Annotated in this window: 52 protein-coding genes and 1 tRNA gene (1 of these 53 only partly in view); 15 read left to right on the plus strand and 38 right to left on the minus strand. The window is 62.4% G+C overall.

Going from position 1 to position 56,901, the window contains the following annotated elements; all coding sequences use genetic code 11:
• Together atpD and BRAS3843_RS24765 are read left to right on the plus strand one after the other, a co-directional pair.
• Positions 1-1,389, plus strand: a 1,389-nt coding sequence (gene atpD, locus BRAS3843_RS24760; RefSeq protein ID WP_050886513.1) for a F0F1 ATP synthase subunit beta, incomplete at its 5' end; no start/stop codon positions are given.
• An 87-nt stretch (positions 1,390-1,476) separates the two neighbouring features.
• Positions 1,477-1,884 (plus strand): F0F1 ATP synthase subunit epsilon, encoded by a 408-nt coding sequence (locus tag BRAS3843_RS24765; protein ID WP_008971825.1) that lies wholly within the window; start codon positions 1,477-1,479, stop codon positions 1,882-1,884.
• Between the two features lie 73 nt (positions 1,885-1,957).
• Here the strand turns inward: BRAS3843_RS24765 and BRAS3843_RS24770 are convergent, their stop codons facing one another.
• The 13 genes from BRAS3843_RS24770 to BRAS3843_RS24830 form a co-directional block, all read right to left on the minus strand.
• Positions 1,958-2,464, minus strand: coding sequence for an RNA pyrophosphohydrolase (locus tag BRAS3843_RS24770; protein ID WP_008971826.1), 507 nt, complete (start codon positions 2,462-2,464; stop codon positions 1,958-1,960).
• A gap of 57 nt (positions 2,465-2,521) precedes the next feature.
• Positions 2,522-3,028, minus strand: a complete 507-nt coding sequence (locus BRAS3843_RS24775) for an RNA pyrophosphohydrolase (RefSeq protein WP_008971827.1) — start codon at positions 3,026-3,028, stop codon at positions 2,522-2,524.
• Between the two features lie 93 nt (positions 3,029-3,121).
• A complete protein-coding gene (locus tag BRAS3843_RS24780; protein WP_008971828.1) occupies positions 3,122-4,336 on the minus strand; it encodes a divergent polysaccharide deacetylase family protein in 1,215 nt (404 codons plus the stop codon).
• Between the two features lie 178 nt (positions 4,337-4,514).
• The gene (locus BRAS3843_RS24785; RefSeq protein WP_035982650.1) at positions 4,515-5,900 is read right to left on the minus strand and encodes a S41 family peptidase; all 1,386 of its coding nucleotides are present in this window, start codon (positions 5,898-5,900) and stop codon (positions 4,515-4,517) included.
• Positions 5,897-7,273 carry a peptidoglycan DD-metalloendopeptidase family protein gene (locus BRAS3843_RS24790; protein WP_008971830.1) on the minus strand — a complete coding sequence of 459 codons (1,377 nt, stop codon included), beginning with the start codon at positions 7,271-7,273 and terminating at the stop codon, positions 5,897-5,899. The genes BRAS3843_RS24785 and BRAS3843_RS24790 overlap by 4 nt, the downstream gene beginning before the upstream one ends.
• Before the next feature lie 31 nt (positions 7,274-7,304).
• Positions 7,305-7,787, minus strand: a complete 483-nt coding sequence (gene rlmH, locus BRAS3843_RS24795; RefSeq protein ID WP_008971831.1) for a 23S rRNA (pseudouridine(1915)-N(3))-methyltransferase RlmH — start codon at positions 7,785-7,787, stop codon at positions 7,305-7,307.
• Positions 7,788-7,833: 46 nt separating this feature from the next.
• Positions 7,834-8,190 (minus strand): ribosome silencing factor, encoded by a 357-nt coding sequence (rsfS, locus tag BRAS3843_RS24800; protein WP_035982652.1) that lies wholly within the window; start codon positions 8,188-8,190, stop codon positions 7,834-7,836.
• Positions 8,191-8,506: 316 nt separating this feature from the next.
• Positions 8,507-9,106: a nicotinate-nucleotide adenylyltransferase gene (locus BRAS3843_RS24805; protein WP_277996489.1), complete on the minus strand. Its 600-nt coding sequence runs from the start codon at positions 9,104-9,106 to the stop codon at positions 8,507-8,509.
• 114 nt (positions 9,107-9,220) lie between these two features.
• Positions 9,221-10,513: a glutamate-5-semialdehyde dehydrogenase gene (locus BRAS3843_RS24810; RefSeq protein ID WP_008971835.1), complete on the minus strand. Its 1,293-nt coding sequence runs from the start codon at positions 10,511-10,513 to the stop codon at positions 9,221-9,223.
• A 67-nt stretch (positions 10,514-10,580) separates the two neighbouring features.
• A complete protein-coding gene (proB, locus tag BRAS3843_RS24815) occupies positions 10,581-11,723 on the minus strand; it encodes a glutamate 5-kinase (protein WP_008971836.1) in 1,143 nt (380 codons plus the stop codon).
• A 137-nt stretch (positions 11,724-11,860) separates the two neighbouring features.
• Positions 11,861-12,934, minus strand: a complete 1,074-nt coding sequence (obgE, locus tag BRAS3843_RS24820) for a GTPase ObgE (RefSeq protein ID WP_008971837.1) — start codon at positions 12,932-12,934, stop codon at positions 11,861-11,863.
• A 171-nt stretch (positions 12,935-13,105) separates the two neighbouring features.
• Positions 13,106-14,560, minus strand: coding sequence for a GntP family permease (locus BRAS3843_RS24825; RefSeq protein WP_008971838.1), 1,455 nt, complete (start codon positions 14,558-14,560; stop codon positions 13,106-13,108).
• A gap of 3 nt (positions 14,561-14,563) precedes the next feature.
• Positions 14,564-15,583 (minus strand): patatin-like phospholipase family protein, encoded by a 1,020-nt coding sequence (locus BRAS3843_RS24830; protein WP_008971839.1) that lies wholly within the window; start codon positions 15,581-15,583, stop codon positions 14,564-14,566.
• A gap of 380 nt (positions 15,584-15,963) precedes the next feature.
• Between BRAS3843_RS24830 and BRAS3843_RS24835 the strand changes: the two genes are divergently transcribed.
• Positions 15,964-16,881, plus strand: a complete 918-nt coding sequence (locus BRAS3843_RS24835) for a DMT family transporter (RefSeq protein WP_008971840.1) — start codon at positions 15,964-15,966, stop codon at positions 16,879-16,881.
• 39 nt (positions 16,882-16,920) lie between these two features.
• On the opposite strand, the gene BRAS3843_RS24840 is transcribed toward BRAS3843_RS24835, so the two are convergent.
• The 3 genes from BRAS3843_RS24840 to rplU all read right to left on the minus strand — a co-directional run bounded on the left by BRAS3843_RS24840 (position 16,921) and on the right by rplU (position 18,424).
• Positions 16,921-17,517, minus strand: a complete 597-nt coding sequence (locus BRAS3843_RS24840) for a GNAT family N-acetyltransferase (protein WP_008971841.1) — start codon at positions 17,515-17,517, stop codon at positions 16,921-16,923.
• Between the two features lie 135 nt (positions 17,518-17,652).
• Positions 17,653-17,922: a 50S ribosomal protein L27 gene (gene rpmA, locus BRAS3843_RS24845; protein WP_008971842.1), complete on the minus strand. Its 270-nt coding sequence runs from the start codon at positions 17,920-17,922 to the stop codon at positions 17,653-17,655.
• Between the two features lie 118 nt (positions 17,923-18,040).
• The gene (gene rplU, locus BRAS3843_RS24850) at positions 18,041-18,424 is read right to left on the minus strand and encodes a 50S ribosomal protein L21 (protein WP_008971843.1); all 384 of its coding nucleotides are present in this window, start codon (positions 18,422-18,424) and stop codon (positions 18,041-18,043) included.
• A gap of 383 nt (positions 18,425-18,807) precedes the next feature.
• Here rplU and BRAS3843_RS24855 point away from each other — a divergent pair, with 383 nt between their 5' ends.
• From BRAS3843_RS24855 to BRAS3843_RS24865, 3 genes are all read left to right on the plus strand, one after another.
• On the plus strand, positions 18,808-19,938 hold the full coding sequence (locus BRAS3843_RS24855; protein ID WP_008971844.1) for an ROK family protein: 1,131 nt from the start codon (positions 18,808-18,810) through the stop codon (positions 19,936-19,938).
• Between the two features lie 530 nt (positions 19,939-20,468).
• Positions 20,469-20,558: transfer RNA gene (locus tag BRAS3843_RS24860), tRNA-Ser, on the plus strand.
• 350 nt (positions 20,559-20,908) lie between these two features.
• The gene (locus tag BRAS3843_RS24865) at positions 20,909-22,744 is read left to right on the plus strand and encodes a tetratricopeptide repeat protein (protein ID WP_035982654.1); all 1,836 of its coding nucleotides are present in this window, start codon (positions 20,909-20,911) and stop codon (positions 22,742-22,744) included.
• Between the two features lie 29 nt (positions 22,745-22,773).
• Here BRAS3843_RS24865 and BRAS3843_RS24870 read toward each other — a convergent pair whose 3' ends face one another.
• The 4 genes from BRAS3843_RS24870 to BRAS3843_RS24885 form a co-directional block, all read right to left on the minus strand.
• Positions 22,774-23,748 (minus strand): sulfotransferase family protein, encoded by a 975-nt coding sequence (locus tag BRAS3843_RS24870; RefSeq protein ID WP_008971847.1) that lies wholly within the window; start codon positions 23,746-23,748, stop codon positions 22,774-22,776.
• 390 nt (positions 23,749-24,138) lie between these two features.
• Positions 24,139-25,143: a hypothetical protein gene (locus tag BRAS3843_RS24875; protein WP_008971848.1), complete on the minus strand. Its 1,005-nt coding sequence runs from the start codon at positions 25,141-25,143 to the stop codon at positions 24,139-24,141.
• Between the two features lie 429 nt (positions 25,144-25,572).
• On the minus strand, positions 25,573-26,247 hold the full coding sequence (locus BRAS3843_RS24880; protein ID WP_008971849.1) for a peroxiredoxin-like family protein: 675 nt from the start codon (positions 26,245-26,247) through the stop codon (positions 25,573-25,575).
• A 62-nt stretch (positions 26,248-26,309) separates the two neighbouring features.
• Positions 26,310-27,080: an enoyl-CoA hydratase/isomerase family protein gene (locus BRAS3843_RS24885; RefSeq protein ID WP_008971850.1), complete on the minus strand. Its 771-nt coding sequence runs from the start codon at positions 27,078-27,080 to the stop codon at positions 26,310-26,312.
• 127 nt (positions 27,081-27,207) lie between these two features.
• Between BRAS3843_RS24885 and BRAS3843_RS24890 the strand changes: the two genes are divergently transcribed.
• On the plus strand, positions 27,208-28,107 hold the full coding sequence (locus BRAS3843_RS24890) for a LysR family transcriptional regulator (protein ID WP_008971851.1): 900 nt from the start codon (positions 27,208-27,210) through the stop codon (positions 28,105-28,107).
• A 164-nt stretch (positions 28,108-28,271) separates the two neighbouring features.
• Here BRAS3843_RS24890 and BRAS3843_RS24895 read toward each other — a convergent pair whose 3' ends face one another.
• The 7 genes from BRAS3843_RS24895 to BRAS3843_RS24920 all read right to left on the minus strand — a co-directional run bounded on the left by BRAS3843_RS24895 (position 28,272) and on the right by BRAS3843_RS24920 (position 34,474).
• The gene (locus tag BRAS3843_RS24895; RefSeq protein ID WP_008971852.1) at positions 28,272-29,057 is read right to left on the minus strand and encodes an alpha/beta hydrolase; all 786 of its coding nucleotides are present in this window, start codon (positions 29,055-29,057) and stop codon (positions 28,272-28,274) included.
• A gap of 182 nt (positions 29,058-29,239) precedes the next feature.
• Positions 29,240-30,088 (minus strand): helix-turn-helix transcriptional regulator, encoded by an 849-nt coding sequence (locus BRAS3843_RS24900; protein ID WP_035982672.1) that lies wholly within the window; start codon positions 30,086-30,088, stop codon positions 29,240-29,242.
• A gap of 41 nt (positions 30,089-30,129) precedes the next feature.
• Positions 30,130-30,780: a carboxymuconolactone decarboxylase family protein gene (locus BRAS3843_RS24905; protein WP_244425461.1), complete on the minus strand. Its 651-nt coding sequence runs from the start codon at positions 30,778-30,780 to the stop codon at positions 30,130-30,132.
• Between the two features lie 840 nt (positions 30,781-31,620).
• The gene (locus tag BRAS3843_RS41685) at positions 31,621-31,782 is read right to left on the minus strand and encodes a hypothetical protein (protein ID WP_008971856.1); all 162 of its coding nucleotides are present in this window, start codon (positions 31,780-31,782) and stop codon (positions 31,621-31,623) included.
• A 215-nt stretch (positions 31,783-31,997) separates the two neighbouring features.
• A complete protein-coding gene (locus tag BRAS3843_RS24910) occupies positions 31,998-32,951 on the minus strand; it encodes a DUF3750 domain-containing protein (RefSeq protein WP_139024962.1) in 954 nt (317 codons plus the stop codon).
• Positions 32,952-33,141: 190 nt separating this feature from the next.
• Positions 33,142-33,495 (minus strand): H-NS histone family protein, encoded by a 354-nt coding sequence (locus tag BRAS3843_RS24915; RefSeq protein WP_139024963.1) that lies wholly within the window; start codon positions 33,493-33,495, stop codon positions 33,142-33,144.
• A 286-nt stretch (positions 33,496-33,781) separates the two neighbouring features.
• Positions 33,782-34,474 (minus strand): DUF2848 domain-containing protein, encoded by a 693-nt coding sequence (locus tag BRAS3843_RS24920; RefSeq protein WP_008971859.1) that lies wholly within the window; start codon positions 34,472-34,474, stop codon positions 33,782-33,784.
• Between the two features lie 101 nt (positions 34,475-34,575).
• Here BRAS3843_RS24920 and BRAS3843_RS41690 point away from each other — a divergent pair, with 101 nt between their 5' ends.
• Entirely contained in the window at positions 34,576-34,749 is a 174-nt protein-coding gene (locus BRAS3843_RS41690) for a hypothetical protein (protein ID WP_008971860.1), read from the plus strand.
• 16 nt (positions 34,750-34,765) lie between these two features.
• On the opposite strand, the gene BRAS3843_RS24925 is transcribed toward BRAS3843_RS41690, so the two are convergent.
• From BRAS3843_RS24925 to xrtD, 4 genes are all read right to left on the minus strand, one after another.
• Complete coding sequence (locus BRAS3843_RS24925) at positions 34,766-35,593, minus strand: NAD-dependent protein deacetylase (protein WP_008971861.1); 828 nt, start codon at positions 35,591-35,593, stop codon at positions 34,766-34,768.
• A 209-nt stretch (positions 35,594-35,802) separates the two neighbouring features.
• Positions 35,803-35,946 carry a hypothetical protein gene (locus BRAS3843_RS42285; RefSeq protein WP_244425462.1) on the minus strand — a complete coding sequence of 48 codons (144 nt, stop codon included), beginning with the start codon at positions 35,944-35,946 and terminating at the stop codon, positions 35,803-35,805.
• 608 nt (positions 35,947-36,554) lie between these two features.
• Positions 36,555-38,957 carry a tetratricopeptide repeat protein gene (locus BRAS3843_RS24935; protein ID WP_083841427.1) on the minus strand — a complete coding sequence of 801 codons (2,403 nt, stop codon included), beginning with the start codon at positions 38,955-38,957 and terminating at the stop codon, positions 36,555-36,557.
• 18 nt (positions 38,958-38,975) lie between these two features.
• Entirely contained in the window at positions 38,976-40,580 is a 1,605-nt protein-coding gene (xrtD, locus tag BRAS3843_RS24940; protein WP_244425463.1) for a VPLPA-CTERM-specific exosortase XrtD, read from the minus strand.
• A gap of 528 nt (positions 40,581-41,108) precedes the next feature.
• On the opposite strand from xrtD, the gene BRAS3843_RS24945 reads away from it, so the two are divergent.
• Entirely contained in the window at positions 41,109-41,693 is a 585-nt protein-coding gene (locus BRAS3843_RS24945) for a polysaccharide biosynthesis/export family protein (RefSeq protein ID WP_008971867.1), read from the plus strand.
• Between the two features lie 58 nt (positions 41,694-41,751).
• On the plus strand, positions 41,752-43,185 hold the full coding sequence (locus BRAS3843_RS24950) for an outer membrane beta-barrel protein (protein ID WP_008971868.1): 1,434 nt from the start codon (positions 41,752-41,754) through the stop codon (positions 43,183-43,185).
• A gap of 28 nt (positions 43,186-43,213) precedes the next feature.
• Here BRAS3843_RS24950 and BRAS3843_RS24955 read toward each other — a convergent pair whose 3' ends face one another.
• Together BRAS3843_RS24955 and BRAS3843_RS24960 are read right to left on the minus strand one after the other, a co-directional pair.
• Complete coding sequence (locus tag BRAS3843_RS24955; RefSeq protein WP_008971869.1) at positions 43,214-44,026, minus strand: CpsD/CapB family tyrosine-protein kinase; 813 nt, start codon at positions 44,024-44,026, stop codon at positions 43,214-43,216.
• 19 nt (positions 44,027-44,045) lie between these two features.
• The gene (locus BRAS3843_RS24960) at positions 44,046-45,422 is read right to left on the minus strand and encodes a hypothetical protein (protein ID WP_139024964.1); all 1,377 of its coding nucleotides are present in this window, start codon (positions 45,420-45,422) and stop codon (positions 44,046-44,048) included.
• A gap of 320 nt (positions 45,423-45,742) precedes the next feature.
• Between BRAS3843_RS24960 and BRAS3843_RS24965 the strand changes: the two genes are divergently transcribed.
• From BRAS3843_RS24965 to BRAS3843_RS24975, 3 genes are all read left to right on the plus strand, one after another.
• Positions 45,743-46,585 carry an AAA family ATPase gene (locus BRAS3843_RS24965; RefSeq protein WP_008971871.1) on the plus strand — a complete coding sequence of 281 codons (843 nt, stop codon included), beginning with the start codon at positions 45,743-45,745 and terminating at the stop codon, positions 46,583-46,585.
• Positions 46,586-46,678: 93 nt separating this feature from the next.
• Positions 46,679-47,986, plus strand: a complete 1,308-nt coding sequence (locus tag BRAS3843_RS24970; RefSeq protein WP_139024965.1) for an ATP-grasp domain-containing protein — start codon at positions 46,679-46,681, stop codon at positions 47,984-47,986.
• Entirely contained in the window at positions 47,983-49,191 is a 1,209-nt protein-coding gene (locus tag BRAS3843_RS24975; protein ID WP_008971873.1) for an NAD(P)-binding domain-containing protein, read from the plus strand. The genes BRAS3843_RS24970 and BRAS3843_RS24975 overlap by 4 nt, the downstream gene beginning before the upstream one ends.
• Here BRAS3843_RS24975 and BRAS3843_RS24980 read toward each other — a convergent pair.
• A complete protein-coding gene (locus tag BRAS3843_RS24980; protein ID WP_008971874.1) occupies positions 49,181-50,023 on the minus strand; it encodes a hypothetical protein in 843 nt (280 codons plus the stop codon). The genes BRAS3843_RS24975 and BRAS3843_RS24980 overlap by 11 nt on opposite strands.
• 366 nt (positions 50,024-50,389) lie before the next feature.
• Here BRAS3843_RS24980 and BRAS3843_RS24990 point away from each other — a divergent pair, with 366 nt between their 5' ends.
• Together BRAS3843_RS24990 and BRAS3843_RS24995 are read left to right on the plus strand one after the other, a co-directional pair.
• Positions 50,390-51,217, plus strand: coding sequence for a thioesterase domain-containing protein (locus tag BRAS3843_RS24990; protein WP_244425464.1), 828 nt, complete (start codon positions 50,390-50,392; stop codon positions 51,215-51,217).
• Positions 51,218-51,388: 171 nt separating this feature from the next.
• Complete coding sequence (locus BRAS3843_RS24995) at positions 51,389-52,231, plus strand: TIGR04325 family methyltransferase (protein WP_008971876.1); 843 nt, start codon at positions 51,389-51,391, stop codon at positions 52,229-52,231.
• An 83-nt stretch (positions 52,232-52,314) separates the two neighbouring features.
• Here the strand turns inward: BRAS3843_RS24995 and BRAS3843_RS25000 are convergent, their stop codons facing one another.
• The 4 genes from BRAS3843_RS25000 to BRAS3843_RS25015 form a co-directional block, all read right to left on the minus strand.
• Positions 52,315-53,199 carry a thioesterase domain-containing protein gene (locus tag BRAS3843_RS25000; RefSeq protein WP_083841429.1) on the minus strand — a complete coding sequence of 295 codons (885 nt, stop codon included), beginning with the start codon at positions 53,197-53,199 and terminating at the stop codon, positions 52,315-52,317.
• A gap of 135 nt (positions 53,200-53,334) precedes the next feature.
• Positions 53,335-54,258, minus strand: coding sequence for a cupin-like domain-containing protein (locus tag BRAS3843_RS25005; RefSeq protein ID WP_008971878.1), 924 nt, complete (start codon positions 54,256-54,258; stop codon positions 53,335-53,337).
• A 50-nt stretch (positions 54,259-54,308) separates the two neighbouring features.
• On the minus strand, positions 54,309-55,556 hold the full coding sequence (locus BRAS3843_RS25010; RefSeq protein WP_050886517.1) for a WecB/TagA/CpsF family glycosyltransferase: 1,248 nt from the start codon (positions 55,554-55,556) through the stop codon (positions 54,309-54,311).
• A gap of 291 nt (positions 55,557-55,847) precedes the next feature.
• A protein-coding gene (locus tag BRAS3843_RS25015; RefSeq protein ID WP_139024966.1) for a hypothetical protein crosses the window boundary here: on the minus strand, positions 55,848-56,901 show its 3' portion. The gene runs 257 nt beyond the window's last position; only the last 1,054 of its 1,311 coding nucleotides appear in the window; the start codon falls outside the window, past its right edge; its stop codon occupies positions 55,848-55,850.

A 56,901-nucleotide genomic window follows, 5' to 3' on the forward strand; every position in this document is an offset into this window, starting at 1 on the left:
ATCGGCGCCGTCGTCGACGTTCAGTTCGAAGGTCATCTGCCCGCCATTCTGAATTCGCTGGAGACGAAGAACGCCGGCAACCGCCTGGTGCTCGAGGTCGCGCAGCATCTCGGCGAGAGCACCGTGCGCGCGATCGCGATGGACACCACCGAAGGTCTGGTGCGCGGCCAGGAAGTCGCCGACACCGGGCAGCCGATCGCCGTTCCCGTAGGCGAGGGCACGCTCGGCCGCATCATGAACGTGGTCGGCGATCCCGTCGACGAAGCCGGCCCGATCAAGGCTGAGGGCATCCGTGCCATCCACCAGCCGGCGCCTCCCTATACCGAGCAGTCGACTGAAGCGGAGATTCTCGTCACCGGCATCAAGGTCGTCGATCTCCTTGCTCCCTATGCCAAGGGCGGCAAGATCGGCCTGTTCGGCGGCGCCGGCGTCGGCAAGACCGTGCTGATTCAGGAGCTGATCAACAACGTCGCGAAGGCCCACGGCGGCTACTCGGTGTTCGCCGGCGTCGGCGAGCGGACCCGCGAAGGCAACGACCTCTATCACGAGTTCATCGAGTCCGGCGTCAACAAGCAGGGCGGCGGTCAGGGTTCGAAGTGCGCGCTGGTCTATGGCCAGATGAACGAACCGCCGGGCGCGCGCGCCCGCGTCGGTCTCACCGGTCTGACGGTTGCCGAGCATTTCCGCGACCAGGGTCAGGACGTGCTGTTCTTCGTCGACAACATTTTCCGTTTCACCCAGGCCGGCTCGGAAGTGTCGGCGCTGCTCGGCCGTATTCCTTCGGCCGTGGGCTATCAGCCGACGCTGGCCACCGACATGGGCGCGCTGCAGGAGCGCATCACCACCACCACCAAGGGCTCGATCACCTCGGTGCAGGCGATCTACGTGCCGGCCGACGACTTGACCGACCCGGCGCCGGCCACCTCGTTCGCCCACTTGGACGCCACCACGGTGCTGTCGCGCTCGATCGCGGAAAAGGGCATCTATCCGGCGGTGGACCCGCTCGACTCCACCTCGCGCATGCTGTCGCCGCTGGTTGTCGGCGACGAGCACTACTCGACGGCCCGCATGGTCCAGCAGATCCTGCAGCGCTACAAGTCGCTGCAGGACATCATCGCCATTCTCGGCATGGACGAACTGTCGGAAGAGGACAAGCTGACGGTGGCGCGCGCCCGCAAGATCGAGCGCTTCTTGTCGCAGCCGTTCCACGTCGCCGAAATCTTCACGGGCTCGCCCGGCAAGTTCGTCGAACTCGCCGATACCATCAAGGGTTTCCGCGGCCTGTGCGAAGGCAAGTACGACTACCTGCCGGAGGCCGCCTTCTACATGGTCGGCACCATCGAAGAGGCGGTCGAGAAGGGCAAGAAGCTGGCGGCCGAAGCCGCCTAAGCGAATGGCGAATGGGGAGTAGCGAATAGAACAGACTGTTCGCTGCTTCCTCTTCATCACTCGCTATCAGCTATTCGCAGGTGTTCAATGGCTACTTTTCATTTTGATCTCGTGTCTCCGGAAAAGATCGCCTTCTCGGGCCAGGTCGACCAGGTCGACGTCCCCGGCCTGGAAGGTGATTTCGGCGTCCTGGCCGGGCATGCGCCGTTCGTCGCGGCCTTGCGACCGGGCATCCTGACCGTGACGACCGGCAACACGCGCGAGAAGATCATCGTGGCGGGCGGGCTTGCGGAAGTCTCCGAGAAGGGGCTGACCGTGCTCGCCGACATCGCCACTTCGCTCGCCGAGCTTGACCGCACCGCGCTCGCCGACGAAATCGCGAAGATGGAAGCCAAGCTCGCCGAAAAGGAAGGCGACGAGCTCGATCGTGCGATTGAACGGCTGGATCAGTTCAAGACCGTCCAGCAGCAGATCAACACGACTGCCCTGCATTAAGCCGGCGGCGGCCCGAGAACTCGCAAACACCATCAATCAGCAAAAATGGCCGGGCATCGTCCCGGCCATTTTCCTATCGAGCAGGTCCGGCGTAGTGGGCGAACTGTTGCGCCACGGCGCGATAGACCTCGCGGCGGAACGGCACGACGAGATCGGGCACGCGCGCAAGCTGCTCCCACCGCCACGCGTCGAATTCGGCCGCCTGTCCGTTGCGCGGCGTCAGCGGATCGATCTCCGCCTCACGCCCGATAAAGCGCATCGCGAACCATTTCTGGCGCTGGCCACGGAATGTCGCCAGCCGATGTGAGGGGTCGTCAAACGGCGGAAACTCATAAGTCAGCCAATCGCTCTCGCCGAGAAATTCGGCGGCGCGGATGCCTGTCTCCTCCCAGAGCTCGCGACGTGCCGCCTCGCGAAAATCCTCGCCCGGGTCGACGCCGCCTTGCGGCATCTGCCATTCAAGCCCGGGCAGGACGATCTCGGGCCCGTCGTCGCGGAAGCGGCGCCCCAGGAACACCTCACCTTGTGCATTGAACAGCGCGATCCCGACATTCGGGCGATAGGGTCTGGTCTCGCTCATGGCCGCCTGAATTGACGCTATTGAGAACGCACGGCGCACGACGCGCACGCACGAACGCTATTTCCGTGCGAGATTGGCGAATTCCTGGACCACGCGCTCATAGACCGGCCGCTTGAACGGCACGATCAGCTCCGGCAGGTTCTGCATCGGCTCCCAGCGCCAGCCGACGAACTCAGCCTTGTGGTGGCCGCCGCCGGGATGGGCGACGTCGATCTCACTATCCTGGCCGGTGAAGCGCAAAGCAAACCACTTTTGACGCTGACCGCGATAGCGCCCCTTCCAGGCGCGCCCCGCCACCGTGCGCGGAATGTCGTAGGTCAGCCAGTCGCCGACTTCAGCGAGCTTCTCGACCGAACGCACGCTGGTTTCCTCATAGAGCTCACGCTGGGCCGCCTCCCAGGCTTCTTCGCCGGGGTCGACGCCACCTTGCGGCATCTGCCACACATGGGATTCGTCGACATGCTCGATCCCGCCGGCGCGGCGACCGATGAAGACCAGCCCCTCTTTGTTGATCAGCATGACGCCGACGCAGTCGCGGTAGGGCAGATCTTCGTAACGCGTCATTCCATCAGGCCTTCCTGCGGCCGACTCGTTTCATTGAGTCTCGTTGAGCCGCTCGCGTCGCCGGTGCCGGCCGGTCGCTGGACCGGACGCCCGTTAATTCGATTTTGATTTCAGCATGGCCGTTGTCAATGGCACAAGCAGAATGCCTTTGCGGTCCAGCCCCTTGATCCAGGTTCCGATGCGCTCGATCGAGACCGGCAGGGCGGATGCCGTCCCGATTGCGACACCGCGATCTTTCGCCAGGCTCTCGAGCTTGGCCAGCGCATTCTCGATCTCGACCGCTGTCGGGACCGCGTCGATCGCGACATCCCCCTTTGCGAAGGGCATGGCCTGCCCCGTTGCAAGCGCGTTGGCCACGCTGCGCGGAGCCGCACCATCGTCAAAGAAGGCGAGTCCCCGTTTGGCGGCCTCGGCCATGATCGGCTGCATCGCGCTATCGGTCGCCACGAAGCGTGCGCCCATGAAGTTCGCCAACCCGACATAGCCCTGCAGCCGGCTCAAATGCCAATACAGCCGATCGACATTCTGGTCAGGCGCCAAGGTGGCGAGCAGCGTCTGCGGGCCGGGGTCGTTGTCCGGATAATCATACGGCTCCATCGGGATCTGCAGCAGGATTTCGTGCCGCTGCGCCCGCGCCCGCTCGGCGAGCTTGCCGGGATCGGAGCCGTAAGGGGTGAAGGCGAGCGTCACGGCCGGCGGCAGTTTCATGATCGCGTCGGCGGTCTTGGCCGCGCCGACGCCGAGCCCGCCGATCACGATCGCGACGACCGGCATTTTCGCTGCTTTGGCCCGATCGGCGTCGGCCGCATAGGCCGTGAATGGCTTCAGTCCGTCAGCGGACACCGGAATCATGCCGTAGCGCGATTTCTCCAGCAGTCGCGGATCGACGCCGATCATGGCGGTGGCCGGCGCAGTCGTGCTCGAATCACTGCCGTCGGTCGCGCCGGAGCCGATCGCAACCTCGTGCCGCGCTCCACTGGAGCCGTCGATGATGGTCACGGTCTTGGCGCCGCTATTCGATTCCTGGCCCGCCGGCGCTGTGCCCTGCGGCTCGGACTTGCGCTCGGGCTTTGCCGCACCGGGCTTGGTGTCAGTGGGTTTGGCCCCATTGTTGATCGCAATCCGCGCCATCGGCTCACCGCCAAGCGGATCGTCATGGAATAGCGCAAAGCCGGCAAAGATGACCAGGAACAGGCCGAGCAGCACTGCCAGCGCCTGCCATCCCGTGAACGGAAGCCGAATCCGGCGCCTGCGACGTGTCTCCGTCTGCCCGAGCGGGGCGCTCAGCTCGTCGGCCGTTTCTGTCATCGAAATTCCCGAATCAGTCCGGGCGACGATACCACGCCCAAGCGCCGGCGGCAGGCTTCGGGCTGGGCGACCGTAGAGCAGGGGAGGGTGGGCTGATACGCTGACGGGCCCAAATCAAAAAGGGCGGCCCGCAGGCCGCCCTCTCGAAATCTCGCACTGGCTCGTTGCGCGCCGAGTATCAGTTCGGCTTTGGCGTCTGGCGGTCGCTGACGGCCGGCTTGTCGGCAGCCGCCTTGTCGGTCGTCGTCGCAGCCGGTGCAGGGTTCGCCGAGGAGCTGCTCTTGATGCCGTGCAGGAGATCGTCGGCCATCTTCAGCGCCTTGTCGTCCTTGGCATCCGGCGGCACGTAGGACTGCGAGCCGGTCTTCTCGTCGCCATCGTTCTTCAGGTGGCCACGCAGCGAGGCCTCACCCTTGGTATCGGTGCGCGACTTAAGCTCATCCGGCACGTCCTGCAGCACCTCGATATCAGGCACGATACCCTTGGCCTGGATCGACTTGCCCGACGGCGTGTAGTAGCGCGCGGTGGTCAGCCGCAGCGCGCCATTGCCAGCGCCGAGCGGGATGATGGTCTGCACCGAGCCCTTGCCGAACGAGCGCGTGCCGACCAGCGTCGCGCGCTTGTGGTCCTGCAGCGCGCCTGCGACGATCTCGGAAGCCGACGCCGAGCCGCCATTGATCAGCACGATGACCGGCTTGCCCTTGGTGAGGTCGCCCGGATGCGCAGTCCGGCGCTGGGTCTCCTCGGCATTGCGGCCGCGGGTCGAGACGATCTCGCCGCGCTCCAGGAAGCTATCAGAGACGGTCACCGCCTCCTCGAGCAGGCCGCCCGGATTGTTGCGGAGATCGATGATGTAGCCCTTCAGCTTGTCACCGATCTGGTTCTGCAGGTCGCCGATGCTCTTCTTCAGGCCTTCGGTGGTCTGCTCGTTGAAGGTGGTGACGCGGATATAGGCGATGTCGTCAGCCTCGACGCGCGAGCGCACCGAACGGACGCGGATGTTGTCGCGGGTCAGCGTCACATCGAGCGGATTGTCGACACCCTTGCGAACGATCTTGAGCTTGATCTTGGTGCCCACCGGCCCGCGCATCTTCTCGACCGCCTGGTTCAGGGTCAGTCCCTGCACCGCCTCTTCGTCGAGATTGGTGATGATGTCGTTGGCCTGGATGCCGGCTTTCGAGGCCGGCGTGTCGTCGATCGGCGAGACCACCTTGATCAGGCCGTCTTCCATCGTGACCTCGATGCCGAGGCCGCCGAACTCACCGCGGGTTTGCACCTGCATGTCGCGGAAGCTCTTGGCGTCCATGTAGCTCGAGTGCGGATCGAGGCCCGACAGCATGCCGCTGATCGCGGATTCCACGAGCTTCGAATCATCGGGCTTCTCGACGTAGTCGCTGCGCACCCGCTCGAACACGTCGCCGAACAGATTGAGCTGGCGATAGGTATCAGCGGTCGCGGCGCGCGCGGTCGATCCCATCAGCACTGCGCGTGGCTGGGTCACCATCAGGGTCAATGCCGCACCGGTGGCCGCGCTCAGGAGAATTACCGAAGTCTTACGCATCATCCGCGTACCTTTTCGCCTTCATTTGTGGCCCACCATGGGCCTGGATCGATTGGAGTGCCGTCTTTACGAAATTCGACATAGAGCACTGGTTGGCTCGCATTGGTGGCGAGAATGGAGGCCACCTGTGAGGTCGCCCCCATGGTCGCAACCGGCTCTCCCGCCTGAACAAACTGTCCGATAGTGACGGAAATGCGCTCCATCCCGGCGATCAGGACATGATACCCGCCCCCGGCGTTGAGGATCAAGAGTTGTCCGTAGCTGCGGAAGGGGCCGGCATACACAACCCAGCCATCACACGGCGTTGTGACCTGGGCGCCCGGCCGCGTCGCCAAAGAAATGCCTTTATCAACGCTGCTGGCGCCGTCGGAACCGCCGAAACCGCGAATCTTGATGCCGTTCACCGGAAAAGCGAGCATCCCTTTGCTTGAGGCGAAGGCGATGGCCGGGCTCTTGCGGTTCGGATTGCGCAGCGCGTTGACGTCGGGCTTGTTGTTGACCGGGACGCCCTGCAGGCTCGCCGTCACCGCGGCCTTGGCGGCGCTCTTGACGTCCTGCTCCATGGTCGAGATCAGGCCCTGCAGACTGTCGACCTGCTGGGCCAGCGCGACCGCGCGAACGCCTTCGGCCTGCATGTCCTTTTCGGCGGTCGACTGCTGGCGCTGCCGCTCGTCGACCAGAGCGGCGAGCCGCGTCTGATCGGCCCGCAGCTTGTCGCGGTCGAGCGCGAGCTTGTCACGTTCAGTGCCGATGGTCTTGCGCACGCCGAGCAGCTCGCCCAAATCGGCGGATAGCTTTTCGGCGCGGCTGCGCATCTCCGGCACGACCGAGCCCAACAGCATCGCGGTCCGCAGCGATTGCAGCGCATCCTCGGGGCGCACCAGGAGTGCCGGCGGGGTGCGACGACCGGCGCGCTGCAGCGCCGCCAGCACCTCGATGATTTCGGACCGGCGCGATTCCAGCGAGTCGCGCAACTCCTGCTCACGGGCATCCAGGCCGCGCAACCGGGTCTCAGCCTCGCCGATGCGGGCTTCGACGCCGCGCACCTGCGCGGCGACATCGACCAGTTGCTGATTGAGCTTGCTGCGATCCTGCCCGATCGAGGCAATGTCGGCCTTCAGCCGCTCCTGCGCCTCGGCCGCGTTTTTTTGCGCGGTGCGGGCTGCTTCCAGCTCCTGCACGCGCTGCTTCAGCGCGTCGGCGGACGCCTCAGCCGTTGGCGTGCCGATCGAGGGCCGCAATGCGGTCTGGCTGGATGCCGGCGCAAGGCCGGCCGAGAGGGTCGCGGACACAACCAGGGCGAACAGCGGCGCGGCGCAAGCCCGGCCGGGACGGCCGGTGGGGAGGGGGGATCGAAGGGGCCGCGCAGCGGACATCGGATGGTAATGTGCTCGTCTCGGCGCCCGTTCAAGCGCGGTGATAGGGGTGGCCGGCCAGGATCGTCGCGGCCCGGTAAAGCTGCTCCAGAAGCAAAACGCGGACAATCTGATGCGGCCAGGTTGCGGTCCCGAAGGCAATCCTCAGTTTCGCTCTGCGCTGCAATTCGGGCGAAAGTCCGTCCGCCCCGCCGATCACGAAGGCGGCCGCGGGGGCGGCCGCGTCCCGCCAACGACCGAGCTGAGCGGCAAAGCTCGCACTGTCGATGTTCTGGCCGTGTTCGTCGAGCGTGACAAGCACGGATTTATCCGGGATGTGGGCGGTGATCGCCGCCGCCTCCTCGGCCATGCGCGTCGCCGCATCGCGGGCGCGGCTTTCGCCGATTTCAATAATATCGAGGCCGCGGAAGCCGAGCTTGCGGCCAAGATCGTCGAAGCGTTCGCGGTAGCGCTCGGCGAGCTCGCGTTCAGGGCCCTGCTTGAGCCGGCCAACGGCAATCACCACGCTGCGCATGCGACAGCGTTAGCATGCGCTCGCGCCGCGTGACACCGTCGTCGCGTCAGAGCGTCTTCGCCGGCTTCGGCCCCTGCGTCCACAACCGTTCGAGATTGTAGAACTCGCGGACCTCGGGCCTGAACACGTGTACGATCACGTCGCCGGAATCGATCAGCACCCAATCGCAATTGGGCAAGCCTTCGATATGGGGCGGCTTGGCACCGGCTTCCTTCAGGCCTTTGGCGACGTTTTCCGCGATCGAGCCCACGTGCCGGTTGGACCGGCCCGAGGTGACGACCATGTAGTCGGAATAAGCCGATTTGCCGCGGAGGTCGATGGTGACCGTTTCTTCCGCCTTCATATCGTCGAGGCGGGAGAGGATGGTGCTCAAGGTCTTGTCGGCGTCGGGTTGCGCCTGCAAGGCCGCTTTCGAGGTCGCAGTTTTACGCGCAGACTTTACCGTCTTGGGTAAAACCGACTGGGACAATACAGATGTGGTCAGGGACCATTCCTTTCACTGTATCGCAGGCCGAATCTGTCTTCGCCTGCCGACTATACTACGCATGTGGGGTTAACGAGTTCAATAATCCAGTACCCCACTTTTCCAGGCACTTTTCCGAGGTTAGGTAACAGAATCGGCCCTCAAAACCCCGGAGCAAGGGGGCCGATCAACGCTATGCACGTTTAGTGCCCATGCATGTTTGGTACCGCACGCGCGTTTCGCTGCGGACCTGCATCTATGCCGACTTCCAGCTGCCGTCCGGGTTCCTGAGGCCGGTCGACGACAGGTTCAGTTTCAATCCGCTCAGGAATACCCAGGCCGGCGCGCGGCGATCCGCAAGCCGGGCCGCCTGGGTCTCTGGGATGCGGTAGCGGGCGAGGGCGCGGGCCGCAGGCGCGGTCAAGGCGCGGAAGCTCTGTGGCGGCCGATCGATCACCGCAATCGGCACTTGGGCAGCGATGCGCTGCCAGTTCTGCCAACGATGGAACTGCGCGAGATTGTCAGCGCCCATGATCCAGACAAAGCGCAGGCGCGACGCACGCTTGCGCAAGTAGTTGATCGTGTCGGCAGTGTAGCGGGTACCGATGACGGATTCGAGACAGCTGATTTCGATCCGGGGGTCGGCGGCCATTTTCTGTGCGGCCGCGGCGCGCTCGGCCAGCCCATGCAGCCCGCCATTGTCCTTGAGCGGGTTGCCCGGTGTGACCAGCCACCAGACGCGATCGAGTTGCAATCGCTTCAGCGCGAACAGGCTGATCGCGCGATGCGCCTGATGCGGCGGATTGAAGGAGCCGCCGAGCAGGCCGATGCGCATGCCATCGCTGTAAGGCGGCAGACCATGAGGAAACGCGGGCGCGGCGGCGGAGATGTCGCTCAATGACGTCTCCGCTGCGGGCTGCGGCAGCTCGGCTGTTGGCTCACGCTCGGTTGACCTGCAAGCGCATCGACGTCACGGGCGGGTCTGCCCGGTGCCATGGATGCGATATTTGAAGCTCGTCAGCTGTTCCACGCCGACCGGGCCGCGCGCATGGAACTTGCCGGTGGCAATGCCGATCTCGGCGCCGAAGCCGAACTCGCCACCGTCGGCGAACTGCGTCGAGGCGTTGTGCAGCACGATTGCGGAGTCCACCTCGTTGAGGAACTTGTCCGCCGACTTGGTATCTCCGGTGACGATCGCATCGGTGTGATGCGAACCGTGTTCGTGGATATGGGCGATGGCGCCATCGACGCCGTCGACGATCTTGGCGGCGATGATGGCGTCGAGATATTCCGTGTCCCAGTCCTCTTCACGCGCCGGCTGCACGCGTGCATCGGCCGCTTGCACCGTGCCGTCGCCGCGCACCTCGCAGCCGGCGCCGATCAGCGTGTCGACCAGCGGCTTGAGCAGCGTGCCGGCTGCGGCGCGATCGACCAGCAACGTCTCGGCGGCGCCGCAGACGCCGGTGCGACGCATCTTCGCGTTCAGCACGATCGATTTGGCCATCTCGAGGTCGGCCGCACCGTCGACATAGACGTGATTGACGCCTTCGAGATGCGCGAACACGGGCACGCGCGCTTCGGCCTCGACCCGCGCCACCAGGCTCTTGCCGCCGCGCGGCACGATCACGTCGACGCCGCCGTTCAAGCCGCTCAGCAGCAGGCCCACCGCGGCACGGTCACGCGTCGGCACCAGGGTGATGGCCGCTTCAGGCAGGCCGGCCTCGCGCAAACCTTGCGCGAGGCAGTCGTGGATCGCGCGGCAGGAGCGGAAGGAATCGGAGCCGCCGCGCAGGATCACCGCATTGCCGGATTTCAGGCACAGCGCGCCGGCATCGGCCGCGACATTCGGGCGGCTTTCGAAGATCACGGCGATGACGCCGAGCGGCACCCGCACGCGCTCGATGGTCATCCCGTTCGGGCGCTGCCAGCTTTCGGTGACGACGCCGACCGGATCGGAAATCGCGCGCACGGCGGCGATCCCGTCGGCCATGGCGGCGATGCGCGCCGGCGTCAGCGTCAGGCGGTCAATGAAGGCGCTGGTCGTACCAGCGGCCTTGGCCTCGGCGACGTCCTCGGCATTGGCCGCCAGGATGGCATCGGCGCCGGCGCGGATCAGGCGCTCCATCGCCTCCAGCGCGCGGTTCTTCTGCTCAGCCGGGGCCAGCGACAGCACGCGCGCGGCGTGGCGGGCCTGTGCGGCAAGCTCGTTCATCAGCACGGGCAGATCGGCGTTGCCGTCGATGGCTTTGAGGGAAGCAGTCATGGCGTTCCAACCTTGGATTCCGGTCGATTTCCTAGCACGAAAGTGGCGCCGGCGCGAATTTGGCCGGCTACGCCATCGGTCCAACCCCGGCCGGCCCGATCACGAGGTCGTCGCGGTGGATCATTTCGGCACGGCCGGAGACGCCGAGGATCGCGGCGACGTCGGGCGAGGAGCGGCCCTTGATCCGGTCCGCGTCGTCGGCATCATAGGCGACGAGGCCGCGGCCGATCTCATGCATGTCGGGGCCCCGCACCACCACGGCATCGCCGCGGGCAAACTGGCCGTCCACCCGGATCACGCCGGCCGGCAGCAGGCTCTTGCCGGCGCGGAGCGCGGCAACCGCCCCCGCATCGATCGTCAGCGTGCCCCTCGGCTCCAGCGAGCCCGCAATCCAGCGCTTGCGCGCGGTGACGGGGTTGGCGGGGGTCAAGAACCAGGTGCAGCGGCCACCGCCGGCGATCGCGGCCAGCGGATGCTCGATCTTGCCCGAGGCGATCAGCATGTGCGTACCGCCGGTGGTCGCGATCTTCCCCGCCTCGATCTTGGTGCGCATGCCGCCGCGGGACAGTTCGGACGCGGCGCTGCCCGCCATCGCCTCGATCTCCGCGGTGATGCTTTCGACCACGGGAATGAGCTGTGCATCCGGGTTCTGCGCAGGTGGCGCCGTGTAGAGCCCGTCGATATCGGAGAGCAGGATCAGGAGGTCGGCGCTGGCCATGGTGGCGACGCGCGCGGCGAGCCGATCGTTGTCGCCATAGCGGATCTCGGCCGTGGCGACCGTGTCGTTCTCGTTGATCACAGGCACCGCGCGCCAATCCAGGAGCTTGGCAATGGTCGAGCGTGCGTTGAGATAGCGGCGCCGTTCCTCGGTGTCCTGCAGCGTCACCAGGATCTGCCCGGCATCGATGCCGTGCGCGCCCAACACCTCCGACCAGATCCGCGCCAGCGCGATCTGGCCGACCGCGGCGGCCGCCTGGCTCTCTTCGAGCTTCAGGGCGCCGCGCGGCAGCCTCAAGCGGCTGCGGCCGAGCGCGATCGAGCCCGAGGACACCACCAGCACCTCGCGACCATCGCTGTGGAGCTTGGCGATATCGGCGGCGAGCGCTGCCAGCCAGGAGGACCGGACCTCGCCGGCCTCGGAATCGACCAGCAGCGACGATCCGACCTTCACCACGATGCGGCGGAAATTTTCGAGTTGGGGCTGGGCCATTGGTCAGCTGCGGGATCGGTTCGGATGCCTCGCCTCAACGGAGGCAAGGGTCCATCGGAGGGCATGCTTGGTTCGGATGAGTGGGACGTGGCGGATTGTCGCAAGCCGCCGCGTCCGAGGCAAGCCGCGCGGGGCGCTCAGCCTTGCGGCGGCGGCGGTGGTGCCGCCCACGGCTCGTCCGTCGCGGCGTTCTCGACCGCGCTCTTGGCCTTGTTGGACACCGGCTGCTCGCCGATCACCTCGGCGAGCGTGCGCAATGCCTCCTTGACGCCCTCACCGGTCGCGCCCGACAGCAGGAGCGGCGTCTTCTTGGCGGCGCGCTTCAGGCGGTCGCGCTGCTTCTTCAGCTCGTCGGCGTCGACCGCATCGATCTTGTTCAGTGCGACGATCTCGATCTTCTCGGCGAGCTCGCCGCCATAGGCCTCAAGCTCGTGCCGCACGGTCTTGTAGGCCTTGCCCGCATGCTCGCAGGTGGCGTCGACCAGATGCAAAAGCACACGGCAGCGCTCGACATGGCCTAAGAAGCGGTCGCCGAGGCCGGCACCCTCATGGGCGCCTTCGATCAGCCCGGGAATGTCAGCCAGCACGAATTCGCGGCCGTCGGCATTCACGACCCCGAGCTGCGGATGCAGCGTGGTGAAGGGATAATCGGCGATCTTGGGCTTGGCGGCGCTGACCTTGGACAGGAAGGTCGACTTGCCGGCATTGGGCAGGCCGACCAGGCCGGCATCCGCAATCAGCTTCAGCCGCAGCCAGATCCAGCGCTCCTCACCGGGCTGGCCGGGGTTGGCGTGGCGTGGCGCGCGATTGGTCGGCGACTTGAAATGGGCATTGCCGAAGCCGCCATTGCCGCCATGCGCGAGCACGAAGGTCTCGCCGCGGGCGGTAAAATCGTGGATCAGGGTTTCCTTGTCCTCATCGAAGATCTGGGTGCCGACGGGGACCTTCAAGGTCACGGGCTTGCCGCCGGCGCCGTGCCGGTCCTTGCCCATGCCGTTTTCGCCCTTCTGGGCCTTGAAATGCTGCTGATAGCGATAGTCGATCAACGTGTTCAGGCCGTCGACCGCCTCGATGATGACATCGCCGCCACGGCCGCCATTGCCGCCGGAGGGGCCGCCGAACTCGATGAACTTCTCCCGCCGGAACGCAACGCAACCGTTGCCGCCGTCGCCGGAGCGCACATAGACCTTGGCTTCATCGAGGAATTTCATGGGGCTTTAGGTAGGCGAGACAGGCCGTCGCGGCAACCGCGGATTCCCTTGATTTCGGCCGAAAAGCTTAATCGGGGATCGTCAAACCTGATCTTAAGCCTGATGATGCCTTTGTTTCAGGCTCGCCTGCGATTTGGGCTGTCGGCAGCTGCTTTGGCGATGCGACCGGCGTCAGAACGATCCGAAAGCGCTGCCGATCGCGATCACGGCGATCAGGGCGATGATGGAAGTGACGATGCCCACCATCACGATGTCGAAATAGCTCTGGCGATGGGTCAGGCCGCAGATCGCGAGCAGGCTCACGACGGCTCCGTTATGGGGCAGGATATCGAGGGTCCCCGAGCCGATCACGGCGACCCGGTGCAGGAGATCCGGATGGATGCCCCGTTGCGCGGCGATATCCATGTAGGTTGCACCCAGCGCGTCCAGGGCAATCGTCAGGCCGCCCGAGGCCGATCCGGTCAGCGCTGCCAGCAGATTGGTGGCGACGGCCAGCGATACCAGCGGACCTCCCTCGATTCCCAGCACCCAGTCCCGCACCAGGCCGAAGGCCGGCAGCGCGGCGATGACCGCGCCGAACCCGACCAGGCTCGCGACACTCAGCGCCGGCAGCACGGATGCGTTGGCGCCCGCATCGAGGGTTTGCCGCAGCTCCGGCAGCCGCGACCAGTTGCAGAAAATGACGGTGACGATCGCGGCCGCCAGTGCTGATGACACCGACCAGACGCCGGCAACTGCCGCCAATGACGTGCCGCCCCAGCGCGGCTCGGCCAGGAATGAGACGTCAATGCGCGGCAGGATGACCAGCGACATCAGCAGATTGACCGCGACCACGACGATCAGCGGCAGAAACGCGTTGAAGGCCGGAACGCTTGCTTCGCTGCGATGACCGTGGCGAAGCTCCGCCGGATCGAACTCCCGCGCAGTGCTGGCCCGCTCGCGTAGGAACTCATCATCGAACGCCGCGTGGGGCGGCGCCGCTTGCGCGTCGCCATAGCCTTCGTTCGCGCGCCGCGCGGCCTGCTCGGCGCGGTGCAGCCACCACAGCCCGACCGCGAGCATGATGACGCCTGCGATGATGCCAAGCCCTGGAGCAGCGAACGGCGTCGTGCCGAAGAATGGCATGGGGATCGCGTTTTGAATCGAGGGCGTGCCAGGCAACGCCGACATCGTGAAGCTGGATGTGCCCAGGATGACGGCTGCCGGAATCAGACGCTGTGGAATCGCTGCGGCACGAAACAGCGATTGCGCCATCGGCACGATCACGAAGAACGCGACAAACAGGCTGACGCCGCCATAGGTGACCAGGGCTCCTGCGAGCACGACGCCGAGGATGGTCCGGCGTTCGCCCAGCTTGCGCGTGATGAAGCCTGCGACCGCGGTCACGGAGCCGCTGTCATCCATCAGCTTTCCGAACACGGCGCCGAGCAGAAAGATCGGGAAGAACTGGGCGAGAAAGCCGGCCGCACTCCCCATGAAGATCTGCGTCCAGTTCGCGAGCAGGGGCTGGCCGTCAAAGGCGGCGGCAACCAGCGCGCAGAGCGGTGCCAGCAACAGCACGCTCCAGCCGCGGAACGCCAGCCAGATCAGCAGCCCCAGCCCGACAAGTATGCCGAGGAGGCCCACTGCTCAGCACTCCGACAGCAGCAGGTCGAGATCGGCCGTCGAGCGCACGCCGAGATCGGCGCCATGCGTGTCGAGGAAGTCGCTCGCGGCGCGCCGCCCTTCATCGCGCAGCATGGAGACGAACTCCCATTCGGCATTGAGCTTCGACGAAGCGCCGAACGCCGCCAGCATATCGCTCTTGATCCGGTGGGCCTTCATTTGTGCCCAGCGCGCGCCCTCTCCTGTCCCGGGGTCGACGACCTGACGCAGCAGGGCGATCATCCGCAGCTCCTTGGCGAGTGGTGAATTGAAGGAGATCTCGTTGAGGCGGTTGAGGATATCAGCGGCGCTGCGCGGCTCCTCGGCGCGTTCGACCGGATTGATCTGCACGAGGATCGTGTCCCGTGCGTCCGTCTCGCGAACCAGCGGGGTGATGGTGGGATTGCCGGCGTAGCCACCGTCCCAATAAGGCTCGCCCTCGATCTCGATCGCGCGAAACATCGTTGGCAGGCAAGCGGACGCGAGCAGGACTTCGGCCGTGATCTCGCCGTTACGAAAAATCCGTCCACGGCCGGTTCGTACCCGGGTGGCCGTGACGAACAGCTTGATCGGAGCCTCGGCCAGACGTGCAAAGTCGATGCTGTCGACCAGGATCTTGCGTAGCGGATTGAAGCCGAACGGATTGAGATCGTAGGGCGACAGCACCCGCGACATCAGATCGGTGAAGATATAGGCGGGAGAGGTGTCGATCGACCATCGTCCGAGCATGCGATCGACAGGCGAGCGCTGCAGCGGGCTGAAGGCCGCGGCACGTGAAACGGTCCGCCAGTATTTGTCCAGAGCCTCGCGGGCGCCGCAGGCCTGCCCCTCGATCCAGCCATGCGCCAGCACAGCCGCGTTCATCGCGCCGGCTGAGGTTCCGGAAATGCCCGCGATCTGAAGCCACGGCTCTTCGAGCAGCCGATCGACAACGCCCCAGGTGAACGCACCGTGCGAACCTCCGCCCTGGAGGGCCAGATCGATCAGCACGGGGCTTCGGTCCATGGGTGGATATTCCCCTTGGCTGACCTGCCGTGGGGGCAACTATGTCGCAACTGGCCCGAACTTGCGAGAGAAAGTTGCGGGCTTGCTATCTGATGGCGAAACCTCGGATCACAGGCCTGCTCACGCTGGCCGGCGCCATGCGCTCACGATCCGGTGTCCGGTGCTGGGCGAGGGCGAACTCGCGCATCGCAATCATCCCGGCGAGAACGAAAGATCGTGAGACGCAGAGCGCACCACATCGTTATGCGCATGGGCTTGTCCCGGCCATCCACGTCTATAAAACAGCGCGGCATCCTTGACGCGGATGGCCGGGATTCGCGTCGAGATGCGCTTCGCGCTTGAGCCCGGCCACGACGCAGAGAAACCATCTAGCCGCGGCAATGACCTTCCTCTCCCGGATCTCCGTTCATAACGATTCACGCTCGGCGCGGCTCGCCGGCATCGGCCTGATGCTGCTGTCGATCTTCATGTTCTCGTTCGGCGATGCCACCGGCAAGTTTCTGGTTCAGACCTATTCGGTCGGCCAGCTGTTGTGCCTGCGCGCCTGCGCCGCATTGCTGCTGCTGTCGCCGATGATCTGGCGGCAGCGGTCGCAATTCCTCAACCTCGAGCGGCCATGGCTGCAGCTCGTTCGCGTGATGCTCTCGACGCTCGAAGTCGCGGCGTTCTTCCTCGCCACCGTCTATCTGCCGCTCGCTGATGTCATCACCTACTATCTCGCAGGCCCGATCTTCGTCACCGCGTTGTCGGCGCTGGTGTTGCGCGAGCATGTCGGCTGGCGGCGCTGGTGCGCGATCCTGATCGGCTTCTGCGGTGTGTTGATCGCGCTGCGCCCCTCGGCGCAGACCTTCAGCCTGCCGGCGTTGATCGCGCTGGGCGGCAGCCTCTCCTTCGCGGTGCTGATGCTGATCACGCGTTCATTGCGTGCGACGCCCGATATCGTGATGGCGTCCTCGCAATTCGTCGGCACCTTCCTGCTCGGGACCGCGATGGCGCCATTCGGTTGGGTGACGCCGACGCCCAGCAGCCTGGTGCTGTTCGCGGCCGCCGGTCTCATCTCGGTGACGGCACTGTTCTGCGTCAATCGTTCGCTGAAGCTCGCACCCGCATCCGTTGTCGTACCGTACCAATATTCGATGATCGTGTGGGCCGTGATCTTCGGCTTCGTCGTGTTCGGCGACGTGCCGCATCCGGCCACGCTTGTCGGCGCTGCGATCATCATCGGGGCCGGCCTCTACATCTATCTGCGCGAGCGCAGCCTCGGCAGGGACGAAAGCGCGGTCAATCCGCCGGCCTGAGCGGGTATCCTCCCCCGGAGGGGAGGATAAGACATGCGCCTAGCCTGTGCGCCGGGCGGCACTGGCCCAGGTCTTCAGCGAGGCCCAGACATTGCGGCTGAGGCGGAAGGCATCCACCGGCGCCGACGAGCCCAGCACCTCGAAGCGGTGCAGCTCGACGCCGGTCCACTGGAAGCCGCACTTCTCCAGGATGTTGCGCGAGGCCGGATTGGAGACGCGCGCATAGGCGAGCAGCAAATCCTGTTCGGACTCCTCGAAGAAGTAATCGATCGCGGCGCGCGCGGCTTCGGTGCCGTAGCCGCGGCCCCAATGTGCGACGCCGAGCCAATAGCCGAGCGCGGGCACGTCAGGTGCGCGCCAATTGATGCCGACGATGCCGATCGGCTCCTGATTGGTCTCGATCAGGAAGGCGGTTTCCTGGCTGTCGTCGGCCAGCGCGCGCACGAACTGCACCGCGTCGTCGGACGAATAGGGATGCGGCAGCCGGCGGGTGTTCTCGGCGATGCGGCGGTCATCCGCAAGGCGGGTAATGGCTTTTACGTCCGCGAGCGTCGGCCGACGCAAGGTCAGCCGCTCGGTCTCGAGGACGCAAGGTCTCGCCTCGCGAAAGGTCGATATCGGAATCTCCTGCAGCATGTCGGGGCTCCATCAACACGGCAATGACAACAAAAACGCGCGCAACGAAAAGGGGAGGCCGGTGTCCCGCCTCCCCTGGAGCCCATTGCGCTCCGCCGGTTCATCAGGACCCGGCGGACGTATTTTGATCCACCGTTATTCGGCCGCCTCTGCAGCCACCGGACGCACCGAGATAAAGGTGCGGTTGGCCCGGTCATGAAACTCCACGACGCCTTCGATCTTCGCGAACAGCGTATGGTCGGTGCCCATGCCAACATTAAGGCCGGGGTGCCAGGTCGTGCCGCGCTGACGCGCAATGATGTTACCGGGAATCACGTGCTCGCCGCCGAACGCCTTGATGCCGAGGCGTTTGCCCTTGGAATCGCGGCCGTTGCGCGATGAACCGCCTGCTTTTTTGTGAGCCATGGCTCGTCTCCGATCTCGCTTCTCTCTAGCTCAATTTAGCTCGAGAATCATTCACATTTACGATGCGCGGACGTGAAGCCCGCGAAGTTGTTCGCCGTCGCAGCAACGCTGCTTGCGACTACTCGGCCGCGTCGGCCGCAGGCGCTTCCGCTTTGACCTTCTTCGGCCGCGGGCCGATCGTCGGCTTGGCGTTGTCGGTCAAGATCTCGGTCACGCGCACCACCGTCAGCTCGTCGCGGTAGCCGCGCTTGCGGCGCGAATTCTTGCGGCGGCGCTTCTTGAACGCGATCACCTTGGGGCCGCGCTTGTGCTGCAGCACCTCGGCCGCGACGGAGGCGCCGGCCACCGTGGGGACGCCCAGGACCGGCGTGTCACCGCCGACCACCAGCACTTCGGGAAGCTGCACGATCGTGCCGACTTCGCCTTCGATCTTGCCAATCTCGAGCACATCATCCGGAGCGACGCGGAACTGCCGGCCGCCGGTCTTGATGACTGCGAACATCGTTCTAATCCTTCGTGTTCGATCCCGGCCTCGAGGTGTGAACCTCGGGTCGGCTTCTTGTTCAGTCGTTATGGTTCGGTTTGGTCGTACCTCGACCGGTACGATCCTGTGCGGTCTCCGGGGCAGAACGCCCGCCAAGTCCGCACAAAAACAAGCGGCGCGAGAGGGCCCGCGCCGGATGAAGCGGCACTTATAGCCGCAACTTACGGTGAGTCAAGGCGAAATGGCGCAGGTCGAATAGCGATTGGCGAGTAGGGAGTAGCGACGGCGGCCGCCTTCTCCCTATTCGCTATTCGCCGCCTTCGCAATTCGCCCCAACGAAACCAACGGTTCCCTCGGCCGTTGTGTCCAGCCAACACGCTAACCTCAAAGGGCAGGGACCAATGTCCGAGGACGTCATTACCACCACGGGCATCGCCCAGCACGGCGCCACCCGGCTGCCCTCGGTCGATGTCGACAGTTTCAATATCGAGCTGAAGGACGAGGAGGGCTTCATCGGCGATCGCGCCTCCAAGGGCGCCTTTCGCCGGATCTTCGAGCGCTGGCGCAAGCCGTTGCGCCGCTCCGGCGAGGACCCGTTCGGCGACAAGGCATCCGAGGAGATCAGCAAGAAGGCGCTCGACGAGATCCTGGTCGGCGACGACACCGAGGCCTCGGCCGTCGTGCATTCGGCGATCGAGGAGTTCGCCCAGGAGCTCGCTTACGTGACCCGGCGTTTCCTGAAGACCAAAGCCTGGGCCAAGACCGAATGCATCGTGGTCGGCGGCGGCTTTCGCGCCTCCCGCCTCGGCGAGCTCGCGATCGCACGCTGCGAGATCATCCTCAAGGATGAAGGGTTCGAGGTCGATCTGGAGCCGATCCGCTACCATCCTGACGATGCCGGGCTGATCGGCGCGCTGCATCTGGCGCCGTCCTGGATCTTCGAGGCCCATGACAGCATTCTGGCCGTGGATATCGGCGGCACCAATATCCGCTGTGGGGTGGTCGAAACCGGCGCCAAGAAGGCGCCGGACCTGTCGAAGGCCGCGGTCTGGAAGTCCGATTTGTGGCGCCATGCCGATGACGAGCCGACGCGCGAAGGCGCGGTGAAGCGGCTGGTCAAGATGCTGAAGGGTCTGATCGAGAAGGCCCAGGCCGAGGGCCTCAAGCTCGCGCCCTTCATCGGCATCGCCTGTCCCGGCGTGATCGATGCTGACGGGTCGATCGAGAAGGGCGCGCAGAACCTGCCGGGCAATTGGGAGAGCAGCAAGTTCAACCTGCCGACCAGCCTGATCGAGGCGATCCCGACCATTGGCGATCACGATACCGCGGTACTGATGCACAATGACGGGGTGGTACAGGGGCTGTCGGAGGTGCCGTTCATGCAGGGTGTGGAGCGCTGGGGCGTGCTCACCATTGGCACCGGGCTCGGCAATGCCCGCTTCACCAACCGCCACAAGGAGAACGGCAAGAAGGACAAGGCCGATGACAAATCCGAGGACAGGAAGGCGGCCAAGAAGAAGAGCAAGGATTAGCCGTCAGCCGGGCAAGAACCGAGCTGCCGCGCGTGATCATCTTTCTCATTTTAAGGTTGTGTTTTGTAATAGTTACTCGTCGCGACGGCGTAATTTGGAGGGTGGCGTCCGTCGCAGGCGCGTGCCGGAAAGCGTCTGCAATCAATGCGATAGGGCGTGGTCGCGATTGGAACGCGGTAACCTTGACCGGTTAGGTTAAGAAACGGTTTGCATTGCGGCGGAACCGCTGATGCCGCAAGGGTTCTACGTCGCTCAGGCCGGCCGGATTGACCCCCGTCTCTTTCGGTTGGTTTCCCCAAGATGCAGCGACACGGGACCGCCATTGTGTGTCAGCGTATGGCGGTCCCACCTCTTGGCCTTGTTGGACGTCGTCTTGGGTTTGGTGATGACGGCTGCGGTTCATTTCCATGACCGAACTGGTCCGCGTTGCCCCACTTCGGGCCGGAAATATCGTCAGGCCAGCCTTGTCACCCCCGTCATCGTGCCCTAGAACACGCCGCGACCACAGGGCAGTGCCCTGATTTGCGCCCGGAGAGGTGGCAGAGTGGTTGAATGCACCGCACTCGAAATGCGGCATAGGTGCAAGCCTATCGGGGGTTCGAATCCCTCCCTCTCCGCCAGCGGGTGCTTGAGCCCAGACCCACGACATCATCGGCAGGAACGCCGCGGCGAGACCTGAAGCCGTGACGCAACCGCGTGCCGAGCCTGTTCCATGGGCGGCTTCGTGCCTGCGCCTGAAATGTTCCGCGAGTGTTGCCGGTCTGCGCTGGCTTTGATCTTGCTTCGACGACTTCAGGCGGCCCGTTCCGGCATTGACGCAGTTCCACGATGCGGATTTAATCGCCGAGCGACGGCATTCTCACCGACACTCCAGAGTTGTATTGGCAGCCCTATGGCTTTGCGGGTCGTAGCGAGATCAAATGAGACTGTCCCGGCTACGGCCAAGCCGGTCGCTGCACAGCGACGGCTGATGGCGGTGATGCTGGCCGATGTCGTCGGCTACAGCCGCATGATGAGCCGGAGCGAGGACGAGACCCACACGCGGCTGACGGCGATTACACGGGATGTGATTGATCCGACCATCGCCGAATTTGGCGGGCGGCTCGTGCGCAGCATGGGCGACGGTTTGCTCGCCGAGTTCGTGAGCGCGACCGAGGCGGTGCGTTGCGCGCTCGAGATCCAGCGCGGGCTGGCCCGGCGCCAGGGCAATGAGACGGATCCGATCAGGCTGCGCATCGGCATCAATACCGGCGATGTTCTCGTCGGGCACCGCGACATCTATGGAAACAGCGTCAACATCGCCGCGCGGATCGAAGCCGTGGCGGCGCCAGGTACGATTTGCGTCAGCCAGAGCATCTACGACCAGACCCGCGCCCAACCCGAGTTCTTCTTTGCCTCGCGTGGCCGGCACCGGGTCAAGAACATCCCGTACCGAATCAGTGTTTACGAGGTTGCGGACCAGCCCATACGCAGGTCGCTGCTCGCCGGGCTTGGTGCGCATTGGGTGGGGCTCGCCGCCGCAGGGATGACGGCGGTCGTTGCGACGATGGCGATCAGCGCTGTGCTGCTGCTTCGCGAGACTCCGGCGCTGGCCCGGACCAACCGGATCGTGGTGCTGCCGTTCACGACGGCCGATGGCAATCCTGCCGATGATTATCTGGCCGATGCGATCACCGATGATGTGACCAGCGAGTTGTCCAGGCTGAGGCGCGCCTGGGTGATCGCCTCGGCCACCGCCTTCACCTACAAGAACAGCGCGAACGAGCCGCGTGAGATCGGCCGCGTACTCAAGGTCCGCTATGCGCTGGCGGGCAACGTCAGGCGGACCGGCGCGATCGTGCGGGTCAATGCCAGGCTGATCGACACGGCAAGTGGCGCCAACGTCTGGGACAATTCCTTCGCCTATGAAACCAGCAGCCTGCTCGACCTCGAAGACAGGTTGCTCGGCCGGGTCGCGACGTCGCTGAACGATGACGTGAAACGCCTCGGCGTCCGTCACGAGGTCGGCACGCTGGCCGCCGATCACAATCCCCTCGATGCGAGAATGAGAGCAATGGCTGCAAGCACCGGATATGCTACCCCGGAGAAGTTTTTGGAGACTCGTCGGAATGCCGAGGCGGGCCTGAAAGCCGATCCCGACAATGCGCGCCTCTTGGCCCTCACGGCCCACACGCTGATGGGCGATGTGCTCAACGGCTGGAATGGCGCCGGCAGTGCGGAGGTGGAGCGGGCCGAAGCGGCGGCACGAAAAGCCATCAGCCTCGACCCAGGCGTTCCGCTCGCGCATTTTGCGCTCGGCTACGTCCTCAGGCTGCACGGCGACCACGCGGCGGCGCTGGCGTCCTTCCAGGAAGCGATCAGGATCGATCCCAATTTCGCCAGGGGGTATGCTCAGGCGGCCAACGCACTGGTCTTCCTCGGCAAGCCCGCTGACGCGCTGCCGATGGTCGAGACCGCGCTCGAGCTGAGCCCCAACGACCCCGCGGTTGGCGTGTTCTACTGGGTCAAGGGACGCGCTTATTTCGCGCTGGGCGACTATCCGAAGGCGATCGAGGCGCTGAGCGAATCGGCGCGCGTGCGACCGAACCTCTGGTACGTCCAGGCGTGGCTGGCTTCGGCGTACGCGCTGACCGATCAGGACGCCAAGGCGAGCGAGGCGCTCGGGGTCTTCAGCACCCGTTTCGGTGCTCAGTTCAATCTCGATCGGGTCACGCAGTACTATCAGGAAGAGCAGTATAAGAATCCGACACTGCAGACGGCGTCGACGGAAATGCTCAAAGGCCTTCGCAAGGCCGGGCTCCATTAGGGCCGAAGCGCCGGCTTGGCGGCTGCCGGTCAGTCCGCGGTGCCTGATGCCATCAGCAGCATCTGCTCATAAGCCGGTCGTGCCACGGCATCGATCGCGGCGCTGACGTCGGCAGCAACGCGTTGCCGTTTCCCGGTGCTGTCGGCGACGAAGGTGCGCTGCGTTCCCAACGGGTCCTTGGAATAGAACTCCGCCGCTTGCTGCATCCTGGCCAGCGCCGCCGCCGGCACCGGCAGATTGAACGCCGGCGCAACCGTGCGCCAGATGCTTTCCGGCATGCCGTCATATCGGATGATCCGGCTGCTCTGCGGCTCGAGCTGTCGGATCGCCGCGCAGAACCGGGTGTAGAACAGAGCGATGTAGTCGCCCGGCGCAAGCCGCGCGGCGGCGTCCAAGCCGAACTGCGCGAAGAACGGATTGTTGCCGCTCTTAAGATGGCGGTACCAGACCCCGGGATCTGGATCCTCCATCACCGAGACCGCGACGTCGATGGGATCGCGAATGCAGAACACCGAGGGCGTTGCCGGGAAGGCCTGCTGCAGCAGACGGCAATATAGAACGTTCCAGCTTTCCAGCTTGAGTACATAGGGGCGGCGCGCGTGGTCTGCGAACAGCGCGCCGAGCGCGCGCAGCGCCTGGATCAGCTGCTCGGCGCTGGAGGCATGCGGCGGCATCAGGAGATCGTTGAGCGCGTCGGGCTGGGAATAGACGATGATATCGTCGAGCCGCTTCAACAATTGGCTGACCAGCGTCGAGCCGCATTTCGAGACGTGATAGATGATGCCGCGCGGTGCGATCGTCTCGAGGCCGCGGGCGTCGCCGATCGTCTCCAGCCGACGTTCGATCGGTGGCTCGGTGAAGCGCGCGGTCGTCTCGGCGACGAACGGATCGGTGAACGCTTCAGGCGGAATCGACTTGAAAGCCACCGCGAAACCGCTGCCTTCGCGCAGGATGTTTACGGGAAAAAGCCGGTATCCGTCCGCCGCCTGGTCGGGCGTCGTCATCGCGCTCTCCTGCTCCCTCCGGCCGCGATGCGTTGTCATCGTGGCGGTCGGTCGAGGATCAGGAGGGATCTGGATATGCGCTGTGCACCGGCGAACCGCAGCTGGAACGTGCTTGGCATGAGAGAAATGATTCGGGCGAGCGTGATGCTGAAAGGCGGGACGCCACTTGACGGCAGCATTTAACGCGGCCCGGTGCGGTCAGCAAAGGCGGTGCATCGGACGCCGTCTGATTTTTTTCCGCCTCCAACTCCAAAGGACTTGTTCGTACGGGATTTGCGCCAGCCTCCCACGATACGACCGATACGACAACACCCCGGCTCGCATCGAGCCGGGGTGTTTGTCGTCGCTTAAGGAGATGCTGATGCCTGGCCGATGCCGGGCGCGGCGAGCTCAGCGGCGCCGCCCGACCATCAGCAGGATGCCGCCGAACTGCGGCAGCAGCGCCAGCAACACCAGGCGGAGCATGGCGAAGTCGTCGGCCGCCGGCTTGAACAGGCCGTGGGTGACCCAGGCGACGAGCTTAATTGCGGCCTCGGTCTGCGGATCAGCGGTCTGCGTCACCGAGGCCATCGCCGCGTCCAGTGAGCGGCGGCGGTCGGCCACCTCCGCTTCGCGCTCCCGGCAGAACTTGCCGACGCCGCTCTTGCATTCGCGGTCGCGCGCTGCGGTGGCATCAGCGAGCTGTGTCTGCGCCGCTTGAATTGCTGGCGTCACGCGCGAGGAGCGCGCCAGCGCGACCTCGCTGATATTGGTGGAGGCGAAGCCGATTCCTGCGGTGACCGCGAAGACGAAGGTCATCGCCCACACCGTCCATCCCGCCAGCGCAGTGGCGCGGTGGCGGTCGTGCCAGAGCCGGGCGGCACAGGTCGGCATGACGAGCGCGACCAGGTCAGAGGCGACGCCGATGGCCAGGAACATCCAGCCCGCGATATGGCTTGAGCCGAGCGACTGGGCGAACCAGCCGTTCATGGCGATGCCGACGAGCGCCAGCGCCAGCGCGGCGCCCTGCAGCAGATAAGGCGACAAATTGTGCCGCACGCTCTGCAAATCATGCGCGACGGCTTGCGGCGCGGCTCTCGCCGCCGGCGCGGCGGGCAGCCCCGCCGCTGCCCATGTGTTGGCTGTTTCTTCGATCTTCGCGGCAGCAGCCGCTGCCGACGGGCGCTTCGCCTCCGCCTCGACCAGCTCCAGGAAGTCAGGGGCGATCAGCGAATCCGGCGCGTAGAGATCGTCGTCGTCGGGCGCGGCGGCGCTGGCTTTGGCCTTGTTGGCTTGGGTCTTGGTCCGCTTGCGCGGTTTTGCGGCCGGCGAACGTTTCGCCTTGGCCGCAGGTGTCTTGCCTGGCGGCTTGGGTTGATGCCAGGGAATGATAGACGCAACAGACTCATCGGCCATCGGAGCCGCTCCATTCGGTCGTGACGATGCGATGCGCGGCGTGCACATGAGCACGCTGTTGCGCCGACGTCGGGTGATATTGGACCGGGAATCAGGCAGCGGGCCCGTCCAGGGCGGGCCTCTTCATCGATTGCGGCTTGGCCGGCTTCGCGCGAAGAATTGGCAGAGCGGTCGCGCGCCATCTCCGCCGATGATGCGGGCGGGCTCGCGGGATGCGAACGCGACGTAATGAGGCCGACGTCCGAAAAAGGTACTAATCGCGCGGGGCCGGGCTTTCAGCCAAAACGCCCAACACCCACTTTTCTTAACCGATGGTTAACACGGATTCGCGCCCGGCGAAACCGTGACGCGCGGTTGTGTGGGGAACTCATACAGGCAACGCGGGCAGTGCGGCTTTGCGGTCACAGGCCGGGCTGCCGCGCGCCTCGATCAGGCGCCGACGCCGCCAGCGCGCCGCAATGCCGGCAGCATGTCCTCTGGCTCAGGCCGGCGCGTGTAGTCCGGGTTGACCTCGGCGTAGAGAATCGCCCGGTCCTGCGCAATGACGAAACGCGCCGGCATCGGCAGCGTCCAGCTCGCGTCGCCGTTGAATGCCGGCAGGTCGTTCCTGAACTGCTTATAGAGGTCGATCAGATAATCGGGCAGCGTGAAGCGTAGGCCGAAAGAAGCGGCGACCTCATTGCCGGGATCGGAGAGGATCGGAAAGCTCAGTGCATTCTGGCGCAGCGACTTGCGGCTGTTGGCCGCGCTCTGCGGCGAGATCGCCACCAGGCTCGCGCCGAGCGCCGCGAACTCCGGCAGCGCCGCCTGCAGCGCTTGCAGCTCCATGTTGCAATAGGGGCACCAGACTCCGCGATAGAAGCTGAGCACCAATGGTCCTTTGGTCAGAAGCTCTGTCGAAGAGACCACATCGCCGTCCGGGTCTTTGAGCGCGAACGACGGCGCCTGGTCCCCCGCTTTCAGGGCAAGGCCGGCGGCGCCGGAGGTGATCAGTTCAGCGGTGGCGCGATGCATCGTCTCGATGACGGCGCGGGGGGCGTTGTAGGGCGGCTTGCCGGCTTCGAACTCGGCCTTGAAGGCGTCGAGTTGGGCTTGAAGCGTCATGGAAGGTCTCCTTGAAGTTTGAGAATTCAGTGCGGCGAAGCGGCCGCGGCGGCACGCAAGCCTCAGGCGTTTGCGGCCATGGAACGGGCGACGTCGGCGGCGCTGATGCCTTCGAGCGCGAGGCCGTAGCCGGTGCCTTCGTCGATGATCCGCCGCAGCTTCTGCGTCAGTGCGATTCGCGTGTAGCGGCTGGTGAGCGGCGGCAGCGCCGCGAGGGTTTCGGCAATCTCATGGGCGCGGACGAGCAGCCGGTCGGCCGGCACGATCTCATTGACGGCGCCCCAATCCTTCGCGGTCTCTGCATCCAGCACCTGGCGCGTCAGAAGAAAATAGCGGCCACGCACGCTGCCGATCACTTCGGGCCACAGCAGGTTGACGCCGTCGCCCGGGACGATGCCGAAATCGAAATGCGGCTTGTCCTGGAACACCGTTTCCGGCGTCGCCAGCACGATGTCGGCGAGCAGCGCATATTCCGAATGCAACAGCACCGGCCCGTTGAGCGCGGCGATCATGGGCACCTCGATGTCGAGGATGTTCATCAGCACCTTGCGGCCCTCGCGGAAGATCTTGTCGTAGCCGCGCGGGCTGAAGAAATCGAAGCCCTCCGGGCTGATCGCATCCATAAAGGCGTCGCCCGCGCCGGTCAGGATGACGACGCGGTTATCGGTATCAGCGCCGATCTCGTGGAACAGATCGACGAACTGCGCGTGGGTGTGGCCGTCGAAGACCAGCTTGCCGCCGTCGCTGTGCAGGGTGACCTGCAGCACGCCGCTCGGCGAGCGGGTCAGACGCGCATTGGTGAAGCGGTCGCGATAGGTGGTGAGGTGGGCCATGGCCGTCATCCCTGGTGTTCGGGTTGCGGGGGGATGCTGGGTGAACCAGCGCCCACGTTATGGCCATTCCGCTCAGCTTATGGCAGACAGGGCCGGGCGATAGTGTTTATTCCCTATGGGAATGGTGATGGACCGGCTGCAGGCGATGGCGGCGTTCGTGCGCGTGGTGGAGACCGGCTCGTTCTCGGGCGCGGCGAAGCAGCTCGGCGTCGGCCAACCGGCGGTGAGCAAGACCATCGCGCAGCTGGAGGCGCGGCTGCAGGTGCGGCTGCTGTTGCGCTCGACCCATCGGCTGACGCCGACCGAGGCCGGCTTGCGTTTCTATGAGCGGGCGCGGCTTGCGATCCAGGAGGCCGATGAGGCGGAGCTGCAGGCGCGTGGCGCCGGCCGCGGCCTCTCCGGGCGGTTGCGCGTTTCGGCCGCGACCACTTTTGCCCGGCTGATGATCGTGCCGCATCTGCCGGACTTTCTGGCGCGCCATCCGGAGCTGGAGATCGACGTGGTCCTGGACGACCGCGTGATCGACTTCGTTTCGGAGGGCATCGACGTGGGCTTGCGCATGGGCGAGCTGAGCGACACCGGCGCCGTCGCGCGCCGCATCGCTACCAGCGGCCGCTCGGTGGTCGCCACGCCGGCCTATCTCGCCCGTGCAGGCACGCCGACGGTGCCGGCCGATCTCGCTGCGCATGAGGCCGTGATGTACAGCCAGCTCGGAAATGCCTGGACGTTCCGGCGCGACGGCACCGAGGCTTCCGTCGTCGTGCGCGGCCGTCTCAGCGTCAGCGCGGCTGAAGGCATCCGCGCCGCCGTTCTCGCCGACATGGGGCTTGCGGTAGCCTCGGACTGGATGTTCGGCCCGGAGCTCGCGAGCGGCGCGGTCCGCCGCGTGCTCGCGGATTGGTCGCTGCCGCCGCTCGACCTCTGGGCGGTGTTTCCGACGGGGCGGCTTGCGAGCGCGAAGGCAAGGGCGTTCGCGGAGTTTGTGGAGGAGAGTTTGAAGAGGGGCGGGCTGATGGACTCCGCTTAGCCACAACGTTGTCCATCAGATCCCGCGATTGCTGTCCGCGAGAGGTCGTCCCTGACGGAGGGCAGCAGGCTATCATTCTGCTTGGCGAACCTCGTAGGCGATCAGTCGCACAGATTCGAAGCGTCAAGGTACACCGCACGGGTCGAGCACGGCGGTTGAGCTGCCTAACTCACAACAGAGATCATGCGCTCACATCGGGAAGCGATGACCTGCGGCATTTCGATTGGAATGAGATGGCCGGCATCGGGCACGATTGTGAAGGTCGCATGTGGCAAGAGACTGGAGAACAATGGCCGCAGGACCGACTCGCGCTCCACCTGATCGTGCTCACCAAGCAGAATGTCGACCGGCAAGGCCAGACTTCTCAGCGCTGCGCTGACATCGGCGATCATACCCTGTTGTGGCCAATAGCGCTTCGCCTCCGGCTCGCCGCGCAGCGTATCTTCGATCACCTGCTCGCGGTGCACGGTATCGAACGTCGGTCCAGCCAACACCGTCAGGGCCTGCGCTACGCCTTCCCGCGATTGATAGGATGCGAGCATGCCGGCTCGGACCTCGAGCGGAACGTCCATGGCGGTTGGAGGCGCCGGCGCGACCAGAACGAGCCCGGACAGACCGGAGTGGCCGCGGCCTGCTAGGACTTGGGCCACCTTGCCGCCCATCGAGTGGCCGACCACCACGTATCTCTTGATGCCAAGGCACGCGACGACAGCGGCAACGTCAGAAGCGAGCGCATCAAGGTCATAGTGTCCGTCGATCGCACGCGAGCCGCCCCAACCGCGCTGATTGATAGCCACCTTACGGATACGCTCGGGCAGAAGTGCCAGAACCGGCTTCCACGTGCGCGCCGATCCGCCCCAATAGTGCAGGAAAACAAGTGCCGGATCGTCCCGGCCGGTGTCATCCACGATGAGTTCGGCGCCTTCCGTCCGGATCGTTCGCGCTGTCATCATTGTTGCTCCAAAGTCGTTAGTCGAAGCGACCCATCCAGGGGTCTGACATTCCTGCCGAGATGCGCCCCAGCAGGTGGTTCGAAACGCACTCATCAGTTGCTGATGCCATTCGCCCCCGACGTTCGTAGGCGAGCGCCGGGAAGTTTATGCGGCCGTTAGAGCCCGGCGCGCGAGCGCCCCTATGTGCCGGAACGCGTCTCGCGTGCGTGACGCGAGACGAACGCGGTATGAACCCGCTCGGTTTCGTCGTCGGCGGGGATCATGCATTCCAGACGAAGCTCCTGCGCCGTGATCGTCAGAGGCGTGCCGACGGTCGTAATCAAGGAAAAGTAGCTCAAGGACACGCCGTCCTTCGCGAAGGTCAGCGGGATCATCGGGGAGGAGACGTCGGTGTCCAGCGCGCGCCGCCGTATATCCACGTCGGGATATTGCCCGAGTTCCTCCAGGAGTTGATGGGTTCCGGGATCGATGACATGGCCCAGCGCCTCGCGATACACGCGCGCCAGAAGCATGCGTGACGTTGCGGGCCAGTCGACCACGAAGGGACGCAGACCCAAGGGATCAAAGGTGAGATGCAGAAGGTTGCGCGGGGCGGGCCGCGCCGCCAAGTCGATGAAACAGCTGAAGAAGCGTGGGGCCGCGTCATTGGCCAGCATGACGTTCCAGTAACGGTCCATCACCACCGCCGGGAACGGCTCGTTCTGCTTCAACATGCGCTGCAGCGCCTTGCTGATACGCGACAGCGATGGGGCATCCAAGGCCGCATCGGAATAGTGCGGCGCGTAGCCCGCCGCCAGCAGGATTGCATTCCGTTCACGCAGCGGCACCTCGAGCGCCTCCGCGAGGTCAACCACCATCTGTCGGCTGGGCTGGCTCCGGCCGCTCTCCACGAAGCTGATGTGCTTCTGGGATACCCCCGCGTCCAGTGCCAGATCGAGTTGCGACTTGCCGCGGAGATCACGCCAGTGTCGCAGCAGCGCGCCAGCCGAACCCGATTCGAATTGTCTCGTAGTTGCTGAAGCCGTCATTGTCGTCCTCTTGCTGCGATCGGCGGTCCAGGCTTCACGCATCAGGTCGCGTGCCACATGTGATCACCGAATCTCGCCTCGAGCGGCGGCCTTGTCACGTTGGAGGTGTAGTTCGTGATCGTCGAGGCCGCGCTGACCGCGATCACTTCCAGCAGATGTGCGGGCGTGAAGCCTGCCGCTAGAAAGGCATCGATACCGTATTGGTCGAGCTTGCCCCGGGTTTCGATCAAGGTCCTTGCCAGCAGAGAAAGCGCGGCGAGCTTGGGATCGGCGGGTGGGCGGCGCGCTCGGATCGCGTCGACGTCAGCTTCCGCTATGCCCTGTCCGCGAGCGAGGGCGCTGTGGAACGCGACAGCCCATTCGGCGCCGTTCGTCACGGCATTCGTCAGCAGCAGCACCTGGATCTGCGGTTCGGTGAAGCTGCCGCCGTGCACCTGGCCGAACAGCCCCACGAGGCTATCGATCAGGATCGGGGACGTCGCCATTGCACCGGCGATGTTGGGGACGAAGCCGAAGGCGGACTGAAGCGCCTTAAGGGAAAAGCGCGAGGCTTCAGGCGCGTTGTCGACAGTGTGAACGGGATACAAGGACATTTTGGCCTCAATGGTTGGGGAACCGAAGCCAACCTCGCAACCAGGTCGGCTATGCACCGACGTGTCGCCTATCGACGGCTTTGTCTCAATTACCTCCAATGTAATCGAAACTCCGCGCGGCTGGCCTCCTTTGCGCCCACCACACCCGCGCCCGGCCGACCGGCAAAGTGAGCCATCAAGATATTGCCCACGGATGAATTGCTGACCCAAGCGACCCCGCGGCGAGTCCATTGATCCAGGCTGTTCAGCATCGTCAGCGCGCCAGATGATAGCGCGCGTCCGTTACGCGGCCGCCCAGTATCGATCCAAAATTTCTATTTCTTATTTTCAGAAATCATGGTATCTCTCATCCATCCCGTCTCGATGCGAGGGGCGTATCGCGGTCGTCACGAACGTGGGGCGGGGAGCGGTGGCCGCGACGGTGTTGCCCGACGAGCAGCATCGATCGGCGCAGCGTCGAGGCTTCGGCGGGCAGGTAGCAAGCCCGTCGTTTTCGGGCCTTGGCGAGGCGCCTTTGCGGACGGCCAAGCCGTGTGGTCCTGGCGCCCCGGTGCTGGCGCTAAGTTCGTGACAACGCTGGCGCGTTGCACGGGTGACAGGGGCAAGACAGCCGGTCCCTGAGGAGAGCGCGGAGCAACCGTAAATCCATCGCGCAGGGAAGGCCGGATGATCGGCCAAACCTGTGGTGACTGCCGCCTGCTTTTTTCTGCAGGCGGGCCATGGGTGAGGTCTTCACCCGGCCTTCCCTGCGCCCTCGCGTTTACCGGGGCCAACCAAAGCTCAAGCCTCGGGTGCCATGCGGCCCGCGAGAACGCGAGAGGCTATCCGCTGTTTGACCTCAGATCATGCGCCGACATCAACAGCCAAGTACAACACCCCGCAACAGACGCCGCCGCACGCGCGCCGCTGCGGGACTTTCCGCCTCACATGCAAGCAGTCCTAATCGTCCTTCGCGATATCAGCGGGCTTTTCCGGAATCTCGATCGTGCCGCCTTCGCCGGTGGCGAGATCGCGCTCGTCGCTGCGATCCTCGTTCACGTCGCGCGGCGGGCGGTCGGCGGGCAGCCGGTCGCCGTGCTGAGCTGCGGGTTTCTTGTTCATGCCGAGGTCTCCGGAGCAACATGACGGGTCAAGTCGCTGAAGCCTGTCCGGGATCCTCGTGTCTTTGGCGGGGGACGGCCCGCGTCCATCAAGCCGGCCTTTGTCCGGCGGTGTCGCCATCCTTTTTCACCACACTGCCATCCTATCCCAACAGGGACGCGACACGGATGAAGTCAGCTGATGCTGCAACCGTCAGAGCCGCCGCCGGAGAGGCTTCAATTCGCCGCAGCCAAAGGACGATCCGAGGACCCGTTCAACGGACGATCGCTGGCCACGGCCTGCGCAGGCACTCCGAGGCGAACGCTCCCGAAGCCCGGCACCTTCAGGGCTGGCGCTCGGAGGTCCAGTCCAGCCACGAAGGTGAAGAGATTCATCTCGACCCCTTCGACCCAGCCCATCTTCAGGCCGAGAACGCCCCATGCACTTGCTTCGATTCCGGTCCGGCTGTCCGTCAATCCGATATAGATGCCGGGCTTGAAATCCCGTCCCACCGCTGTCGGCGGCAAGGTCACGCCCAGTTCCGGCACCGAACGGAGCACCGCCGCCACAAAGGTGTTGCTGTTGGGGCCCGGCCAGAATCTGTAGTGTCCAAGCGTCGCTTCATAAGTATCGATCGCGTGCTTCAGCTTGGGGACCATCGCGGCTGCAGCAGGTCCTCGGACGTCAGCAAGGATGATCGGCGTTCGCCCGTACCAGCGCCCGTCAGGCGCGTAGCGATTGAGCGACGGGGTGCTGCCGAGCCACACGCCATTCAATTCGCCGTTGAAGTCGCGGCTTGCATATCCAAGAACTTCGTAGCGCTCCCACGACGGTGCATTCTCAGCCTTCAGCACGATCCAGGTATGCGTGAAGAATTTTCCCCGTTCGCCGGAGAGGGGCGCCGACATGACGACGACCCGCGGTGCCGGATCGCGATCGGCGCTTGGCAGATATCCCGTGCTCGCCATGTCTGCCGATCCGGTGAGGTTCGCAACCGGCGCCTCGCCCAGGAAGATCGCCACCCGCAAGACAACAGGGACGACGAACACAATCAGGAAAAAAAGCAGGGCCTTGATGAAAAGGCCAGCTCTCTGACGCGCGCCGCCAATGATTTCGACGTTAGGAAGGGTGGTCGACACGCTGGAACCATTTAAATGATAGAACGAATGTTGCGGATTATTCTTTATCAACGCAAGTGCAAAACAGAAAGCTGCACATGTTAAGTTCGCCGCGGGAACTCACGCTTACGCTTAAAATGCATGCAAGGACTTTGCATGCCGCGATGAGGACTGATCATTTATTGGAAGATACTGGAACCGCGAGTGCCACGCCACCAATACACGCTCCGCGCGAAAGTGCGCGAAGTTCCACAAGCCGATATCATGGGCCCTTGATGCGGAACTCTTCCAGCTTCCGGCCAGATCGAAGCTGCGCAACCAGCCAACGAGGCTGCTTCCCTCTGCCTGCCCAGGTCTCGTCCGGGTTTTTTGGATTGCGATATTTGGGAAGGACCTTCGGATACGGCCGCTTCGTGTCCCTGGCGGGCATATGGCGGCTCACGGCGCCGATCTGGTTGGATGCGGCCGTATGGCGCTTGACGGAGCCGAGCTGGCTGAGACGTTCCTCCAGCATCGCCTTCTCCGCCGCAATCTTGCGGCCCAGCTCCGCAACCAACCGCTCATGGAGATCCCAGAGCTGATCCACGGACATCGATTTTAGGTTGTAGCTCTTCATCTCGATTCAGATAACCCGAGATTCGCCGATAAGCAATTCAGCTAAGGATTTCAGCGGTAACTTTCAACCGCAAAATCGTTTCTGACGGAAGCTGTGATGTCGCAGCAATATTAATAGATAGAAATAGAATTAAGAACGTTTGGTAGTATCCGTAGGACTACAAGGGCGATGCAATTGTCGATTGTGCAAAGCCGTAAATTCGGTGCGCCGAATACAACCAAGCGTGCATATAAAGCAGCTGTTGGACGCGAAGACGTCGATTCCTCGGTCTGACCTGACTTGCGAATCAGCCGACGATCGCAAGCGGCTCCACGGAGTAACCATGCCGCACGGTACGCCGGAGCACGGGGTCGAACATCTCAAACTCGAACCTCTCCGCCGGACGAATCCCGCCTTTCGCGGCAAATGTGCCGCCGAACATTGCGGTGCCCTCAGGTATGCCAGCGTCGCCATAGCGTCGCGCAATCAGGTCGTCCGCGGCCAGCATGCCGTCGAGCGTGCCTTCTTGGTAGAGCTTCCGCTCGCCGTTGATGGTTGCATAGGAGCGCAGCACGATGCGGTCCCAATGCGCCGCCACCTCCGAGTAAAGCCACAGCTCCGGCGCGATCGGCTTGTCGCACATCTGCTTGGAGACGGTGATGTTGTAGGTCTCGACCTTGCGATCGGTATGGTCAGAGCCGACGCCGACGTAAAGCTGGCCGTTGGCGTGAAGCAGGACGAACTCAACTTCCCCGCTCGAGTCCCCGCCGCTCACCTCGATCGCATCGGCCGTCGTCAGCCGGCGTGCCGCAACCTCGTAGTAGATCGGTGTCGATGCCGGCCGCGCGATACCAAGCGCTTCGAGCTCGGCGATGTGCTTGTCGCGCGCCACCGGATCACGCCCGGTCCAGCCCGCGATCACCAGCCGGCCGATATGGAGCCGCTGCCGCGCAGCGTCCGATCCCTGGTGAACCGTGAACTCGACCGTCGCGCCGCTCATCTCATCGCCTTTCTGCTCGAATCGCGCCTCTGCCCCACGGGCGCTGCCAGCCGGAACCCGGCCTGCGCGACGCCGTTGTCAAACGACAAAGGAGCGCAGCGATGGCCGACAACAGGGATCCAAAGCAGAAGCAGCCGGGCGAGAAGGAAGCCGGGCAATATCACTACAATCCGGGTAACCAGTCGGGCAAGGTGGCCGACATCGTCAAGCCGGAGTCCGAGCGCGACAACAATCGCGACCGGATCGAGAACCGCGACGAGCCGCACAGCCGCTAGGCCCGATCGAACCTGCTCAGCAGGCATGCTCGCCCTCGAGCAGGAAGGCGAGCGCGCTCTCGCAGGGCGCCTCGACCTTCAGCGTCAGCAGTTCGTCGGCGCGGGTGCGGCCGAGATTGATCGCCGCGATCGGGATGCCGCGTTGCGCGGCGGCCTGCGCGAAGCGGAAGCCGGAATAGACCATCAGCGAGGAGCCGACGATCAGCATGGCGTCGGCCTGCTCAAGCTGCGCGCGCGCGTCGGCAACGACATCGCGCGGGACATTCTCGCCGAAGAACACGACGTCGGGCTTGAGCACGCCGCCGCAGGCAAGGCAGGCCGGCACCTGGAAACGGCAGAAGTCCATGCCGTCGAGATCGGCATCGCCGTCCGGCGCATCAGCGGCGTCGAGCGTCAGCCAGCCCGGATTGGCGTGCGACAGCTGCTCCTGGAACGCCTGGCGCGAGCTCAGCGCGCCGCAGCCCATGCATCTGACGCGATCGAGACGGCCGTGCAGGTCGATCACCTGGCGGTGGCCGGCGGCCTGGTGCAGCCGGTCGACATTCTGGGTCACCAGCAGCTTGCTGCGGCCCTGTGCCTCGAGCCGCGCCAGCGCGTGATGGGTCAGGTTCGGCTGTGCGCGGCCGAAGCGCTGCCAGCCGATCAGGCTCCGCGCCCAATAGCGTTGGCGCGTGCGTTCCTCGCCCATGAAGGCCTGGAAGGTCACCGGCTGGGTCCGCTTCCAATTGCCGTGTCGGTCGCGATAGTCTGGAATGCCGGAATTGGTGCTGCACCCGGCCCCGGTCAGCACGAACAGAGTGCGGTGCCGACCGATAAAATCCTGGAGCGCGCGGTGTTCGACCATGGCGCATGATCTAGGCGGTGCGAGGAGGGATTGCCAGACCTGCCGCCGCCGGTCCGACGAGGCGGGTCAATGTCGTGATGGTGATGGCGCGATACCCTGGATCAACCGCGCTGAGCTCGCCTCCCGCCGCGGCCTTCGAGATCGCGCCGGCGGAGACCTTCCAGCGACCTGGGCCGCTGCAGGGCCTGGCGTCGAGGGTCAATCAAGCGTCAGTCCGTGGTTATGTCGCCGTTGGGCGCCAGCGTCACGGATAGCGTCGCGCCATCCTTATCCGCCTTGCCGCGCCACCTGCCCTGATAATCCTTCTTGAGCTGCGATACGTTCGAAAATCCGCGTGCCTGCAGTTTCGCCACCGCTTGATCCTCCGTGAACGCGCGGTCACTGGTGCGGGCGGCACCGGCTGCCTGTCTGGAGTTTTGGGCCGGCTCAGAGGGGGTGGTCACGTTTGCGCAGCGCTCGTCCGGTCCCGTTGCGGAATAGCAAGGCAGCCGCGGCGCCCTCGCGGAGTAGCAGGAACTGGTCGGATTCGAGGCGTTGCAGGGAGCATTGGCGCTGGTCGACGAAGTGGACTGTATGGTCGCTGTCGTCGCCGCGGACGCCGCCGTGGTCCGGGTGGTCTGCGCGAACGCGTGGCCGGACAAAGCCAGCAGCACAGACGCAGCTGCGACGGAAACCGGCAATCCAGCGGTATACGAACGCCGCGGCCCAATCGCGGATCCAAGAAAGCGGATCGCGAAAAGTGAACCGGCGATTCCGCTCGCCCGAACTTCAACAGTCATTTGCAGTCTCCCCACAATGCTGGCTCACGATCGGAAAGCCGGACCTTGCGCTTATGGCGGCGATTTGATCCGTAACTCAGTTTCAAAGGGTCGCTTCCAGGCTGGGAAATAGCAACACCAATCTGTCCGGCCAGCGTCGAGCCGCAACAAGACATGCGCCCACTGATTTCTCGAGCCCGTGCTTACGATGCGGTCTTCTCAATAGCAGCGCGTATTTCCGCTGACAACTTGTCGTCCGGCGCAAGGTCGAGGGCGCGTTTAAGATGTGTGGAGGCTTTCGATGATTGTCCGACCGCGATTAGAGCCATTGCGTAATGGTATTGTACCGAAGCCTGATCGGGAAGGGCAGCCGCGGCTTCCTCGCACTGTGAAAGGGCCTTGCGATAGTCGCCCTGGAGGTAGTTGGCCCAGCACAGGGTGTCCTTGAACTCCGGTACCGGCGATTTCCGCAGCGCGGCCGCGATGGATTCGGCCTTCTTGAGGCTCGCTTGATCGGTCCGTCGTTCAAAAATCAGAGCGGCAAGGTTATTGATTGCGATCAGGTTACCCGGTTCCCGGTCAAGGAGCTTCTCGTACTCAGACATCGCGCTTTCGAAGTCACCTTTTTGCTCCAAGGCTCGCGCGAGCAGAAGGTGCTGGTTGGGGGCGTCGGGAAGTTCGCCAATTTCTGTCCGCAAGATCCGGATCGCCTCGTCATACTCTTTGCGGCTCAGGAAGAACTCCGCGAGCGCCTGATAACCGGCCGGATTCTTCGGTTCCAGGCTGACCGCGGCACGCAAGTCTGACAGGACACGCGTAGGATCGCCCCGCGCGATGCCCACCGACGCCCGCAGCACCAGCAAATTGGCATCCTGCGGATTCTTCGCAACTGCGGGGTTGATGACGGCTTCAGCTTCGTCCGTGCGGTGAGCCTTAATCAGCGCGGCGACAAGCAATTTCAGCGGATCGAGCGCTTTGGGTGCCGCTTCGTGCGCTCGCCGAAGCGCCGCGGTCGCATCGTCGAGCCTGTTTCGCTGCAGCAGCATCATGCCGACGAGCTGATCGGCCAGGCTGCTGTTCCCGCTGTTCTTTATGGAGGCCGCGATCTCCTGCACGCCGTCCCAATTCTGACGGGCCATTTTGATCTGCGCCAGCATCAGCGATAGCTGAACATCATTCGGTCGTCGCGCCATGAGCTGCTGGATCACGTCCTCGGCGCGTGCGCTCAACCCGCGCCGCTGGAGGAAGGCGACATATTGTTGGCCAATGGGCTGATCGAAATTTGACGCCCGGCTCGCGTCCGCGAACTGCTTGTCAGCGAGTTCGATCAGACCGCTGCGTTCGTATGCGGTTGCCAACAGCAGCATGAGCTCGGTCGAACGCGGCTCCAGGTTGATCGCCTCGACCAGATCGGTAATTGCGCCCTCGTACTGGCGCCGTTGAATGCGCAGCGAGGCGCGCAATTTGAGCGCTGAGGCATCCCGAGCGTCCCGCAGCAGCTCGGCGAGCCGAGCCTCGGCGCCGTCGAAATCCTTCTGTTTCAAGGCCAGCTGAGCTAGCGCAAGGCGCACCTGCCGAGCTTGCTTTGCGTTGGCGTCCTTCTCGAGGAGCGCTTCGAGGCGCCGCCGGCAGTCGTCCAGCCTCCCGTCGGCGACATCGACGTCGACCATGCCCATTTCGAGCGGGAACAGGTTTCCGTTTGCGCGGATACCGGCCTCCAGCGCCTCTCGCGCCTGCGCCGGCGAATTCCTTGTCTTGAGCAGGAAGCGCGCCAAGGTCAAACTGCCCGTGATGTCGGAGGGATGCTGGTCCGCGTAGTCCCGCAAGACCTGCTCCGCAGTGTCAGGGTGGCCTCGCCCGACATAGAAACTCGACAGCAGGGAACGATAGGTCAGCTCATTTGGCGCAGATTCGGTGAGCTCTCTGAGAGTTCTCTCCAGTGCTTCAAGGTCGCCCGTTCGTTCCAAAAGGTTGATCTTCAGAAGCTGCAGTCCGAGTTTCGAGCCTTTGAAGTCCGCACTGTCATCTCGGTCCAAGAGAGACAATGCGCCCTCGGAATCGCCTTTGCTCATCCGCTGGATTGCAAGAACGATCGTCGCATCGACATTATTCGGATCAGCGGCAAGCGCCGTCTGCGCCTCTTGGCCGGCTTGATCGCTGTCGCCGAGCCTGATCGCGATCGCAGCCTTCAGCGCGTGCAAGTCCGCGCTATTGTTGCGTTGCAGGCCGGCTTCGGCCAACTTCAACGCTTCGCCGGTCGAGCCAGCCATCAGCAGGATCTTGCCCAGTTTGACGCGCGTTCCGACGTCGTCCGTCGCAAGGTCGACAATGGCGCGCAGATCGGCCGCGACGTGCGGCCAATCTCCCGCCTTCTCGTCGAGCTCGGCGAGAGTCCGCCAAGCGCCCATAAGGTCCTTCTTCAGCCGAATTGCATTTTTGAGCTCAATGACGGCCTTGGCCGTTTCATGGTCGGCCAGCAATTTTTGGGCGCGTTCGAAGTGCTGCTGCGCGCGTGTTTCGAGGGAACTGCAGCCGGCGACCTGAAGAGAAGCGACCACAAGCAAGTTGGCAGCTAGCACTCTATGAGATCGGAAAATGGAGGACATCTCGATGTTCCGGAGCCCTTACGAGTTCTGGGAAGATTTGGAGGTTGCCAGATATTGTTTCAGCTGCGGCATGAGTGCATTGATAAACAGCCGCAGTCTGGCATCGGCGTCGCTCTCGAATTCGCTCGGGCGAATAATGGTGGTCAGGCGGACCAGCGCGCCGTCCGATCGATTGAGTGTCAGCGCATCATAGAGCAGATAGGCTTTTGAGATATATTCGTTGGCGATCTGCCTGCCGCGCTCGTCGTACCAGTAGTATACCAGTTGGCGCTGCCCGTTCCGTTCGACGATCGCGCGGTTGAAGGGATGGTCCGCGTCGAGACGAGTGCGTTGGAAGTGAGTTATCAGCCAACCGCTGCCGGGGATGCAAACGAGAGGCGAGTGCGGGGACTCGCCCATGCGTTGCGATGCATAGTAGGCAACATAAAGATTGACGGGTTCTCCGCCAGGAGCGGCGTAGTCGGAGAGGATATAGTCGTCGAGTGCGAGGGTCTGCTCGACCTCAGGCTCGAGGACCGAGGGGCGGCCCTGCCAACCTTCAAGCGCGCCTGGAAACGTCAAGAAGCGGCCGCGCGCGGGAATATTCTCGGGCCGATGCGCCACCAGCGGGCTCGCCAGGAGAAGCAGGAAGACCAAAGACAAGCAAGCGGCGAGAGGTCGTGATCGAAGCTGCAGGGCCGGCCGATGCACCGAAGATTCGTTGATGCCGGAGTTCTCTGGAAGCGAAAGGGAAAAAGCGTGACCGGAGAGCCGAGACAAGACGTACATCTCAGCCGCCAATAGAGTTGCGCAAGCCACAAAGATGACCCAGCCTTCAAAGAAGTGCAGCGCGCCTTCGGCCATCTGCGCACCCCAGCGATCGACCGTTACGCCGATTAATGCGATGCGAAACCCGTTCATGATCACCGTGATCGGAGCGCAGGACAGAAGTACGACGACCCGCTGCCAAAGCGGCGCACGAAAGATGTAGGCTGCCAAAAAACTGAGGCTCAGCAGAGGGAACAGGTAGCGGAGGCCGCTGCAGGCATCGACAACTTGAAGCTTATAGACGCCGAGGTCGACGATGTTCCCGTCGAGGAGCACGGGAATATCCAACAGGCGTATCAGGAACACGCCGAGGCGCGACGAGATGAGCTGCAGCTGAAGCGATAATGCGGCGTCTATGAAATACGGAAGAGGAATAGCGAACACCAGGAAGGCGATTGGCCAGAACGCAGCCCGAAACAGACTGAAGCCGCCGAACGCGAGCGTTATTCCGAACAGGGTGACAATAAATGCGAGCTGAGAAAAAAGAAAAATCGCGCTGAGCTGGCCAATAAAATGCATCGCTAGCGCGAAAGCGACCAGGGCGACGCCGGCCCAGGATGGGCGCCCAATGCATCGATGGAGTGCCTCGCGACGCGACCAAAGCAGCCAGGCCGTAATCAGTGGAATCAAGAACCCATGGCCATATTCTTCCTGGGTGGTCCACCTCCGCACCAGCTCAAGAAGCGCATCTCGAAAGGCAAACAAAGCTAAGATCAATGTGGCAAGGGCCAGCAGTCGCGTTCGTACCCAGGCCCGCTCGGAAGGCTCAATCCAGCTCGTTAACATTGTTGTTTCTGGCAGATTGGTACGAAACACCTGAACTCCAGCCGATACTGTACGGTCTCCACATGAGAATTGATGAAATTAAACCGCAGATTTCTACGCAAGTACATTTAATTTGACGCGATGAGCCGTTCCGGTCGGAACGGCCGGGCAAACAGCTAGCGTAGGTTAGAGCGAGTTTTTTCTTGGCGTTCGATCTGGGAAGCGGGGCTGCTGCTGCAAGCTGGTCGGCCAGGTACGCGGCAGTCCTTTGCCACCGGCTGTGCGGTGAATGCTACGTTGCACAACGGAGGCGCGGCGGGCCTACAGGAGCCGGCCCTGATCCGATCCGCCGATGGCGTTAAGGAGGCGTTCTCGGATCGGCGATATCCTGTACGAGGAATTCCGGAAAGCTCCGTATTTTCCCGGATATCGATGCCGCGGCGCGGGAATCCGATTTCCATTTGGAATTGTTGCTGAATTGATACAGCTTTGGACGAGGCGCCGTTTTAGACTACGGCTGTATCGCGGCGAAGTACCACTTCCAAAATTCCTAACGATTTCAGAAAGCTGAGTTGCTCGATGATTGCGAGATCGATCAGAAGCCTAGTATTCTTGGCGGCCGCACTGGGACTCGCGGGCTGCTATACAGATTATGGGCCGGTCGAGCTCGAAACCAGGCCCGTTTCCTTGGCTAATTCGGCGGCGCCGACCCGGTTGCATCCGGGCGACAAGGTCAGGGTCACGGTTTACGGCGAGGAAGGCCTCACGGGGGAATACGAGGTCAATCCCGCCGGCTCTATCTCCATGCCGCTCATCGGCCAGATTAGAGCCGCGGGTCGGAGCCAAGGCGAACTTGAGCGGGACATCGTCGGCCGTTACCGGGGTGGCGGATTCCTCCAGGACCCGCATGTCACCGTCGCGATAACTCAATTCAAGCCGTTTTACATCCTGGGCGAGGCCACAAATCCTGGAGAATACCCGTTCAGGAGTGGGCTCACCGTTCACTCGGCGGTCGCAATGGCTGGTGGATTTACTTACAGGGCGAGCCGCTCTGTCGTTCTGATCCGGCACACCGGCGAGGAGATCTGGAAGGAGTATCCTCTCAGCGAGCCTGTGCCGATCGTGCCGGGAGATCTCATTCGGATTCCCGAACGATATTTTTAAGCAGTATGGGCCTAGTCTTCCCCCAGTGTAGAGGCGTGGCGATAAGGTCCGATGAACGATGCGCCTAGGCGGATTCAATCAGGCGGGAAGCCGCATCCGCGTGCTGGCAAGCGCGATCGTCCTCTTGGTCTCTACGCAGTTCTCGTTCGCGCAAACACCATCTTCGGCGCTGGTTTCTCCGGCGTCGGAAGGTCCCGCGCCCCCTCCACTTGACGTCGCGGCCAGCCGACTGCCCGCGAAGGACCCCAACGCCATCTCGATTGAGGGCTGGCGGCTGTATCCCACGTTGCGGGTGTATTCGCTCTATTCAGACAACCTGTTTTTCGGCACCAGCCCCCGAACCTCGGTCGGCGGTTTCGGCGTCACGCCTGGGATCGTTGCGGAGTGGACCAACGGGATTCACACGACGACCCTTTATGGAAATCTTGATCGGCAAACCTATCCCACGAACAACCAGATCGACACGTTGGATGGACGTGCCGGCTTCACTCAGCGCTATGAAGCGCTGCGAGACCTGATCTTCACCTTCAATGGAAATTTTGCTCATCAGACCTGGGCGACGAGCTTGCAAAGCTCGATTCAGACACCAAGCGCAGCTCCTGTGAGCACGGTTCTTCCGAACGGTGACATACGGCTTCCGAACAATACGACCATTTCGCCGATCACCGGACAGGTGACAGGGCAGGCAACGACAGCGGGCGGCAGCAACGTTCCACTCAACGTCAATCCCTACAACCAGTACACAACCACGCTGTCGGTGGATAAAATATTCAACCGCGGCATTCTCTCGCTCAGCGGATCGTCCAATCGGACCGACTACGAAGTCCAGACTGCACTCAGTACCCGCAGCCAGACCTACACCGAGAACGCTGCTTTCTGGCTCGGGCCGGCAGTGTTTGCCTATTCGAACGGCTCGTTCGGAACTGTGACGACCGATGCCACCTCGGTATCGACGACCTCGTACAGGGCCATCGGCGGGTTTGGCACAGACCAGATCAGTCTATTTCGCGGCTCGATCTATTTCGGCCACCAGGGATCTGAAGGTGGTGGGTCCTCGGCGAGCGGTGATGTGTATGGGGGAACGATCGCCTACTACCCGAGCCAAAAGCTCACACTGACGGGCGCGTTCGACCGGACGATCAACATCGCCGGCACTGGCGCGGCTTCAAACCTTGCTCTTGCACTTCCTGGCCTGACGGCCGTTCAGGTTCCGTTGAGCGCGTCAACGCGGATTTCATCAGCGACGCTGCAGGCGAGCTATGAAATCTCTCAAACCTGGTTCACGATCTGGCAAGTTGGACAAACCTGGATTGATTACGTCGGAAGTACCAGACGAGATCGGTCCCTCATCTTTGATGCGCAGCTTCGTTATGACATTTGGCGAGACATGTCGATCACGTGGGAATATCGCTATCGGAGCGTGGACTCGACTTTCCCGGCCGTGAGCACCACAAGCAACACGGCTACGGTCGGGGCCACCTACCGATTCTGAAGGCTCTGTTGAGCGGCCCCGCGCGCAATCAATAATAGGCGAACGTGTTGTTGGACTGTGGGACCTTGTTGAGAACGACCCGCACGATGTCCGAGTTCTCCAGATACTTCTTGCAGTCTTCAATCTCCGAAGTCTTCGTGGTGCCTACTGCAGCGACCAGCAAGACGCAGTCGATCTGAGGCAGGATCGAGATCACGTCATGTCCGGCCAGCATTGGCGGGAGGTCGACGATGGTGATGCGAGATCGCTCGTAGCCCGCCACGTCCTGCAGCAGCTTCTTCAGAGCGAGCGAACTGCTCAAATCCGAGGAATTGACGCTCGTCGTCGTCGGCATGACCTCGAGCCGAGTGCTGCCAATCCGGACCTGAACCATCGCATTGTGAAGCTCCGAACGACCTTCCAGGACGCTGGTGACGCCGTGACCGGACTTCAAGCCAAGACTTGTTGCGATCTGCGGCCTGCGGAAATCCAGGTCAACCAGGCAGACCTCGCGATCCGCCTGGCGCGCGATGCTCATGGCGAGATTGAGGGCGGTAAAGGTCTTGCCACAGCTCGGCGTAGGCGAGGTCACCGCGAGAATCCGCCAGCCTTTCAGGTCCATTGATCGCAAGACCTCGGCGCGCAAGAGGTCAAACGGGCGGGCGGCGACATCCTTTCCGTCGTGCGCGAGGATGCGATGCTTCTGCAGATGGGCTGCGTTCAACTCGACGCTGCTCAGGCTTGCCGAGCGAAACGGAGAAATGTCGGTCAAAGGATGCCGTCGATAGACGTCAGACGCACCGACGCCATGACTTTCTGCGCTCAATTTGGCCCGCTCGACGGCCTGTCGAATGCTTTCCATGTCGATTCTCCCGCCTGCTTCAACCCTGACCGGTTGCGGACAACAAAAAGAGTGCGCTTCGGGCCTTCTCTAGCCAAGAGATGTCGATCGGCATGTTGAACGCGATCGCAGCGACCAAGCCGGCCCAGGCGGTGAGAAGAACGAGGATGCTCAGCAAGCCGACGGCAAAGCGCAGCCGTGATCGGAACACGTCCCAGGGCGTTCTGAGATACGGGATGCATACGATGAGGGGGCCTGAAATGACCGCGGACAGCTGGCCGCGAGTACGGATCGTTCCGCTTAGTAATTCGGTACCGATCGCGAAACCAACCCCGAGCGCTGCCGCAGCCGCAAACGCAAGACCCACCAGTTTCAACCGGTTCGACTTGACCGGCTTTTGCGGTAGCGACGGTGCTTCGATCAACTGCAGGCGTTCGGAGTGCTCCTGTTGATCAAGTTTTTCGCTGAGGCGGGCATTCGACAACTTGCCATTGGCTTCGGCGAGGCGTTTCTCAAGCGTATCGCGCTGGCGTTTAAGGCCTTCGATGTCGTCGTCTGCTGCTTGAGTCTCGACCGCAGATGCGGGGAGCGGCTGACTGGCGACCTTCTCCATCGCGGCGATACGCTTTTTCAGCGAAACAACGGCCGGATGAGCATCGGAGTAAATAGACACTTTTTGGGCCAGCTCCAGCTTCAAGGCTGACAGAGCGGCGGCCTGTGTTTTTTGTTGCTCCGAAATTTCAGGAACGGCTTCTCGCGGCCGCCGTGAGGCCTCAACGATTTGCGCTTGCGTCGACGACAGCTTGTCCTGGATGTCCTTGGTTTCCTCGGTCAGAAGCTTGACCATCTCCGTTGCCCGGCTGGTCCGCGACCGTTCGTCTTCGCTGATGATCAGGGTGACAAATTCGTTTGCCACTTTCATTGCGATTTCTGGATCGTCGTACTCGAAAGCGACTGTAAAAGCCGTAATGGGTGTGTTCTGCCGCGCCTGACCTTCAATGTCCGCCGGCTTGATGATGAGGTGCTGCCGCATCAGATCGGCAATGCCGGACTGGTCCTGGAACAAGCCATATTTCTTGGCAACCAGAAGGAGGTTGTCTCTGGTGATTACCCGCTGCTGGATGAGCTGAACCCGCTCGTTTCCGTTTCCGGAGATGACGGGTTTGACGAAGTCTGCAGCAATCCCGGACGATTCGACGAGGATTTTGCCCTCAGACAAATAGTTCGGGCGCACAAACGTAATCGCAATCAAGCCCAGCACCGAGACCAGGCCAAACGGTATGAGAAAATAAAAAAAGCGTCTTTTGAAAATATCTAGATAATAACTTAATTCTAATTGTTGTGACGGACCGGCGCCTGAAATCTCGCTCGGTCGATAATTATGATCTGGGCCTAGCGTTTGCAGCACTGCCGTCACCTCGATAAGGTCTGTCCGGCCCCCGGCGTTTCGCGGGATCGAAGAGGGCCGCTGTGAAGCCCATTAAGTCATTGGAACTGTACAATATCTAGTCCACGTTGCAAGAAAAATTCAATTGATGATTAATTTCGCAGGTAGCAGAATATTAGCGCGACATTGCGTCGCGACAATAGATTGGCGACCTTATCTATTCGAAATTGGGGCGTCGAAATCGGTGCAATCTTGGTCTGGCTTAATATTAATCATCGGAAGAATTTCCCTTCCTGCCGGCCATCGTCTATTGATGCCTTGAGCATAGAGCATGCTAGTAAGGCCTTCCAATGTATGAGGCATTTTATGGGCTACGCGAGAAGCCCTTCTCGATCTTGCCAGATCCGGATCTGATCTACTGGTGCGAGAATCACAGGTTTGCATTTGCAATGCTTGAATTCGGCGTCATGAATAGCGCCGGATTTACCGTCATTACTGGCGAAATAGGCTGCGGCAAAACAACTTTAGTGCGATATCTGCTGAGTAAACTGGATCAGCACGTCACGGCATGCCTGATCTCGAATACTCCGCGCGCCCATGATGGTCTGCTTCCGTGGATCCTCATGTCCCTGAATCTGCCCTTCGAAGGCACTCACCCGGCGCTTTTCAAGCACCTGCAGCGCTTTCTGCATGATCAAGCCGCCAAAGATCAACGAACGATCCTCATCATCGACGAGGCGCAGAATTTGGGCTCCGAGGCGCTCGAGGAGCTTCGGATGCTGTCGAATATCAACACCGACAAGCAGCAGTTCCTTCAGATCATCCTCGTCGGCCAGCCGCAATTGAAGGAGCTGCTCGCGGCGCCGCAGCTGCTCCAATTTGCTCAGCGCATTTCGTCGGACTTTCACCTGCGGCCCCTAAATCCGGACGAGGTCACCGAGTACATCGATTTCCGGTTGAAAGCGGTCGGGGCAGAGCACAATCTGTTCTCAAAGGGTGCGTGCAAGATCATCGGCGAAACCAGTCACGGAATTCCGCGCACCGTGAACATCATTTGCGACACGGCGCTGGTCTATGGATTTGCTGCAGGACTTTCGTCAATTGACGAGGCTACGGTCAAGGCGGTGATCCAGAACAAGGCCGAATTCGGGGTGCTGCCGTTTGGAATGGGGCACGCCGACGCGTCATTATGAAATAAAGGGCCTTCATAAGGGGCCTTCGCTACCGTTGAACGAATAACGATCTGAGGGAACTCACTTGTAAGCCTTGGGGGCAGGCAAGATAAGTTGAGTAGAAAAGTACCATCGGTGCTGTTGGCCTCGGCGGCCATGGGCGGAACCATCGCAGCGGTGCGTGGTCTCGCTCGCGAAGGCGTGGAGGTTCGGGTCGTCTCCAGCGGACGCTTCGCGCCTGCGGCGTGGTCCCGATACGCGGCTCGCGCCTACGCAGCGCCGTCCGAAAAGAGTACAGAGAAGTTTCTGCAACGTTTGGTTGCTATTGGTTCCGAGGCACCTGGCCAGGTGCTGCTGCCGACGTCGGACGAAACCGCTTGGCTATACGGCACGCATGCGGATGAGCTGGGTCGGCACTTCCGGATGTATTCGGTCTCCGCCGAGATTTTGAATCGCGCGCTCGACAAGAGGCTGTTTGCGGACGCGGCCCATGGCGCCGGGCTCAACGTTCCGCCAACCTGGTATCCGGCGGATCTGAACGACGTTGCGCGTTTGGCGCCCGCGCTCGACTATCCGATTCTGATCAAGCCGCGCACGCATGTTCGTCGCTTAAGAAATGACAAAGGTGCGGTGGTTCGCACCGCGCAGGAGCTCATCAGCGAATACAAGCTCATTATCGCGCGCGAGGGATTGTCCGGATCCGAGGCGCCGCTCCCCTCCAGCCATTGGCCGATCCTGCAAAAATTCCTTCCGGTCGGCGCGGAGGGCGTTCTATCCATCAGCGGGTTCCTAGATCGAACCGGGGAGTTCTTTGTTGCGCGTACGACGCGCAAGGTATTCCAGCGGTCGCAGCCGGTCGGTGTTGGCGTATGTTTTGAAGCGCTTCCGCAGGACCGTGCGTTGACGGAGGCTGTCCATGCGCTTTGCAGGCGGCTGGGCTATTTTGGAATATTTGAGGTCGAGTTCATTCGCTCGGAAGGCAATTGGTACGCGATCGATTTCAATCCGCGGCTATTCAATCAGTTAGGGATGGATATCAGGCGGGGCATGAACACGCCGCTGTTCGCCTATCTTGATGCGACGGACAATCGCGCTTTGCTCCGAGAGCGAATTGCGAGGGCGCAAGTCGAAGACAATGAGAAGATCGTCTTTTTCGATCGGTTTACGCTGCGCGCAATTCTGCTTGCACAGCGATTCAGCGGCCGAATATCGCACGACGATCTCGGCAAGTGGCGTGCGTGGCTGAAAGAGAACGAGTTCAACGGGGTCGATTTCGCTGAAGACGCAAGCGATCCCGTTCCAGCCATCCTTCATGCGCTGGACGAAATATACTTGGGACTCAAAGCTCTTCCGCGCTTCCTGCGCAACACGCCGCGAGTTTCTTCGATCGCTGATCCGAATTTGATGAAGAGGCGGACGTGAGCGTGATACCGGTGGCAATCATTGGAGCGGGACCTTACGGCCTGTCGCTTGCGGCACATCTCGCAGCCCTCAAGATAGAGCATCGGATCTTCGGCCGTCCGATGCAATTCTGGTCCAACGTCGCGGCCGCCGGCGGCGATCGCTTCTTGCGGACATACTGTTTCGGCACCAATATTTCGACGCCGCGTTCCGGCTTCACGTTTGCCGACTACAGCGGACCACGCGGACTCGAAACGTTCGAGCCATGTTCGATCGGCGATTTCGTCGGTTATGGGCAGTGGTTTCAGCAGGCCAATGTGCCCTGGGTCGAGCCCGTGGACGTTGCGCAGGTGAGCGGGGCGCCGCATTGTTACAAGCTGAGGCTTGCCGACGGCACAGAGTTGAGGGCCGAGCACGTCGTGGTCGCTATCGGCTTGAACGGCTTTGCCCATGTTCCGGTCGCGCTCACGTCCCTGGCGCCGGGCCTTGCGGCTCATACATCCGAGATCAGCAGCTTCACGTCGTTTAAGGGACGAGAGGTCGCGGTCATCGGTGCAGGACAGTCAGCGCTGGAAGCCGCGGCTCTGCTGTTGGAAGCGGGCGCTCAACCATCTCTTCTCGTACGCGAGCAATCGGTGGACTGGATGAGCCGGGTCGCACAGAAGCGCAGCCTGTGGCGGCGCTTGCGGTCACCGATATCAGCTCTCGGAAGCGGTCCTGTTGCGTGGACGCTCGCGCATTTTCCGGGCGCCATGTATCACCTTCCAGACGCGGCGCGAGCGCGGATATTCAAGAACTATTTGACCCCCGGGGGAGCCTGGTGGCTCCGGGACCGGATCGAGAACCGGCTTCCGGTTCACGTGGGGACCACGGTCGAAGGGGCTCGCGAGACAAATGGCCGTGTCGTCCTTCGTCTCCACATCGACAATGCTGGAGACCAGAGCGTCCGCGAGATGACCGTCGATCACGTCATTGCGGGTACCGGCTATGATATCGATGTCGAGCGGCTTTCCTTCCTCGATCCGGATCTGCGCAAGTCGATCCAGCGTCTTGGGCGTGCGCCGAGAGTGAACGCGAGGTTTGAGACCTCGATGCCCGGGCTCCATGTGATCGGTCCGGCGTCCGCGATGAGCTTTGGGCCGCTCTTTCGTTTCGTGGCGGGATGTGAATATGCATCGCAGGCTGTCTCGGCGCAGCTCGCGTCACGCCGCAAGGCTATGGCTTGATTTCGGCGGCCGTCGCTTCGATCGAATCGAATATCCAGTAAGTGTAAGGTGCGTAAGCATCCATGAAGAACGGCGTTACGCCGTGCGCGCGCTCGCAAAAACGCTGGGATCTTAGGATCACGGCCGCGGCCGCACGAATTGTCTCCGGCAGGCTTCCCGAGATGACCAGGCGCATCGGCCTCCGGTTCAATTCATTGGCCCTGACAAGCGCGGGAATAAACCGCTCCCATATGTCGACGGTGAACGGGTTGAAGCAGTAAATGAGCAGGGGATTGCCCGATGGCAGATCCACCGTGGTTGCGTCGACATTGATGATGGCCCATTCGGCGGGCCTGCGGCCAGAAAATCGGACGAGGTTTTGGTCCGCCACACGGCAAAGCAACGGCGCGAACTCGATGCCCTGAACTCTGTCGAATCCGAATTGAGCGGCGAGCATGACGACGCGCCCTTTGCCGCAGCCGATATCGACGAACGTAAAATCCTTCCAGTTTGCGGGAAAGAACTGCGAGAGATATGCAAAGGCCCTCGGCGACGTCGATACAGACGCGTAGCCGCTTGCCTTGTTCGGCCCAATAACATCCACGTTGTCCAGGTCGATCTGGCCCGAAGTATCAACGCCGTATTTGCGATCCCATCGTTTGCCGAGCAACGAGCAGATCTGATAGCGTCCCTGGCGAACGATGAATGCGATCGTTCCCCGCAGTCCGACCTCGCGCATCTTTGCGAGCAGCCCGCTGAGGCCATGCTCACGCAGGAACTCGACAAGGCGCTGACGTCGGGATGCCCAGCGATCCTTGGCCTGCAACTCGGCGTCGAGGTGGTTGAATTTCATCTCAGGGCCCATACGCCGCGGTGATGGTTCTGATGCCGGAGGTTAGGGACAGCCGCTGCCTGCTCACCTGCCCATGCTCCGATCTGTCCATGCTTCGGTCAATCGCGGCAACCATTACGGCAGACGACGCGATATAACGTGTCGCTCGGGCTCCGGCTGCCGCGCCGAGCCCTCTCCTGCCACGAGCGGTCAGGCGCTTGACCATTATACAACGGAAAATCTGGATTTAAGTATAATAAGGAGAGGGATAATTCTCTGCTATTTGCAGATCGGCGGCTCTCGTATAACTGGGATGCCCGCCCCTCGGGTTGCCGGACCGTAATGTGCGCCGGTATTTGCGGGACGGTTCGAATCCGCCGATTGTTCATGAGCATGACAGCCTCATCGTCTCCAATCATCTTTCTGTCGGGTGCGGGCGGCGGTGCTCCGGACTTGAATGTGTTTCGGGATGGTGCTGACGACAATACGCGGATTGAAGTCATCCGCTATCCGGATTGGCGGCACTACGTCGTTAATCAATTGTCTGCCGATACGCTTATCAAAGAACTCGCCGAACAGATATTGGCCAAGGTGCCGCAAGGACCTATTCGGATGGTAGGCCTGTCGATTGGCGGGCATTTCGCCTACGGAATTGGACTTCACCTGCGGGCCAGGGGGCGCGAGATCGCAGGATTTTGCGCCATCGACTCGTTCATGTTTGTTTCGATCGCGCCGTCGGCTCAGTGGAAGAAGCGTGCCCTCGAGCAGGGGTTTGAGCTCCTGCGTAAGCGGCGCTTTGGCGAATTCGCCGATTTTCTGCGCTCGAAGTTTTGGCGCGCCTGGATCAGACTCGTCGGCGATCGTTTGCCGTTATTTCTTCGTGCCCTCGCTTCGGCAAGATGGTTGCCGTCAGTTCTGACCTCTGATCCCGTCGTCGAGGGGGAGTTGAGCATGCGAATGCTCGTTCGTACGACGGCGCCATGGCTTGCGGATCTCGACCGGACGCCGGTCCCGCTCGAGGTCCCGGCCGTCCTGCTGAGGACCGCGCTTGCCCAAGGCGACGACGCCGCATGGCGGCTGCGCTGTCCGAATATCAGGATCTTGGAGATACCCGGACACCATCACAACTTGTTTGATCCCGAAAACGTTGGTGCCTTGCACGAGGCGTTCATCGCCGCAACTGAGGAGTGGCGAGCCGGGCATCGCGTTGATTAGCGAGGGGAGCGTAGGGTCGTGACCGACGAGGCGTTCGCAAAGATGCCGTGGGTTGACGCTGCAACTTGTTCGAGTGGGGGAACGTGGATATTCTACGTACCACGCTGCAGGCGAGGCGACGCGAATAGTCGAGTGAATTTCCTGAGTCCGTACCGGTAAATCGAGAGTCGAGTGGATCCGCTGTTGAGACGTTTTCGCCTTATTCAGATTCAGTATTGTTCGCGCATTTTGCGCGGCGTCTGCGGCGTTCCGGCTGGGTTTGCCGCTGTCCGGGCCGTGCGGAAGCTCCCGCTGGTCAGAGATATCATCAATGCGCTCGTCGGCTATAACCGGCCGTTTCTCACATTACAGGACGCAACTGCCGCCATCGCCGGATATGAGGGCGGTGGACATCACAACTCCTCTTATCTTTCAGTCAAGATTCCGGAGGCCGAGAAGCCTCGTCCTGGAGACTATGCCGCGCTGTTTCACCTGGAGAGAGTGGCCTCCGAGGTGCATCGCGTGTTTGACCTCGGCGGCAGCGTAGGAAACCTCTTCTACTGCTATTCGAAACAGCTGCATTTTCCATCAGACCTACGCTGGACCGTGTTCGATCTGCCCGAGACGAACAAGATCGGCGCAGAGCTGGCGAGATCCATCCAGGAAGAGCGCCTGCATTTCACTGATCAGCTGATGGATGCGGATGGATATGATGTCTTCATCAGTTCTGGCTCGCTGCATTATTTTCAGCAGCCGCTTGCTGATATTCTTGCGCCTCTGGCCGTGAAACCGCGATATGTCATCGTCAATCGGGCTCCGCTGGTCGACGTTCCATCCCTTGCGACCATCCAGGATGGCGGGAGCTATCGGCTCGCGTGCATGCTCCACAATCGGGCTGGCCTGATCAAGGGAATGGAGCAGTTGGGCTATGTGCTCGTCGACAGCTGGGATATCCGGGAACGTTCAGTGATGATCCCTTGCTATCCGGATATGTCAGCCAAAACCTACTCCGGGCTCTTCTTTCGCAAGGCCTGAAAGCCCGCGCATACCGGCCGACATCACCTCGGCGCAGCCGGATCTCCGAGGGCGATTTCGAGCCGTCGCTTCGCTGGGTTCGTTCACGAGCCGGGGGATCCCGCAAGGCGCGGGATAATCTCATCCATGACTACACGAACCTGCGGCCGATTCATCATCTGGCCATGCTCCGCCTGCAAGAACTGCACCTCGACTCCGGCCGTAGCGCATACGTGCCAGCCGACAGTCTTGTCCTTCAGCTTCTTGTCGACCGGATCATCCGGGCGAATTAGCAGAAAGCGCTTAGCGTAGGGCCGGGGAGAGAATCCGCTCAACACGGAATTGACTTCGATGTTCTTCATGCTCGCGGGCGCCGGCTGATTGGCTCGCCGGAAGAGCAGGCCATTGAGGCGCCATACCAGCCCCTTGACACGCTTGCCCAAGAATTCCTGCAGGCCACCGAGCAGATCGTCGACCCGGCCACTGCGGAGAAACCGGGCGTATTTTTTGAGGCGGTCGAGATAGCGCATCCCGCGATACTTGATCAGCTGCGGCTTTGGCAGATTGCGAACGAATTCCGGGTGCCAGGTATCGATCAGCGCAAGCAGGGTGACCTCTTCGCCCTGCTCCGTCAACAATCTCGCAACTTCATACGCCAGCAAGCCCGCATTGGAGTAACCCAGAATCTGATAGGGGCCGTGAGCCTGGATCTTGCGGATATCGCGCAGAAAGTCGATCGCCAGCTGCTCGGTCGTTGGAAAGCTGGCATCACTGCTCAGCTTCGAGAAATACAGGTCGTAGACCGGCTGATCTAGAGGCAGCATATCGACGAATTCGCGGCCTCCGGGGGGAGCCGGAAATACGCCGAAAAGGGCAGGGCGCGTCCCGGTCGCACGTATCACGTCGGTGAAAGGAATGTCGTGCGGCTCCGGGCTTGAGAAGCCTGGTGTGACTGCCGCACGGGAATGGGCGTTTGAAGACGACTGCATCTTGAAAGGTCTGGTCTGCTTGCGGACTCTCGAGAGTGCCCGACTTTACGGGCGCTCTGTCATTTGCGTGGCATATTTGGCGTTCGCCGAACAATCGCGGGATTTGGCGCTCCGGCCAGTGTCAGTCACCCGATATCAATTCCAAATCCGGTCTCCGCGATGGTGGCCACGAACAACGCGCCGGGCAGCCAATGCGCAGGTCATGGCAAACGACTTGGCGGCATCTCGCATCTTGTGCGCACCAGGAGCCGATGGCGTCACGCCGAGGCGCCGCAGGAAGTAATTGGACCGGTAGACGTTCGCTCGCATCGAGTCCAAGAACTGAAAGTTCACGCTGAGCGACACCGAGATGTTGTCGTCGTTCTGGATCCAATGCGGAAAATTGACGGGTATGTGGACTCCGTTTCCCGGTGCCAGGCGATAGGACTTGGCTCTGTCCTGATAGTTTTGCCTGAAGACCGGAGCGTTGTTGTCGACAGCCCAGAACCGCTCAACCTCCTCCTCAGGAAGGACGTCCTTATCGTCTCGATCGAAAATGTGGATCGTCTTGGTCCCGGCAATCTGGAGCAGGAAGTTGCATTCCCGGTCGATGTGGTATGGCGTGACCCGCCGCGGCGACGTCACGAAAATGATGATGTCCTCTTGGCGGATCTTGGATTCGACGTCCTCACCGGCGATGGCTTTGATCTCTCGAAGGCCGTCCTCAAAAAGAGCCTTGTATTCCGGGTCGCGCTGGGCGTGTCGGAAGATAAACCAAGCGTCCGAGCTCTCCAGTTGCTCAAGGGCTTGGATCGCCGAGAACTTCGCCTTTGGGATCTCGTCCCAGCGCTGTCCGGTTCGAACCTTGCCCATATCGTAATAAAGATCGTCGGGACGAGACTTTATCGTGCGTTCGGCCAGCTCCAGGAGCTTCGGCAGTTTCAGGAGCGGATGCGCCGAAAGCCGATGGGAGACTTCGAAACTTTCGCGATCGAACTTTGCGCGGGCGGCTTCCTTGTCGACGGCGATCCACGTGCCTTGCGTATCCCTGGTCGTCTCAGAAAGAGGTCTGTCTAACATGGTCTTAACGCCCCTGGTGGTCTATTCGGTTTTACCTTTTCTGAAGCAGATCAAACAGCCCGGCTGCCGGCTGCTTGCATCGGTGCAGACGCGGCGAAGCCCTCTAGCTCATTAGTGAGCAGGAAGCCGACTTCGTTCAATCGGAACAGCCGCTTAATTCTGCCTGGTACTTGATCGAACGAGAGCTGACAGCCACGAAGCTTAAGCTCTTTGCGCAACATCAACAAGAGACCGAAGAAGCGCATGTCGATATAGCGAACGCCGCCCAGATTGATAATAACGTCCTTGCTCGTCGAGATCGCTTCGTTAAGGAGCGGCATGATGGTCGATACGTTGCGCTCTGTGGCGCTGCCATCGAGACGGAGCGTGACAGCTCCATCATTCGAGGTACGCGTGACTTGCAGCTGGCCTTCGGCGGCAGGCCTTATGCGCTGCAATTGTGTAATGACTAGCAATGGCAGTACCCGAGTGACCAGCAGGCGGGCAAAAACAAGGCCGTCGTCACGATACCGCCGCCAAAGGACGCGCTCTTCCTTGATCCGCCAAAGCCATTCAAAGCCTAGTTCCCGAAATATCGTCGGCGCACGTTTCACGGTCCCGGCCTGAAAATTGATTGCCGCCCCCAGGTGTGAGCGTACCGGGATCGTGAGCCGGTCATGGTTTCGCTGCAGCCAGAGTTGCCCCTTCTTGGCACCGAGGGAGACGATCAGGAAGTCGGCGTCACTCTCGTTCACGGAAGCGATGACGTCATCCGTGCTCATCTCGGCGAGGTCACAAAAGCCAGGATCCAGCGTACCGACGCACAGGAGATCGCCATGCCGGTCGTTGAGGCGGCACGCGGCCGTCGCCGCGATCCCCGGAGCGCCTCCGAACAGGAAAGCCGTCAGCCGGCGCTCGGTCTGCTTACGGAGGCTCAGCGCATCGAGCAGATCGGCCCCTGCCGCTCTCTTGCGGATGGGCAGCCCGAGCAGACGAGCGATCCAGATAATTGGTTTCCCATCCGGCGGGCAGGCATCGCTGTCCAGCACTGACTCCCTGAACTCGGTGTCTGAGAGGCTGGAGGTAAGGAAGTTCAGATTTGGGGTGGAGACGAGCAATCTCGATCGATTTGCCGCCGCTGCATCAATAAGGCGGACGAGATCCGGTAACTCAATGGCATCAATCGGCAGGCCGAGAATGCAGTAGACTTGCCGCGGAAGATTCGACGGCGCAATGGAGCTGACCGACATAGCCAGCGGACTGTCTGACTTGAAGCTGCGTCTCGCTGCAGCGACGGAAGCAGTTTCGTTATAACTCATGAAAATGGCCGTCCTGAACCCGCTTTAAAGTCAAAAACAGATTAAACCCTTGCGCTCGATATTTCCGCTTCTTTTTTGCATTATGATAATCCGCCGAAAAAGCGCTTTTTGTGGAATGAACCGCGGCGCGAGCCTTGCGCAGACTCATTTGCTTTCGGGAGAAAATCGGGGTCCTGCCGGATTTGTACGATTCTGGCGTAACTTAGCCGAGTGCCGGCCCTCGATCGGAGCGGCAAGGCTTCGATCTGCCGACGTAGAGTTCCGGCCGGCAATTAACGATATTTTTTACGGTTAATTTGATTTGGCAGGGTTTTGGCTCGGAGTAGGGGCCGGGAACTTCCGTCTCTGCAGCTCGGCCGCGACCTCCTTGGCAATCAAAGTATTGGCCATGACGCTATAGTGCCCGCCGCAGGGGAGGAGCGGCGCAAGCCAGGAAAGCCCATGGCGTTGATGGGTGAAGAGGACGCAAGGCGACTGGCCACTCAGTTCGTCAGTGAGGGGCGGGCCTAAGTCGAGGGTTTCGATCCCGGCGGCGCGCAACCTGTCGGCAAGCGGCGCGTATTCAAACTCGCCATGGAATGCCTTTTCCCGGAAGCTTGCCGTGCCGGGCAAGAAGACGATGAGGGGGCGCTGGCCTCGCGACTTGGCGACTTCGGCGAAGGATTGGCAGATTGCCGTCATGAGTTGCAGCGCGCCTGACGGATGTCGGACGTCGTAGAGCGGCCCCCACGGGGCGTACTGGGCAAGGGTGGCCACGAGGCGTGGCTTCATCAAGACCCGAACCAGCGTCACGGTGTATGGAAAGCTCGGCGTCACCGGTCCATCGCGGGTGTCGGGAAGGAAGTAGGAGTTTGGGAGCATCGCCGCTGGAGCGCGGTTCAGGCGAAGAAAGCCGTCGCGATCAAGAGCTGGCTGGGGGACCCATCGGAGGTGTCCGGGCGGATCGAGCAAGAACCGCCCTTTCACGGCCGTTGGAACAAGGGGCGCCCCGAGAAACGCGTCGTACTGCCCGATATTGTCCTCGATGTTGTTGGGATTGATACCGAGCAGCGCAATTGGCGACCTGTCATCGATCCGCAGAAAACGCAGGTAGGCTTGATCCGTCCCGTAGTTGCCGACGGCATAGTTATCGATACGGCACCCGAGGAGATGCGAGAGCTGCTCCACCCATCCCTTGTCATCAGGTGTTTCCGCACCCCCAACAAAGGAGTCGCCAAACGCAGCGCCACAGGAGCGCAAGCCTGACGGGAATTCCCGATTTTCCTTGGCGCCGGACGCGCGATATCCGCCAATCTCGGGGTCGATGATCGTCCCCTGGTCGTCCCAATTGCGGCCGGCTTCCTGA

Origin of the sequence: Bradyrhizobium sp. STM 3843 (assembly GCF_000239815.1) — a bacterium.
Classification (GTDB): Bacteria; Pseudomonadota; Alphaproteobacteria; order Rhizobiales; family Xanthobacteraceae; genus Bradyrhizobium.

Coding starts and splice junctions, on each gene's coding strand:
- BRAS3843_RS24765 (WP_008971825.1), top strand. CDS start 1,477: ATGGCTACTTTTCATTTTGATCTCGTGTCTCCGGAAAAGATCGCCTTC.
- BRAS3843_RS24770 (WP_008971826.1), bottom strand. CDS start 2,464: ATGAGCGAGACCAGACCCTATCGCCCGAATGTCGGGATCGCGCTGTTC.
- BRAS3843_RS24775 (WP_008971827.1), bottom strand. CDS start 3,028: ATGACGCGTTACGAAGATCTGCCCTACCGCGACTGCGTCGGCGTCATG.
- BRAS3843_RS24780 (WP_008971828.1), bottom strand. CDS start 4,336: ATGACAGAAACGGCCGACGAGCTGAGCGCCCCGCTCGGGCAGACGGAG.
- BRAS3843_RS24785 (WP_035982650.1), bottom strand. CDS start 5,900: ATGATGCGTAAGACTTCGGTAATTCTCCTGAGCGCGGCCACCGGTGCG.
- BRAS3843_RS24790 (WP_008971830.1), bottom strand. CDS start 7,273: ATGTCCGCTGCGCGGCCCCTTCGATCCCCCCTCCCCACCGGCCGTCCC.
- rlmH (WP_008971831.1), bottom strand. CDS start 7,787: ATGCGCAGCGTGGTGATTGCCGTTGGCCGGCTCAAGCAGGGCCCTGAA.
- BRAS3843_RS24810 (WP_008971835.1), bottom strand. CDS start 10,513: ATGACTGCTTCCCTCAAAGCCATCGACGGCAACGCCGATCTGCCCGTG.
- proB (WP_008971836.1), bottom strand. CDS start 11,723: ATGGCCCAGCCCCAACTCGAAAATTTCCGCCGCATCGTGGTGAAGGTC.
- obgE (WP_008971837.1), bottom strand. CDS start 12,934: ATGAAATTCCTCGATGAAGCCAAGGTCTATGTGCGCTCCGGCGACGGC.
- BRAS3843_RS24830 (WP_008971839.1), bottom strand. CDS start 15,583: ATGGACCGAAGCCCCGTGCTGATCGATCTGGCCCTCCAGGGCGGAGGT.
- BRAS3843_RS24835 (WP_008971840.1), top strand. CDS start 15,964: ATGACCTTCCTCTCCCGGATCTCCGTTCATAACGATTCACGCTCGGCG.
- BRAS3843_RS24840 (WP_008971841.1), bottom strand. CDS start 17,517: ATGCTGCAGGAGATTCCGATATCGACCTTTCGCGAGGCGAGACCTTGC.
- rpmA (WP_008971842.1), bottom strand. CDS start 17,922: ATGGCTCACAAAAAAGCAGGCGGTTCATCGCGCAACGGCCGCGATTCC.
- rplU (WP_008971843.1), bottom strand. CDS start 18,424: ATGTTCGCAGTCATCAAGACCGGCGGCCGGCAGTTCCGCGTCGCTCCG.
- BRAS3843_RS24855 (WP_008971844.1), top strand. CDS start 18,808: ATGTCCGAGGACGTCATTACCACCACGGGCATCGCCCAGCACGGCGCC.
- BRAS3843_RS24865 (WP_035982654.1), top strand. CDS start 20,909: ATGGCGGTGATGCTGGCCGATGTCGTCGGCTACAGCCGCATGATGAGC.
- BRAS3843_RS24870 (WP_008971847.1), bottom strand. CDS start 23,748: ATGACGACGCCCGACCAGGCGGCGGACGGATACCGGCTTTTTCCCGTA.
- BRAS3843_RS24875 (WP_008971848.1), bottom strand. CDS start 25,143: ATGGCCGATGAGTCTGTTGCGTCTATCATTCCCTGGCATCAACCCAAG.
- BRAS3843_RS24880 (WP_008971849.1), bottom strand. CDS start 26,247: ATGACGCTTCAAGCCCAACTCGACGCCTTCAAGGCCGAGTTCGAAGCC.
- BRAS3843_RS24885 (WP_008971850.1), bottom strand. CDS start 27,080: ATGGCCCACCTCACCACCTATCGCGACCGCTTCACCAATGCGCGTCTG.
- BRAS3843_RS24890 (WP_008971851.1), top strand. CDS start 27,208: ATGGACCGGCTGCAGGCGATGGCGGCGTTCGTGCGCGTGGTGGAGACC.
- BRAS3843_RS24895 (WP_008971852.1), bottom strand. CDS start 29,057: ATGACAGCGCGAACGATCCGGACGGAAGGCGCCGAACTCATCGTGGAT.
- BRAS3843_RS24900 (WP_035982672.1), bottom strand. CDS start 30,088: ATGACGGCTTCAGCAACTACGAGACAATTCGAATCGGGTTCGGCTGGC.
- BRAS3843_RS41685 (WP_008971856.1), bottom strand. CDS start 31,782: ATGAACAAGAAACCCGCAGCTCAGCACGGCGACCGGCTGCCCGCCGAC.
- BRAS3843_RS24915 (WP_139024963.1), bottom strand. CDS start 33,495: ATGAAGAGCTACAACCTAAAATCGATGTCCGTGGATCAGCTCTGGGAT.
- BRAS3843_RS24920 (WP_008971859.1), bottom strand. CDS start 34,474: ATGAGCGGCGCGACGGTCGAGTTCACGGTTCACCAGGGATCGGACGCT.
- BRAS3843_RS41690 (WP_008971860.1), top strand. CDS start 34,576: ATGGCCGACAACAGGGATCCAAAGCAGAAGCAGCCGGGCGAGAAGGAA.
- BRAS3843_RS24925 (WP_008971861.1), bottom strand. CDS start 35,593: ATGGTCGAACACCGCGCGCTCCAGGATTTTATCGGTCGGCACCGCACT.
- BRAS3843_RS24935 (WP_083841427.1), bottom strand. CDS start 38,957: ATGTCCTCCATTTTCCGATCTCATAGAGTGCTAGCTGCCAACTTGCTT.
- BRAS3843_RS24945 (WP_008971867.1), top strand. CDS start 41,109: ATGATTGCGAGATCGATCAGAAGCCTAGTATTCTTGGCGGCCGCACTG.
- BRAS3843_RS24950 (WP_008971868.1), top strand. CDS start 41,752: ATGCGCCTAGGCGGATTCAATCAGGCGGGAAGCCGCATCCGCGTGCTG.
- BRAS3843_RS24955 (WP_008971869.1), bottom strand. CDS start 44,026: ATGGAAAGCATTCGACAGGCCGTCGAGCGGGCCAAATTGAGCGCAGAA.
- BRAS3843_RS24965 (WP_008971871.1), top strand. CDS start 45,743: ATGTATGAGGCATTTTATGGGCTACGCGAGAAGCCCTTCTCGATCTTG.
- BRAS3843_RS24980 (WP_008971874.1), bottom strand. CDS start 50,023: ATGAAATTCAACCACCTCGACGCCGAGTTGCAGGCCAAGGATCGCTGG.
- BRAS3843_RS24990 (WP_244425464.1), top strand. CDS start 50,390: ATGAGCATGACAGCCTCATCGTCTCCAATCATCTTTCTGTCGGGTGCG.
- BRAS3843_RS25000 (WP_083841429.1), bottom strand. CDS start 53,199: ATGCAGTCGTCTTCAAACGCCCATTCCCGTGCGGCAGTCACACCAGGC.
- BRAS3843_RS25005 (WP_008971878.1), bottom strand. CDS start 54,258: ATGTTAGACAGACCTCTTTCTGAGACGACCAGGGATACGCAAGGCACG.
- BRAS3843_RS25010 (WP_050886517.1), bottom strand. CDS start 55,556: ATGAGTTATAACGAAACTGCTTCCGTCGCTGCAGCGAGACGCAGCTTC.